The sequence below is a fragment of the Metapseudomonas boanensis genome (genome assembly GCF_018704125.1).
GTDB lineage: Bacteria > Pseudomonadota > Gammaproteobacteria > Pseudomonadales > Pseudomonadaceae > Metapseudomonas > Metapseudomonas boanensis.
The window spans coordinates 172212-229099 of record NZ_JAGTIS010000006.1; the positions used below are offsets into that span (position 1 = coordinate 172212).

Annotated in this window: 52 protein-coding genes (2 of these 52 cut by a window edge); 39 read left to right on the forward strand and 13 right to left on the reverse strand. The window is 61.5% G+C overall.

Annotated elements, in window-relative coordinates:
• The 4 genes from J7302_RS13400 to J7302_RS13415 all read left to right on the forward strand — a co-directional run.
• Positions 1-851: the 3' portion of a phosphotransferase family protein gene (locus J7302_RS13400; protein WP_003454625.1), read on the forward strand. Its footprint begins 526 nt before the window's first position; only the last 851 of its 1377 coding nucleotides appear in the window; its start codon lies off the left edge, out of view; its stop codon occupies positions 849-851.
• 31 nt (positions 852-882) lie between these two features.
• A complete protein-coding gene (locus J7302_RS13405) occupies positions 883-1725 on the forward strand; it encodes an SDR family NAD(P)-dependent oxidoreductase (protein WP_003454627.1) in 843 nt (280 codons plus the stop codon).
• 32 nt (positions 1726-1757) lie between these two features.
• Positions 1758-3008 carry an MFS transporter gene (locus tag J7302_RS13410; RefSeq protein WP_003454629.1) on the forward strand — a complete coding sequence of 417 codons (1251 nt, stop codon included), beginning with the start codon at positions 1758-1760 and terminating at the stop codon, positions 3006-3008.
• 78 nt (positions 3009-3086) lie between these two features.
• Positions 3087-4013 (forward strand): quinone oxidoreductase family protein, encoded by a 927-nt coding sequence (locus J7302_RS13415; RefSeq protein WP_215375212.1) that lies wholly within the window; start codon positions 3087-3089, stop codon positions 4011-4013.
• A gap of 40 nt (positions 4014-4053) precedes the next feature.
• Here the strand turns inward: J7302_RS13415 and J7302_RS13420 are convergent, their stop codons facing one another.
• On the reverse strand, positions 4054-4959 hold the full coding sequence (locus J7302_RS13420) for a helix-turn-helix domain-containing protein (protein ID WP_036993569.1): 906 nt from the start codon (positions 4957-4959) through the stop codon (positions 4054-4056).
• 173 nt (positions 4960-5132) lie between these two features.
• Here J7302_RS13420 and J7302_RS13425 point away from each other — a divergent pair, with 173 nt between their 5' ends.
• The gene (locus tag J7302_RS13425) at positions 5133-6044 is read left to right on the forward strand and encodes a LysR family transcriptional regulator (RefSeq protein WP_003454635.1); all 912 of its coding nucleotides are present in this window, start codon (positions 5133-5135) and stop codon (positions 6042-6044) included.
• Positions 6045-6144: 100 nt separating this feature from the next.
• Here J7302_RS13425 and J7302_RS13430 read toward each other — a convergent pair whose 3' ends face one another.
• A complete protein-coding gene (locus tag J7302_RS13430; RefSeq protein WP_003454651.1) occupies positions 6145-6693 on the reverse strand; it encodes a glutathione peroxidase in 549 nt (182 codons plus the stop codon).
• 44 nt (positions 6694-6737) lie between these two features.
• Positions 6738-7580 carry an SDR family oxidoreductase gene (locus tag J7302_RS13435; RefSeq protein WP_036993572.1) on the reverse strand — a complete coding sequence of 281 codons (843 nt, stop codon included), beginning with the start codon at positions 7578-7580 and terminating at the stop codon, positions 6738-6740.
• A gap of 398 nt (positions 7581-7978) precedes the next feature.
• Here J7302_RS13435 and J7302_RS13440 point away from each other — a divergent pair, with 398 nt between their 5' ends.
• The 7 genes from J7302_RS13440 to J7302_RS13470 all read left to right on the forward strand — a co-directional run bounded on the left by J7302_RS13440 (position 7979) and on the right by J7302_RS13470 (position 17560).
• Positions 7979-9649 carry a DUF1302 domain-containing protein gene (locus tag J7302_RS13440; RefSeq protein WP_051050766.1) on the forward strand — a complete coding sequence of 557 codons (1671 nt, stop codon included), beginning with the start codon at positions 7979-7981 and terminating at the stop codon, positions 9647-9649.
• A gap of 24 nt (positions 9650-9673) precedes the next feature.
• On the forward strand, positions 9674-11041 hold the full coding sequence (locus J7302_RS13445) for a DUF1329 domain-containing protein (RefSeq protein WP_003454660.1): 1368 nt from the start codon (positions 9674-9676) through the stop codon (positions 11039-11041).
• A gap of 119 nt (positions 11042-11160) precedes the next feature.
• Positions 11161-12306, forward strand: a complete 1146-nt coding sequence (locus tag J7302_RS13450) for a WD40/YVTN/BNR-like repeat-containing protein (protein WP_003454662.1) — start codon at positions 11161-11163, stop codon at positions 12304-12306.
• A 35-nt stretch (positions 12307-12341) separates the two neighbouring features.
• Complete coding sequence (locus tag J7302_RS13455) at positions 12342-14843, forward strand: efflux RND transporter permease subunit (RefSeq protein WP_003454666.1); 2502 nt, start codon at positions 12342-12344, stop codon at positions 14841-14843.
• Between the two features lie 80 nt (positions 14844-14923).
• The gene (locus tag J7302_RS13460; protein WP_003454667.1) at positions 14924-15895 is read left to right on the forward strand and encodes a VOC family protein; all 972 of its coding nucleotides are present in this window, start codon (positions 14924-14926) and stop codon (positions 15893-15895) included.
• Complete coding sequence (locus J7302_RS13465; protein ID WP_003454679.1) at positions 15892-16704, forward strand: enoyl-CoA hydratase/isomerase family protein; 813 nt, start codon at positions 15892-15894, stop codon at positions 16702-16704. Before J7302_RS13460 ends, J7302_RS13465 begins: the two co-directional genes overlap by 4 nt.
• Positions 16705-16741: 37 nt before the next feature.
• On the forward strand, positions 16742-17560 hold the full coding sequence (locus tag J7302_RS13470) for an SDR family NAD(P)-dependent oxidoreductase (RefSeq protein ID WP_036993574.1): 819 nt from the start codon (positions 16742-16744) through the stop codon (positions 17558-17560).
• 328 nt (positions 17561-17888) lie between these two features.
• Here J7302_RS13470 and J7302_RS13475 read toward each other — a convergent pair whose 3' ends face one another.
• A complete protein-coding gene (locus tag J7302_RS13475; protein ID WP_003454681.1) occupies positions 17889-19157 on the reverse strand; it encodes a multidrug effflux MFS transporter in 1269 nt (422 codons plus the stop codon).
• A gap of 347 nt (positions 19158-19504) precedes the next feature.
• Between J7302_RS13475 and J7302_RS13480 the strand changes: the two genes are divergently transcribed.
• Positions 19505-21097, forward strand: a complete 1593-nt coding sequence (locus J7302_RS13480) for a phytoene desaturase family protein (RefSeq protein WP_003454682.1) — start codon at positions 19505-19507, stop codon at positions 21095-21097.
• 79 nt (positions 21098-21176) lie between these two features.
• Here J7302_RS13480 and J7302_RS13485 read toward each other — a convergent pair whose 3' ends face one another.
• A complete protein-coding gene (locus J7302_RS13485; RefSeq protein ID WP_215375217.1) occupies positions 21177-21818 on the reverse strand; it encodes a TetR/AcrR family transcriptional regulator in 642 nt (213 codons plus the stop codon).
• Between the two features lie 265 nt (positions 21819-22083).
• On the opposite strand from J7302_RS13485, the gene J7302_RS13490 reads away from it, so the two are divergent.
• From J7302_RS13490 to J7302_RS13510, 5 genes are all read left to right on the forward strand, one after another.
• Positions 22084-23364 carry a cytochrome P450 gene (locus tag J7302_RS13490; RefSeq protein WP_003454684.1) on the forward strand — a complete coding sequence of 427 codons (1281 nt, stop codon included), beginning with the start codon at positions 22084-22086 and terminating at the stop codon, positions 23362-23364.
• Between the two features lie 57 nt (positions 23365-23421).
• A complete protein-coding gene (locus tag J7302_RS13495) occupies positions 23422-24453 on the forward strand; it encodes a hypothetical protein (RefSeq protein ID WP_003454685.1) in 1032 nt (343 codons plus the stop codon).
• 78 nt (positions 24454-24531) lie between these two features.
• Positions 24532-25320: an SDR family NAD(P)-dependent oxidoreductase gene (locus J7302_RS13500; RefSeq protein ID WP_003454686.1), complete on the forward strand. Its 789-nt coding sequence runs from the start codon at positions 24532-24534 to the stop codon at positions 25318-25320.
• 52 nt (positions 25321-25372) lie between these two features.
• Complete coding sequence (locus tag J7302_RS13505; RefSeq protein ID WP_003454690.1) at positions 25373-26647, forward strand: MFS transporter; 1275 nt, start codon at positions 25373-25375, stop codon at positions 26645-26647.
• Between the two features lie 57 nt (positions 26648-26704).
• Positions 26705-27055 carry a nuclear transport factor 2 family protein gene (locus tag J7302_RS13510; protein ID WP_003454692.1) on the forward strand — a complete coding sequence of 117 codons (351 nt, stop codon included), beginning with the start codon at positions 26705-26707 and terminating at the stop codon, positions 27053-27055.
• Between the two features lie 146 nt (positions 27056-27201).
• Here J7302_RS13510 and J7302_RS13515 read toward each other — a convergent pair whose 3' ends face one another.
• The 4 genes from J7302_RS13515 to J7302_RS13530 form a co-directional block, all read right to left on the reverse strand.
• On the reverse strand, positions 27202-28389 hold the full coding sequence (locus tag J7302_RS13515; RefSeq protein ID WP_003454695.1) for an MFS transporter: 1188 nt from the start codon (positions 28387-28389) through the stop codon (positions 27202-27204).
• 123 nt (positions 28390-28512) lie between these two features.
• The gene (locus tag J7302_RS13520) at positions 28513-29748 is read right to left on the reverse strand and encodes an NAD(P)/FAD-dependent oxidoreductase (protein ID WP_003454698.1); all 1236 of its coding nucleotides are present in this window, start codon (positions 29746-29748) and stop codon (positions 28513-28515) included.
• A gap of 13 nt (positions 29749-29761) precedes the next feature.
• Complete coding sequence (locus tag J7302_RS13525) at positions 29762-30082, reverse strand: 2Fe-2S iron-sulfur cluster-binding protein (protein WP_003454700.1); 321 nt, start codon at positions 30080-30082, stop codon at positions 29762-29764.
• Between the two features lie 22 nt (positions 30083-30104).
• Complete coding sequence (locus J7302_RS13530) at positions 30105-31373, reverse strand: MFS transporter (RefSeq protein ID WP_036993581.1); 1269 nt, start codon at positions 31371-31373, stop codon at positions 30105-30107.
• 161 nt (positions 31374-31534) lie between these two features.
• Between J7302_RS13530 and J7302_RS13535 the strand changes: the two genes are divergently transcribed.
• The 7 genes from J7302_RS13535 (at position 31535) to J7302_RS13565 (ending at position 38899) form a co-directional block, all read left to right on the forward strand.
• On the forward strand, positions 31535-33187 hold the full coding sequence (locus tag J7302_RS13535; protein WP_003454704.1) for a methyl-accepting chemotaxis protein: 1653 nt from the start codon (positions 31535-31537) through the stop codon (positions 33185-33187).
• A 273-nt stretch (positions 33188-33460) separates the two neighbouring features.
• Entirely contained in the window at positions 33461-33691 is a 231-nt protein-coding gene (locus tag J7302_RS13540; protein WP_003454705.1) for a ferredoxin, read from the forward strand.
• A gap of 53 nt (positions 33692-33744) precedes the next feature.
• The gene (locus J7302_RS13545; protein WP_036993583.1) at positions 33745-34506 is read left to right on the forward strand and encodes an SDR family NAD(P)-dependent oxidoreductase; all 762 of its coding nucleotides are present in this window, start codon (positions 33745-33747) and stop codon (positions 34504-34506) included.
• Positions 34507-34553: 47 nt separating this feature from the next.
• Entirely contained in the window at positions 34554-35498 is a 945-nt protein-coding gene (locus J7302_RS13550) for a 2,3-dihydroxybiphenyl 1,2-dioxygenase (protein WP_003454709.1), read from the forward strand.
• 2 nt (positions 35499-35500) lie between these two features.
• Positions 35501-36385 carry a fumarylacetoacetate hydrolase family protein gene (locus J7302_RS13555; RefSeq protein ID WP_003454712.1) on the forward strand — a complete coding sequence of 295 codons (885 nt, stop codon included), beginning with the start codon at positions 35501-35503 and terminating at the stop codon, positions 36383-36385.
• Complete coding sequence (locus J7302_RS13560; RefSeq protein WP_051050767.1) at positions 36382-38019, forward strand: MFS transporter; 1638 nt, start codon at positions 36382-36384, stop codon at positions 38017-38019. The genes J7302_RS13555 and J7302_RS13560 overlap by 4 nt, the downstream gene beginning before the upstream one ends.
• 85 nt (positions 38020-38104) lie before the next feature.
• Positions 38105-38899 (forward strand): IclR family transcriptional regulator, encoded by a 795-nt coding sequence (locus J7302_RS13565; protein WP_215375221.1) that lies wholly within the window; start codon positions 38105-38107, stop codon positions 38897-38899.
• Positions 38900-38916: 17 nt separating this feature from the next.
• On the opposite strand, the gene J7302_RS13570 is transcribed toward J7302_RS13565, so the two are convergent.
• On the reverse strand, positions 38917-40107 hold the full coding sequence (locus tag J7302_RS13570; RefSeq protein WP_003454719.1) for a thiolase family protein: 1191 nt from the start codon (positions 40105-40107) through the stop codon (positions 38917-38919).
• Positions 40107-40505: a Zn-ribbon domain-containing OB-fold protein gene (locus J7302_RS13575; protein ID WP_003454721.1), complete on the reverse strand. Its 399-nt coding sequence runs from the start codon at positions 40503-40505 to the stop codon at positions 40107-40109. The genes J7302_RS13570 and J7302_RS13575 overlap by 1 nt, the downstream gene beginning before the upstream one ends.
• A 140-nt stretch (positions 40506-40645) precedes the next feature.
• On the opposite strand from J7302_RS13575, the gene J7302_RS13580 reads away from it, so the two are divergent.
• The 4 genes from J7302_RS13580 (at position 40646) to J7302_RS13595 (ending at position 44582) form a co-directional block, all read left to right on the forward strand.
• The gene (locus J7302_RS13580) at positions 40646-41347 is read left to right on the forward strand and encodes an SDR family NAD(P)-dependent oxidoreductase (protein WP_003454723.1); all 702 of its coding nucleotides are present in this window, start codon (positions 40646-40648) and stop codon (positions 41345-41347) included.
• A 43-nt stretch (positions 41348-41390) separates the two neighbouring features.
• Complete coding sequence (locus J7302_RS13585) at positions 41391-42392, forward strand: fumarylacetoacetate hydrolase family protein (RefSeq protein WP_003454726.1); 1002 nt, start codon at positions 41391-41393, stop codon at positions 42390-42392.
• A gap of 174 nt (positions 42393-42566) precedes the next feature.
• The gene (locus tag J7302_RS13590) at positions 42567-43967 is read left to right on the forward strand and encodes a Rieske 2Fe-2S domain-containing protein (RefSeq protein ID WP_003454729.1); all 1401 of its coding nucleotides are present in this window, start codon (positions 42567-42569) and stop codon (positions 43965-43967) included.
• A gap of 39 nt (positions 43968-44006) precedes the next feature.
• Positions 44007-44582 carry an aromatic-ring-hydroxylating dioxygenase subunit beta gene (locus tag J7302_RS13595; RefSeq protein WP_003454732.1) on the forward strand — a complete coding sequence of 192 codons (576 nt, stop codon included), beginning with the start codon at positions 44007-44009 and terminating at the stop codon, positions 44580-44582.
• Between the two features lie 20 nt (positions 44583-44602).
• Here J7302_RS13595 and J7302_RS13600 read toward each other — a convergent pair whose 3' ends face one another.
• Positions 44603-45361 carry a DUF2889 domain-containing protein gene (locus J7302_RS13600; protein WP_003454735.1) on the reverse strand — a complete coding sequence of 253 codons (759 nt, stop codon included), beginning with the start codon at positions 45359-45361 and terminating at the stop codon, positions 44603-44605.
• Between the two features lie 105 nt (positions 45362-45466).
• Between J7302_RS13600 and J7302_RS13605 the strand changes: the two genes are divergently transcribed.
• Positions 45467-46267, forward strand: a complete 801-nt coding sequence (locus J7302_RS13605) for an SDR family NAD(P)-dependent oxidoreductase (protein WP_215375225.1) — start codon at positions 45467-45469, stop codon at positions 46265-46267.
• Positions 46268-46346: 79 nt separating this feature from the next.
• On the opposite strand, the gene J7302_RS13610 is transcribed toward J7302_RS13605, so the two are convergent.
• The gene (locus J7302_RS13610; RefSeq protein WP_003454740.1) at positions 46347-47978 is read right to left on the reverse strand and encodes an ATP-dependent acyl-CoA ligase; all 1632 of its coding nucleotides are present in this window, start codon (positions 47976-47978) and stop codon (positions 46347-46349) included.
• A 180-nt stretch (positions 47979-48158) separates the two neighbouring features.
• On the opposite strand from J7302_RS13610, the gene J7302_RS13615 reads away from it, so the two are divergent.
• The 9 genes from J7302_RS13615 to J7302_RS13655 form a co-directional block, all read left to right on the forward strand.
• Entirely contained in the window at positions 48159-48893 is a 735-nt protein-coding gene (locus J7302_RS13615) for a TetR/AcrR family transcriptional regulator (protein WP_197704967.1), read from the forward strand.
• A gap of 332 nt (positions 48894-49225) precedes the next feature.
• The gene (locus J7302_RS13620; protein WP_003454746.1) at positions 49226-50302 is read left to right on the forward strand and encodes an amidohydrolase family protein; all 1077 of its coding nucleotides are present in this window, start codon (positions 49226-49228) and stop codon (positions 50300-50302) included.
• Positions 50302-51156, forward strand: a complete 855-nt coding sequence (locus J7302_RS13625) for a fumarylacetoacetate hydrolase family protein (RefSeq protein ID WP_036993586.1) — start codon at positions 50302-50304, stop codon at positions 51154-51156. The genes J7302_RS13620 and J7302_RS13625 overlap by 1 nt, the downstream gene beginning before the upstream one ends.
• A gap of 14 nt (positions 51157-51170) precedes the next feature.
• Complete coding sequence (locus J7302_RS13630; RefSeq protein WP_003454751.1) at positions 51171-52076, forward strand: 3-hydroxyacyl-CoA dehydrogenase; 906 nt, start codon at positions 51171-51173, stop codon at positions 52074-52076.
• Positions 52073-53248, forward strand: coding sequence for a thiolase family protein (locus J7302_RS13635; protein WP_003454753.1), 1176 nt, complete (start codon positions 52073-52075; stop codon positions 53246-53248). The genes J7302_RS13630 and J7302_RS13635 overlap by 4 nt, the downstream gene beginning before the upstream one ends.
• Positions 53249-53250: 2 nt before the next feature.
• Positions 53251-53754, forward strand: a complete 504-nt coding sequence (locus J7302_RS13640) for a carboxymuconolactone decarboxylase family protein (protein ID WP_192817704.1) — start codon at positions 53251-53253, stop codon at positions 53752-53754.
• A gap of 162 nt (positions 53755-53916) precedes the next feature.
• Positions 53917-55191 (forward strand): cytochrome P450, encoded by a 1275-nt coding sequence (locus J7302_RS13645; protein ID WP_003454760.1) that lies wholly within the window; start codon positions 53917-53919, stop codon positions 55189-55191.
• 187 nt (positions 55192-55378) lie between these two features.
• Entirely contained in the window at positions 55379-56686 is a 1308-nt protein-coding gene (locus tag J7302_RS13650; protein ID WP_003454763.1) for an amidohydrolase family protein, read from the forward strand.
• Positions 56687-56766: 80 nt separating this feature from the next.
• Positions 56767-56888, forward strand: the 5' portion of a protein-coding gene (locus J7302_RS13655) for an acyl-CoA dehydrogenase family protein (RefSeq protein WP_003454764.1). 1027 nt of this gene lie beyond the right edge of the window; only the first 122 of its 1149 coding nucleotides appear in the window; it begins with the start codon at positions 56767-56769; the stop codon falls past the right edge of the window.

Consider the following 56888-nt stretch of genomic DNA (forward strand, 5'->3'; position numbering starts at 1 on the left):
GGCCGCAGCCGCTGGCCGAGTTCGCCCTCGGCTGGCTGCGCCGCAACGTACCCCGGCATCGCACCAGAGCAGGTTTCGTGCAGTACGACTCCGGCCAGTACCTGTTCGAGAACGGCCGGGTCAACGCGCTCTACGACTTCGAGTTCGCCATGATCGGCGACCCGCTGGCGGACCTCGCCTCGGCGCGCATGCGCGACAACTACGAACCGCTGGGAGAGACTTTCAGCGAGCTGTACCGCTATTACCAGGAGGTCACCGGCGAGCCGGCCGATCCTGATGTCGTGCGTTACCACACGGTGCTGTTCTCCACCGTCAGCGCCATGCAGTTTTCCGCCACCGTTGCCACTCCGCGGCCGGGCGATCCGCACGACACCTACATCGAGTTCGACCTCGCCCTGCGCCGCGTTGTCGCGCATGCGCTTGCCGAGGCGATGGGGGTTGCCATCGAGGCGCCGCCGCTGGTGCTCATCGAAGCGGGGCCGAACGCACGGTTGCTGACGATGCTCGAGGACGCGGTCGGGCAGATCGAGGTGAGCGACGACTTCCAGAAATCCAGGCGCGCCGCCGCGCTCAAGCTGGTCGAGTACCTCGGCCGTGCCGATGCCATGGAGGTTGAGCTGCGGCGCCTGGAGCGAGAGGACGCCGAGGGGCTGCTGGGGCGGCGCTTCGAGGATCACGGGCAGATTGACGCCGCTCTGGAGGTTTTCGTCCGGGATGCCGGGCCTGAGTACGACGAGCGTTTGCTGCGCCTGTTCATGGCGCAGATCGAACGCCGTGTCCAGGTATTTGGCAGTACTGCCATCGGCGTGTCGGCCAGCCATATTGACCTGCCGCCCATCGAGCCGCGCTGACGGCCCCCCTTCGACCAGACGAGGAAGACCCATGTCGGAACGACTGCAACAGGCCGGCGATGCGCTGGCGTTCAAACGGAAGTACGGCCCCTGGGCGCTGATCGCCGGGGCCTCGCACGGGGTGGGCGCGGCGTTCGCCCACCAGTTGGCGGCGCGCGGCCTGAATTGCGTGCTGGTGGCGCGGCGCCAGGACGCCCTGGACGCACTGCGCTTGGAGCTGGTCGCACGCCACGGCGTCGAGGTACTGGCGGTCAGCCAGGACCTGTCCCATGCCGATGCGGCGGACAGGCTGCTCGCCGCTGTGACAGATCGCGAGATCGGCCTGTTCGTCTACAACGCCGGTGGCGATTCTTTCCTTACCCGTTTCCTCGATACCCCGGTGGAGGATTGGAGCTCGCTGCTGCGTCTCAATGCATCGACGCCGATGGCGTGCTGTCACGCCTTCGGCGGGCGGATGCTTGGCCGTGGTCGTGGCGGGATGATCCTGGTGGGGTCACAGGCGGCCCTAGGTGGCATCCGCAAGTTGGCCATGTACAGCGCCTCCAAGGGCTTCGCGATGAATCTTGGCGAGTCGCTATGGGCCGAGTGGAAGGATCGCGGCATCGACGTGCTGAACCTGCTGATTGGCACCGTGGATACTCCGACGATGCGCGAAGCGATGGTCAGGCTGAACATCCCTGATGCCCTGGGCATGCCCTTGCCCCAGGCCGCGGACATCGTCGCCCTGGCCCTGCGGGAACTGCACAACGGACCGACCCTGATCCATCCGCAAGATATCGATGCCACCGGCTACGGGCAGTCGCCGGGACAGGTACGGCGCGAGCATGTGATCGCCAAGAGCGCCGAGGCGGCGGCTTTCATCGGCAACGATTGACACACTTCCCACCGGAGCGACGAGGCTTGAGCATGAAGAGTTTCAACAACGCGGAATTCAAGCGCGGCTGGCACGTACTGATCCTGGCCGTGGTCGGGGTGGCCACTAGCTCCAGCTCGCTGCTGCTGTACAGCTTCAGCTCCATGGTCATCCCGCTGGAGCGGGCCATGGGCTGGGCGCGCAGCGACCTGCAGGCGGCCATTACCGCCCTGTCGCTGGGCACTATCGTCGGTGCACAACTGGCCGGTTGGCTCAACCTGCGCTACGGCCTGCGCGCTGTCACGTTGGTGTCGCTGGTCGTACTGGCCCTGAGCGTCTTTATGCTGACTCGCATCGGCGGCTCGATATGGACGCTCTACCTGGGATTCTTCCTGGTGCCGTTGGCGGGCGTGGGCACCCTGCAGATCACCTGGTCGCACCTGGTCAACCTGTGGTTCGAGGAGAATCGTGGGCTGGCTCTGGCCATCATCCTCAGCGGCTCAGGCCTCGCGGCTATAGCCCTGCCGCTGATCACCACCTGGGCGGTCACACGCTGGGGCTGGCAGGCCGGCTTCCTCGCGCTCGGCCTGCTGCCGGTGCTCTTCGCCCTGCCGCTGGCGCTGCGCTGGCTGGAGCCTGTGGCGGCGACGCGCCGGGTTGCGGCACAGGTGAGCGAGACCGTGCGGAGGTTGCCGGGCATTATGCTGAGGGATGCGCTGCACGCCTGGCGCTTCTGGGTCTGCAACCTGTCCATGACCCTGGTAGTGGCCTGCGTGGTCGGCATGGTCACCAATATCGTGCCGCTGCTGCAGGACCGTGGCCTGAGCGCCACCCAGGCCGGCCATGTGTTCAGCAGCTTCGGCATTTCATTGATCCTTGGCCGCCTGGTAGTGGGCTATCTGATTGACCGGCTGTGGGCTCCGGGGGTCTCTGCCCTGGCGCTGCTGATGCCGGCGTTCGCCTGCCTGATCTTCGCCTACGCCGAACCCGGGCTGCTGTGGTTCACCGTCGCCACGCTACTGGTGGGCATCGGTGCCGGTGCCGAGTTCGATATTGCCGCGTTCCTCATCGCTCGCTATTTCGGCATGCGTGATTACGGTCGCCTGTTCGGCGTGCATCTGGGACTGGTCACCGCCGGTGCCGCCGCCGCGCCATTGCTGTTTGGCCAGTTGTTCGAGATCAGCGGCGGCTATGCCGGCATGCTCGGTTTCTGTTTCGTCTGCTTCCTGGTCGGCCCGCTGCTGCTGCTGACGCTGGGCGGCTACCCGCTGTTCAGGCAGGGGGCGGCAGTGGCGCACGGATAAAATACTGGACAAATTATAAAAATGTGTTCAATTAAATGGCTTCCGAATTCATGCATAGAACAACAAGATGGAGGCTGTATGCGCGCTGCTGTGATTTCCGAACGCAATGCCCCGCCGGTGGTGGGCGATTTCCGTGAACCCGAGCCGCAGGACGGCGCGGTACTGATCGACGTCGACACCGCAGGCCTCGGCGGCTGGGATGTGCTGGGCGCCTATCGTCTGGGCGTGGAATATCCCTGCGTGATCCGTGGCGAAGGCGTGGGCCGCGCGCCCGACGGCCGCCGCGTGTATTTTGGCGAGCGCTCGGTGGCGCCGTTCGGAGCCTGGGCCGAGCGTACTCTGGTGCCCGCCGCCGAGGTGTGGGAGGTGCCGGACGAGGTGGACGACAAGACCGCTATCAGCATGGGCATCGCCGCCACCGGGGCCATCGTGCCGCTGGAGAAGGCTGCAATCCAGAAGGGCGAGAAGGTGTTGATCCTCGGCGCCACCGGCACTCTCGGCCAGATCGCCCTGCAACTGGCGCGCAGCATGGGCGCCGGCAAGGTGGTGGGCGCGGCGCGCTCGGCTGAAGCACTGATGGGCCTGAAGTCGCGCGGCATTGCCGACGAGGTGGTGACCCTGGGCGGCACCGACGACGTAGCCGCACTGAAGGACGCCGCCGCCGGCGGCTTCGACGTGGTCCTTGATCTGGTCTGCGGCCAGCCGATGCTCACCGCGCTGAAGGCCACCAACTGGGGGGCGCGAATCATGACCATCGGCACCGGGGCGGGTCGGCAGGTCAACCTGGACATCGCCGACCTGCTGTTCCGCTCGTTGTCCTGCATCGGCACCGGCCAGCGTCCACCGGCAGAGCGCGAGCAGATCTGGCGGCGACTGCTGAAGATCGCCAAGGAGCAGGACATCCAGGTCGACTATCTGGATTACACCCTGGACCAGGCCGCTGAAGCCTGGGCCGCCCAGGTGTCCGGCCCACACGCGAAGATCACGGCAAGCATCAGACGCTGAGGCCGAAGCCGAACGATTACTTGACGTGTCAGGAGGGATTTCAACTGCTGCGCTGACGACGGAACTCCTCCGGCGTCAGCCCGACCTCCTTGCGAAAGGCCGCCGTGAAGGCTGCGGCATTCTGGAAGCCGGCGGCATAGGCGACCTGTTTGATCAGCAGATGCTGGTCGGCGAGCAGCGCAATGGCTTTCCTGATCCGGATTTCCGCCGCGTAGCGGCGCAGGGTCTTGCCGGTGGTGTTCCGAAAACGGGTCGACAGCTTTCTCGCCGACAGGGCGCAGGCATCGGCCAGCCGGTGCAGGGAAGTGTCCTCGTTCGGGCCAGCCTCCAATATCTCTCGCAGCAGATTGAGTTGGCTGGGGCCGAGTTTACTGGTGTCCTCATCGTCGTTCCGGTTGCTGAGGAATTCCCTGCGCAGCTCCAGAGCGACGCTGGTCAGCAGGCATTCGGTATGCAACTCGCTGGCGAATCCCGGTGCGGCGACTTCTTCCGCGAGGCGTTGCAGGGTGCTCTGCAGGTACAGGCTCTGCAGGTTCAGCATGTTCTCGTCGGTATGGCCATCCCAGTTCCAGTGATAGGCCGCCAGGGGGCCGAGGTCCGCCGGATCGAATAGGCAGATCAGCGCCTTTTGCTGGCAGGCGCCATGTTTGAGGTGGAATTCAGTGCCATGAGGAATGAACAGAAGTTGGCCAAGTGGCTTGAATCGATGTGTGGCGTGTCCGCGGAAGCTGCCGAGGTTATGCGATGTGTCGTTGCACTCGAGGCCGGACGGCGTGAGCAGCATGCGCACCAGACAGCTTTTCCGGGTTTCGATCAGTGCTGTCCCCGCACTGGGCCATTGGGCATGTTCCAGCCGGACGTCGAAACCTTTCTTGCTGAGCGAGGCTTCGGTCAGAAAGTCGCCCGAGTGTTCAGACTCGTACTCGCAATAATTGATCGCGGTCATTTTCAACCTTCAGCAATTCTTGTTCTTGGTGCTGAAATTCGAACGGTCGCGAAACCGCCGGGCATCCCGATTGCCGACTCGTGGTGGGCAGGGATCGCCACGAGTCCCCGAGTTTACCCAGCACGATTGCGAAAGCGATTCATAAAAATAAGAGGCAGGTATTAGAAAAGCAGATGGCGAAAGGCAAAGATATTTCCATGCGTCAGCTCCGTTACTTCGTGGCGGCGGCGGATGCTGGCCAGTTCTCCCAGGCCGCGCTCAAGGTGCATGTTTCGCAGTCGGCGATTACCGCGGCGGTCCTGCAACTGGAAGAGAGCTTGGGCGTCAGCCTGTTCGAGCGCCTGCCCTATGGCGTGGCGCTGACCGCCGAGGGGCACAAGTTCGCCCAGCACGCCCGGCACATCCTCGACACTCTGCAGGACGCCTTGAGTGAACCACTGTTCCTCAGCCATGTAATGCAGGGCGAGGTGCGTGTCGGCGCCTCGTATACAGTGCTCGGCTACTTCCTGCCTTCTCTGCTGGCGCGCTTCAAGCGCAGTTACCCGCAGGTGGAGATCGACCTGATCGATATGGATCGCGAGAGCATCGAGACGGCGGTGGCCGATGGCCGACTCGACCTGGGGCTGGCGATCATTTCCAACAGCCCGGACCTGTCCCGTTTCGAGCACCATGTGCTGATCCGCTCACGGCGCCAGCTCTGGCTGGCCAGCCAGCATCCGTTGATGACGGCGACCTCGGTCACCCTGGAGGATGTTGCCAGGCATGCCTACATCCTGGCGACGGTCGATGAGGGCGACGTATCCACCAGCCGATACTGGGATGCGCGCGGACTGGTGCCGGACGTGGCGTTCCGCACTTCCTCAATGGAGGCCCTGCGCGGCCTGGTGGCCCACGGTTTCGGCGTCACCATTCTCTCCGACATGCTCTACCGTGCCTGGTCTCTGGAAGGCAAGAAGATCGAGGCACGTCCACTGGCCGACGCCATACCGTCCATGGAACTCGGACTGATCTGGCGCCCCGGCGCAAGCCTGTCGGAGCCCGCCCAGGCGTTCCGGCAATTCCTGATCATGGCCTGTGCTTCCTAGGGGGCGTCGGCGTTTCAATCTCGCCGAGAGGTCGGCAGGGCCTATCAATAGGTGAGGCTTTAGCCGCAAAGGAGCGCGTTGCGCGCTCCCCGGGATGCCCCTAGTGCTTCTCCAGCTCGGCTTCGACGGCCTGGAGCAGGCGGGGATCGTCCGCCGCCACGTCTGGAGCGAAGCGACCGATCACCTGCCCGTCACGGCTGACCAGGAACTTCTCGAAGTTCCACAGCACCGCCGGTGCTGGCGTGGGATCTATGCCGTAGCCTTTGAGGCGCTCGCGCATCGGGCCTTCGCCGATGGTGTGCGGTTGCGCCTTGGTCAGCAGCCGGTACAGCGGGTGGCGATCTTCGCCGGTCACCGTGATCTTGGAGAACAGGGGAAACTGGACGGCGTAGTTCAGGCTGCAGAACGCCTTGATCTCCTCGTCGCTACCCGGCTCCTGCTCCCTGAAGTCGTTGGCCGGGAACCCCAGTACCTCAAGCCCGGCTTCACGCTTGTCCTCGTAGAGCTTCTCCAGGCCCTCGTACTGCGGGGTGAGCCCGCACTTGGAGGCGACGTTCACCACCAGCAGCACCTTGCCCTTGAAGCGGTCGAGCGTCAGGGAAGTGCCTTCGATGGTCTTGAGCGGGATGTCGTAGATCGTCTGGGTCATGCCGTTCTGCTCCTTGCGGTTGGGGAAAAGGGGGAGGGTCACTCTCAAGCGTTTTCGTTGCGCTTGCGAGCGGCTTCCGCGAAATCGCGCTTTAGGGTCGGGAAATAGGCGATCTGCCCGCCCATTCCGCCGCTGATGTCAATGGAAGCGGCGCTGATGAAGCTGGCGTACTCACTGGCCAGGAACAGGGCCATGCCGGCGATGTCCTCGGGCTTGCCGAAGCGGCCGAGCGGCACCACCTTGAGTACCATCTCGTTGAACTCCTCGCGGCTCACGCCTGGGGGCATCTCCTTGTAGTGGCGGTCCCACTGTCCGGTGTCGATCCAGCCCATGTTCAGGCTGTTAACCAGGATATTGTCCCTGGCCAGGGACATGCCCAGCGAGCGTGAGAGGGCGATGCAGGAAGCGCGGTTGATCACCGAGGGAATTCCGTCCGGGGTGGGGATGCTGCCGGCGAGAGCGTTGATTTCGATGATCCTGCCCCAGCGCTGTGCGCGCATGTGTGGGACCACCGCCTGAACGAAGCGGAAGTGGCCCATCTGCAGGATATTGGCGTGGGCAAGAATGTCCTCGGGCGTCAACGTATCAAGGTTGCCACCCTTGCCTTGGCCTGCATTGTTCACGAGCACATCGACGCCACCCCAGGCTTCTACCACTTCGTCGACGAAGCTTTTCACCCCGGTGGTGTCCGTTACGTCAACGGCGCGCGCGATGACGTCCATTGCGGAGCCTTCAAGGGACTTCCCCTCCGCTGATATTGCGTCTTCGCTCCGGGCGCAAATGGCCACTCTCGCACCTTCTGCAGCAAAAGCCTGAGCGATTGCTCGGCCGATGCCTCGTGAAGCGCCAGTTACGATTACTCGCTTCCCTCTGAGGTCAATGTTCATACGTTCTCCTTGCTAGTAGACGGGGTCGCCACCTCAACGGCAGCGCTGATGCGGGTTTGGCACGGGCACTAAGCTGGCCGCCCCCGGTCGCCATGGGAAAGCTTGTGTTGAACATAAAACAGCAATGTGTTTAATTTGTCGAGCCGCGCATCAGCTTGGATGCATGCGTACCCAAGCAGAAGTGCACAAGGACGGGGAGGGCAGTAACGATTCTGTATATGGAATTGCAATCTGTATCTGGAATTGGTGGGTTTTATCGGCTAGTCTAGGCTTCACGCAAAACGGAACGGTTTCTCAGTTCCTGTGCAGATGGTCGATCCATTCCTTGGGCGTGCCTGGTCTGGAATGGAGTGGTTTTCCCTTTTAAGCATCTGAAAATAAAAATAAAAGGATCTCAAATGAACGTGATGAAACAGCTAGGCGATTGGCCGTTTGTACGCAGCAGTTTGGCTCTTGTAGTCATGGGCTGCAGTGGCGGGATCGCAGCGATGGAATTCGATGTCGGAAATCCGGATCTGCGCCTGCGGTGGGACAATACGGTGCGCTACAACCTGGGCTTCCGAATGGAGGATCAGGACAAGAAGATCATGAACAACCCGAACTTCGATGAGTCCGACGGGAAGTTCGATAAGGGCGACATTGTTACCAATCGCCTCGATCTGTTGACCGAGCTCGACTTGTCCTATCGGCAGGATTTCGGTGGACGTGTCAGTGCCGCCGGCTGGTATGACGACGCCTATCACAGCCACTCCGTGGAAAGTAACGTTCCCGGCTTCTCAACCAGCTACAACAGGGATCGCTACAGCTCCGAGGTGGCACGCTACACCAACGGCCCTTCTGGCGAGATCCTTGATGCGTTTCTCTGGACCAACTTCAGTCTCGGTGCGACTCCCGTCAACCTGAAGGCGGGTCGCCACGCAGTGTTCTGGGGTGAAGGCCTACTGTTTGGGGCTCACGCAGTTTCCTATTCGCAGGCTCCGACGGATGGGGTTAAGGCAGTTACCAGTCCTGGTATCGAGACCAAGGAAGTCTTCTTGCCGATCGGTCAGGTTTCCGCCAAAGCCCAGGTGACCGACTCGTTGTCTGTCGCTGCTCAGTATTTCTATGAATGGGATAACACTCGTTTCCCTTACGGGGGGACCTTTTTCGGTGCTGCCGACCCGTTCTTCGAGGGGCCTGACCGACTGCCGGCCGCTCCAGGTTTCAACCTCAATCATGTCTCGTCGAAGCGCGGCCGGGACGGTGAGAACTGGGGCCTTATGGCCAAGCTGAATGTGGAGTCCATTGAGACAACGTTCGGTGCTTACTATCGCCAGTTCGACGATTATCAACCTTGGCTTTCCCCTCAGATCAACTTGGCTGCGGGTGAGTACCGGCTGGTTTATCCCCGTGACGTGAAGCTGTATGGTCTGAGCTTCTCCAGGGCCATTGCCACTGTCGCAGTTGGGGCAGAGCTTTCGTATCGAAAGGACGGTGCGCTCAACGCCACCGGTGTGAGCCTTCTGGATGACGAAGGCCCGCGTGGTGACACCATTCATTTCGTGGCGAACGCTGTATATGGCGTACCGCGCAACTTCATTGCGGACAACGCCACTCTGGTGGCTGAGTTCGCGTACAGTCATTTGGACAAAGTGACCTCTCACGAAGAACTGTACAAAGGCGAAGGCTTCGCCGGCTGTACGGATCTCCGGACCCCCAGAATTCCTGGATCCGGCAACAAGTCCGATGGATGCTCGACTCGTGATTACTACGCCATTGCGGTGAACTACACGCCGCAGTACGTGGAAATTCTGCCGTCATGGACTCTGGATGTGCCCTTCACCGTGAACTACGGCCTGCATGGCAACGCGGCGAGCGCTGGTGGAGGTGCCGAGGGTGCTCTCTCCTGGTCTGTCGGAGCCAAGATGACCTATCGGCAGGAGCATGAGTTCAGCGTGCGCTACGCCGATACTTCTGCACAGGAAAAAAATGTGCTCAATGCCAACGGGGACAGGATGGTCAACGGCAATGGCAACGTCGGAGGGACAGACCGTGGCTGGCTGACCTTCACTTACAAAACCTCCTTTTAATAATTCCAAGAGCGGAGACTGGCTATGAAACTCCAACTCGCTTTGAGCCTTGCCTTAAGTGGACTGTCTGTATGTGCTTTTGCTGCTGTCAGTTCGGAAGAAGCTGCCGAACTGGGTAAATCGCTGACGCCTTGGGGAGCTATCCAGGCCGGCAATGCAGACGGGACAATTCCTGCCTACGAAGGCGGCCTCCGCCAGGCTCCGCCCGGTTTCAAGCCGGACAGCGGATTTTGGGTTGATCCGTTCAAGGACGAGAAGCCCCTGTTCCGGATCGATGCGAAGAATGCAGATCAGTACGCTGACAAGCTGAGTGAAGGTCAGAAGGAGCTGCTGAAGAAGAATCCTGATACCTGGTACATGGATGTTTATCCGAGCCACCGCACCACTGCCTATCCACAGGAAGTGGTGGAGGCTACTCTGCGCAACGCTACCGGTTGCCAGATTCAGAAGGACGGCTTGGCAGTTGATCCAGCCTGTCGTGGTGGCTTGCCGTTCCCGATCCCCAAGAATGGTAACGAGGTGATCTGGAATCAGCAGCTGCGATACAAGATCGGTCCCGGTTACTCCACCACCAAGTCGTCCAACAGTTGGGTGATCGACAGCAATGGTCAGGTAACCAAGACTGCGGAGCAGGCGACCTTCGAGGAAACCCCGTACTACCAGGTCAGTCTGTCTGATCGTGATCCGCAGATGTATGCCCGTGTGTTCTCCCTGAACAATTTTCCCGCGCGGCGCTCTGGAGAAGTCATCGTTTTGAATGACTACCTCGATCCGACGTCCAAGCCACGGCGCTCTTTCAGCTACACCCCGGGTCAACGCAGGGTCAAGCTGGCTCCTGAGTTCGCCTTCGATACCCCGGTTGCCAGCCAGGGTGGCGTGACTCTGTTCGATGAGCTCCAGATGTTCTCCGGTAGCCAATCCCGCTTCGACTACAAGCTGATTGGCCGTAAGGAAATGTATATCCCCTACAACGCCTACAAGTTCTACTTCGATTGCAAGCAGGACGAGCAATTCCAAAAGAGCCACGCCAATCCAGCTTGCGAGCGCTGGGAGCTGCACCGTGTCTGGGTGGTCGAGGCCACACTCAAACCGGGTCAACGTCACGTCTACAGCAAACGCACCTACTACCTGGACGAAGACACTTTCGGCATCGGCCTGTATGACGCCTGGGACAAGAGCGGTGCGCTGTATCGTTCGATCTTCCTGAGTGGTGTGCAGCTGTACGACAAGAATATTCCCTACAACGTGAAGAACGTTGTGTATGACTTCAACAAGGGGATGTGGGCGTTGCTTAACGATGCTTTGAAGGGTGGCTACTGGTTCTCCAGCAAGGCATACAGCGAGCGTGAGATGAACCCGGAAGCGATTGTCTCGCGGGTAACCCAGCGCTGATATCTGCTGCTTGCCCGCGCGGACTGGGAGGTCCGTGTGGGCAGGTAAGCTGAAATGGGCCGCAAGGGCGCATCGTTGAGTGCCCGCTGCGTCCCACCCTGCGGTTGAGGATAAAAACAATGATTAGCCCGGGCCTTGACGTAATTCATTCGCTGCTCCGTCGTGCGATCGTGGGATTGCCCCGTCGATCGTTCAGCACAGCGTTGTTGTTCTCACTGCTGCTGCCTGTTTCTGCCTTTGCTGAGCAAGTCTCGGGCACCGATTCGTTACGGGAGCCTGCGCAGATCCTTGATTCGCGCATGCCTGCGCCGGTGATAGGTATTGCTCGAGCTGGCAAAGCCTTGGTCAGCGTTGGGCCACGCGGTCTTATCCAACGTTCTGAAGATGGTGGCAAGTCCTGGCGGCAGGTGCCCAGTCCGGTATCCAGCGATTTGGTCCAGGTGCGTTTCAGTGATGCGTTGAATGGATGGGTCGTTGGTCACGATTCAGTATTGCTACATACCGCCGACGGCGGCGCCAGCTGGAAAGTACAACTTGATGGGCGCAGTGTGCTTGCGCTGCTGCAGGATCAGTACGGTCGTCGCGCCAATGCAGGCGATCAAGTAGCTGACGACATGCTTCGCGAAATCAATCTTGCGATGAGCACTTCCGCAACACCCGATGTGTTGGCCGCTCCTTTCCTCGATGTGCTGTTCGATGATAACGGCAACGGCTTCGTAGTCGGTGCATTCGGCATGATCTTGCACAGTCGGGACGCTGGTACGACCTGGGAACCCTGGGTCGACCGTACCTCCAACGAACGACGCATGCATCTGTACGGACTGGCTGAGCGAGAAGGCGTCTTCTATGTCAGCGGGGAACAGGGTTTGTTGATGCGTCTTGATTCCCAGACACAGCGCTTCGTGACCCTGGAAACCCCGTACACAGGAACCTATTTCGGCGTCAGGTCCTTCGACGGCTTGCTGTTGGTGTATGGCCTGCGCGGCAATTTATTTGTCAGTCGAGATAACGCCCTGCACTGGCAAAAGATCGAGACCGGGCTGAAATCCAGCATCGTCGATGTTGTGGAGCAGGGCGGTGAGTTGCTTGTCGTCAGCCAGGGTGGACAGATGGTGTCGCTCAATCAGCACAACCTCGGTATCACCTCGCTGCAGCCCGCAGAGATCGGCGAAATTTACGCGGCAAGCTATTCCGGCGAGGCCGGCATGCTGGTTGTGACTCAGTTCTCCGGCGCCAAGCTTGTCGACATCACCAGCGCAGAGTGAGCCAGCCGTCGCAGACCTCCAAAGAGAATGAAGAAATGGTAGAGCAGAAATACAACAGCGGAATGCCGGTGGTTCCGGACCTCAAGGACTTTGACATGTCGTCCGGCGGGTTCTTTGAACGGGTGATCTTTAACAACCGCATTCTGGTGATCGTTGCCTGTTTGCTCGCTACTGTGGTGCTCGGTTTCTTCGCGACTCGACTGCAGGTCAATGCCAGCTTCGAGAAGATGATTCCGAGCTCCAGCCCTTACATCAAGAACTATCTGGCCTACAAGAGCGAGCTGCCGGGACTGGGCAATAGCATTCGCGTGGTGGTCGAGAACAAGCAAGGTGATATCTACAACCCGGACTACCTGCTCGCCTTACAGAAAGTCAACGACACGCTCTACCTAATTCCCGGCGTCGACCGGTCGTGGATGAAGTCGCTGTGGATGCCCATCGTTCGCTGGAAAGAGGTGACGGAGGAGGGCGTCGAGGGTGGTGCCGTGATGCCTGCCGACTACGACGGGAGCGAAGCCTCGATTAGTGCCCTGCGTCGTAATATTGCTCGCGCCGGCATCATCGGAGGCCTAGTGGCCAATGACGGCCGCTCCAGCATGATCGTCGCGCCCCTGCTAGATACCAACCCTCAGACTGGGGAGCCGCTCAACTATGGCGAATTCTCCAGGCAGCTTGAAGAACAGTTGCGCTCAATGGAGAGCGACAAGATTGGTATCCACATCGTCGGTTTCAGCAAGCTGGTTGGTGATCTGATCGACGGGCTCTACGCCGTCATGTTGTTCTTCGGCGCTTCTGTGATCATCGCCGCAGTGTTCGTTTATCTCTATACCCGCTGCCTGAGAAGTACTCTGCTGCTAGTCGGCATTGCCGTAGCAGGCGTGGTCTGGTTGCTCGGTCTGATGCAGTTGCTCGGCTATGAACTGGACCCTTACTCGATTTTGGTGCCGTTCCTGATCTTCGCCATAGGTGTTTCCCATGGCACCCAGAAGATGAATGGGATCCTGCAGGACATCGGTCGCGGCACACACAAGTATGTCGCCGCGCGCTATACCTTCCGCCGCCTGTTCCTCACAGGGCTAACGGCCCTGCTGTGCAACATCGTTGGGTTCGCGGTTCTGGTAATCATCGATATTCCGGTGATTCGTGATCTCGCGCTGACAACCAGCATTGGTGTGGCCGTGTTGATCTTCACCAAGCTGCTGTTGATTCCTGTGGCGCTCTCCTATATCGGCGTAAGCAAAAAGGCGGCGCGTATCGCTATCGAGAAGGATCGCGCTGGCGAGGAGAATCGCGGTTTCCTGGGGCACGTCTGGCATGGTCTCGATCGGTTTACTGAGCGCCGTTGGGCGACAGCAGTGATCGCACTATCTCTGGGTGTTACTGCGATTGGCAGCGTGGTCATGCTGGATCTCAAGGTTGGTGACCTTGATCCGGGGGCTCCGGAGCTACGCCCAGAATCACGCTATAACCGTGATAACGCTTACATTACCGCGCACTACGGGCTTTCCAGCGACCAGTTCGTAGTGATTATGAAAACCAGCGAAGACAGCTGCCGTCTTTACCAGTCGTTGCAAACAATGGACAAACTGGCTTGGCAGTTGCGTCAGACCGAGGGTGTACAGACCACTAACTCACTTGCCGAAACGGTGCGCTTCATCACTGCGGGGATGGCTGAGGGTAGTGGTAAGTGGCTGACCATCAGTCGTGATCAGGCGATCACCAACTCGTCGGTGGATGCCGCAATGATTTCGGCACCAGGTATCACTAACCAGAAGTGCTCAGTGACCCCGCTTATTGCCTATCTGGCGGACCATAAGGCCGATACGCTCAACCGGGTACTCAAGGTCACCGAAGATTTCGCCGCGCAACACAATACCGCCGCGGAATCTGAGCAGCCGTTGGAGTTCCTCCTGGCTGCCGGTAACGCCGGCATCGAGGCTGCGACCAACATTGAGGTTGAGAAGGGCATCGTCACCATGTATCTCGCGGTATACGGTGCCACGGCGCTGCTCTGCCTGCTGACCTTCCGCAGTTGGCGGGCCACTGTTGTCGCACTGATTCCGCTCCTTATGACCACAATCATCTGCAAGGCGCTGATGGTCTGGCTAGGTATTGGCTTGAAGGTGGCCACATTGCCAGTAATTGCAGTAGGCGTTGGCGTCGGCGTCGACTACGCGCTCTATTTGCTCAGCGTGCAGTTGGCTGTCCAGGAGCGTGGCGGCAGCTTGGCCGTGGCCTACCGGCGCTCGCTCGATTTTACGGGCAGGGTTGTGGCGCTCATAGGCTTGACGATGGCCGCAGGCGTCGTCACTTGGGCCTGGTCGCCCATCAAGTTCCAGGCCGACATGGGAATACTGCTGACCTTCATGTTCCTCTGGAACATGCTCGGGGCGCTGGTACTGATTCCCGCATTGTCACACTTCCTGCTCAACCCCAAGACCACTGCAACATCGCCTGAAGCTGCGCGAGGCGAGAAGGTCGCAGGCTCTGTGGAGCAGGGCAAGCGAGTGAATACCCAAGCGGTCACCGCACATTAGTAAACCAACGTACAGACGAAGGCATCAGCCGATCCCAGCGGTCGGGCTTGTGCCGTGGCTAGCAATTGGAGGGAAGTCAGATGTTCGAATTGTTGATGAGTGCCGACATGATGGTTCGGGATCCTGATGGGATGACGGAGAAGCTGGTAGACAAGCTCGGTGTCTACAAGCATGAGCGCTGGCGCCAGGCGTTCGATAACCATCCCTACATCGCGCACTTCCTGCGTGTGCATAAGTCATTAGCTGTGGCGCCGACACGCATTGAGCCTCAATGGCACCTCGATAAACCGAATCCCGGTGATCCGTTGTTCCACGACTTCCTGGAAAGCCTCAAGGACTACCAGGGGCATCACCGGCCGATGATCACTCACTCCATCGTCCTTGCCCTGCATCGTGAGAAGTTTGCCGTACTGGTGGACAAGTTGATGCGCCGCCGCCTGCCGTTCCGCATGGCGCAGCGTACTCCGGAGATGCCGTTCGACCGCCTGTGGCTCGGTGCTACGCCGGAGAAGCCCTACTATCAGCCCTCGGTCGATGGTGGCCTGTGCATCGAGATAATGGAGACTGAGCCACTGCAGATGCCTCCGGAGACCTACGCCCTGCCACCGGCCCAGCCGCGCGACCTGGCGCCAGGTGGAATGGTTCGGGTGACCGCCCGCGGCTTCCTGGTACGCGATCTGGATGAAACTCTGCGCAAGGTTTCCGCCAACCTCGACTGGGAGCCCAACGGCCCGGTGGAGCATCTGCGCGAAGAAGGCTATCGCCGTGCGCGCATGGGCTTCACGGTGGCCAACAGCGCGACCCTCGACGTGATCGAAGCGACCTACTGGAACACTGACGCTGGCCACTACCTGAACAATTGGGGGCCGGGCCCGTACTACATTCGCATCGGCGTCAACGATCTGGCCGCCAAGGCTGAGGACCTGCGCGCGCGTGGCACTGCCTTTGAGTGGATCGAGTCGTCCGAGGCGGTTGGGGGGAGGCCGCTGATCAAGATCGATCCGAAAGAATTGGATGGTCAGGTCTTTGAGTTTGAGGAGTGCACCGCATGAGTGCTATCGATTCTCTTCCTCAGATCATCAACGAAGCGGTGCGCATTGAACGTGACGCTGCCGTTGGATGGATCGTGCTAACCCGACCCGGGCAGATAAATGCGATCAACGATAGCATCCGGCAGGGCGTACCTCAGGCGCTGGCACAACTCGACAAAGATCCTCAGGTGCGGGTCATTGTTATCCGTGGGGAAGGGGAGCGTGGGTTCTGCGCAGGCGCCGATATCAAAGAGCGTCGCGGTGTTGAATCTTCTCTGCAGGTTCGTCAGCGGATGGAAGGCTCACGCTGGATCGAGTCGCTGGATTCGATGGCCAAACCCGTCATCGCGGCGATCCACGGGTACTGCATGGGGGGCGGTCTGGAGCTGGCATTGGCCTGCGATATTCGCTTCGCCGCGCCGAACGCAATCTTTGCACTGCCAGAAACCGGGCTTGGCCTGATTCCTGGTGGTGGTGGTACTCAGCGCCTATCGCGAGTTGTTGCGCCTGGACGGGCACTGGACATGCTCCTGACTGGTGACCGGATGGACGCCGCGGAGGCGCGGCAGATTGGCTTGGTGAGTCGCTTGGCCGGCTCCGTGGAATCCCTTCTCTCCGAAGTGGCTGCCTTCGCCTTGCGAATTGCCAATAAGCCACCGGCGGCCTCTGCATTCGTCAAGCAGGCGGCTCGCGCATCCTTAGAGCTGGATCTGAAAAGTGGTCTGAACCTGGAGCTCGATCTGTTCGCGTTGCTGGCCCCGACCAAGGACGTGAAGGAAGCTGCTCTAGCATTCAGCGAGCGCCGTGAGCCGCGTTTCACCGGCGAATAGCACTTACTCCCGTTAAGTCACGAAAGAGAGCAGTTTCATGAGTACAGGAAAGCTTGCGGGGCGGGTTGCAATCATCACAGGTTCCGGGGGCGGTCTGGGCGCCGAATGCGCTCGGGTACTAGCCTCACACGGGGCTAGTATCGCGGTGGTCGATATCAACGGCGATGCTGCGGAGTCAGTGGCGGAATCTTTGCGCTCGGCAGGCAGTCAGGCACTGGGTATCCGAACCGATGTTTCATCGGAAGAGGACGTGCATGCGATGGTCGCGCGGGTCAAGGAGCGATTCGGTCGCATCGATGTGTTGCACAACAACGCTGCGGTGCTGGATGCCGAGCAGCGTCAGCGCGACCGTGATCTCTGCAACCTCGACATGGCGGCATGGGATAGGGCAATTGCGGTTAACTTGCGCGGCGCAGTGCTTTGCACCAAGCATGTAGTTCCGGTGATGCTTGAGCAGAGCAAAGGCTCAGTGATCTTTGCCACGTCCGGTCTAGGAATGCAGGGTGATATGTCGTTGTCGGGGTATGCCACTTCCAAGGCCGCGCTGATGATGCTGCCAAAGCTGGTGGCAGCCCAATACGGCAAGCGTGGTATTCGTGGTAACGCCGTGCAGATTGGATTGGCGCCGCAGCACCCGTTGCCGGACGCCTTGCTGGACATCATGCGCGACAATCACTGTACACCGGAGCTCGGTACCCCACGGCAGATTGCTGACGTGGTGGCCTTTCTGGCGTCCGACGAGTCTTCGTTCGTCACCGGGACAACGCTTGTGGCCGACGGCGGCTTCAGCAGCCATACGCCTTCGCTTGTGGAAATGCGGAAACTGTTTGAGCAAATGGGCCGTACTGGGATGTAGTCGGCGAGGCCAGTGACAATCCTCAGCAAGGACGAATCTGGTCATTCGGAGGGACTGTGCCCTGTCTGCGCGCGAGCGGGAGTCAGGGATGTGGGGCACAGCAGTCGCTGTGCTCTACGCCTCCAAAAGCGGCAAGCGCATTACCAGTTGCACCTTTGCTGCTCCTGTCAGTAAGCATCCAATTGATACATCGTCTGCCCTACATGCCCAACTAGTAACCAATTCGGTTCGAATTGCGGGCCGTATCTTTTATGGTTGGCAACTATCTCAGGACGCCACGATCGCTGTCCTAATGCCCCTGGACGCAGTGACTGCGCGCTAGAATCAATCAGGTAATTCTTCCGTCGATACCAATCGGTGTAGCGAGTGAACCTCTGCCCTTGAGGCTCTCATCGAACTCTGTATTTCGCTTGACCGACAGTGTCCACGCAAGCGCGAAGCCCCCCAGCGACAGTACCAAGGCGAGTGCCGCACCCGTGGCAAGCATCAGTGGTGTGTGCCAGAAGAGGGGGGCGATGAGCGCCGACAAAACTGCGTTGAAAGCGGTCTGGGTGAACAATTGCAATGAAGAGCCCAGGCCACGCCGATCTGGTACGCAATCTAGTCCTAGCAGCGTGATGGTGGGTTGGATCAGCGTCATGCCGAGTGTGTAGATGAATAGATAGGGTAGATACCATCCGAATGCTGCAGGTGCGAGATAGCTGACAGTAAGGTTCCAGAGGCTGCCCAATCCCATAATGGCGAACCCTGTGACAATGCAGAAGCCAGTCGGAAACCGCGTCGCGTACCGGCCGGCCAGAAATGAGCCCAGCATCATTCCTGCAGTGGCGGGGCCGAAGAGCCAGATGAAGTCGGTTTCTGCTAACCCTAAATGTCGCATCAGGAATACGGGTGCAGACAGCACGTAAATGAAAAAGCCTGCGAACATCAAGGCAAAGGTCATCGCCCAAAGGACAAAGGGTTTGTTAGCCAACACCTGCCGATAGCCAATCAGCAAAGCGTGGCCTGAAAATAAATGTCGTTTCGACGGCGGGAGTGTTTCTGGAAGGAAAGCAATCACCAGGACCAGCAATGTAGTGCTGAACATTGCCAAGAATCCGAAGCTTGCGCGCCAACCGGCGTGGACCTGAAGCCAGCCACCTACGATCGGCCCTATAGCTGGTGCCAGCGCGAACAACATGATCACCAGTGCATATAGACGCTGGGCTGCTGCGCCTTCGTACAGGTCCCGAATCACCGCTCGGCCGATCACAATGCCGGCTCCAGCGGAGACGCCTTGCAATACGCGGCAGACATAGATCTGCTCGATGCGAGTTGCGGCAGCGGCGCCTGCGGATGCCAGCGCGAACACCACCAAGCCGACTATCACTACCGGTCGCCGTCCCAGGCTGTCGGAGATTGCGCCATGCCAGAGCGACATGAAGGCGAAGGCGGCGAAATACAGGGACAGGGTGATCTGCAGCTCGATGTCCGTCACGTCAAACACCGCCTTCATCTGCGCGAAGGAGGGCATGTAGATGTTGATGGTGAACGGACCCAGCATTGCCAGGCCGGCAAGCAGGATGGGCAGGAGTCTTGCCGTGGCAGGGGAAATCAAGGGAAGCCTTCCGTCGTCGCGTCGTCGACCGTGGCACGTTGCCAGGGGGAGGTTTTGTGTGATTTTAGACAAAAAATTAAAAAGTGTCTTGATTGTTTCTGCGCATGCTTCGCTATACGGCGCAAGGCCGGCGTGTGGCGATTTCTTTTACCGGCGGTAAAACGGATACCCAACTGTTCGCCGGCGGTTATTGCTAGCGTGGCATTCCCGGCGGGCTTCCAGAGCGGCTGGCATGGCCTGGGGCCGAAGCGCTGCCTGCTTTCAAGCAAGGCGTAGCTGCTCGGCAGCAGGTATGCCGGGCCGTCAGGGACTCACCATAAACAGCGACGAACAAGAACAATCAAGTCATGAACAACTACAACACGGATTACGATGTGATAATCGTCGGCGGCGGGACCAATGGTCTGTCGGCCGGCTGCTATCTGGGGATGGATGGCAAGAAGGTGCTGGTGCTCGAGGCGCTGGACAAGATAGGTGGCATGGCTTCATCGGGCTACCTAATTCCCGAGGCGCCCCAGCATCTAGTGCACCCCTGCGCGATGGATATGATGTCCATGCGCGTGCATGCCCATGTGCCCCGTGAGTTGGAGCTCGAGCGGCATGGTTTCAAGTCGATCGAGCTGTCGCCGGGCTACGTCTACCTGCATCCCGACGGTACCTCGCTAGTGTTTTGGCGCGATCGGCAACGGACGGCTGCGGAAATCCGTCGCTACAGCGCGAAAGACGCCGACGTGTTCCTCGAGTTCATGAAGGTCATCGATCTGTTCCTCGACATTGCCTTGCCGATGATGCGGGTCGATCCGGCGCGGACCAACCTCATGACCAAGCTGAAGGTGGTGGGCACCGCGCTCAAGCACCGCAAGCTGAAGCCCGAGCTGATGGCCCTTATGACTGGCTCCGCCCATCAGGCCGCGCGGGAGCGCTTCGAGCACCCGGTGACCATTTCCGCCATGTGCGCGCTGACCGGATTGGCCGGTGACATTAGCGCCGACGGTGGCGGCATTTATTACGCCCTGCTTGGTTTCCTCCACCGCTTCGGTGTCGGCCGGGTGATCGGTGGCATGCAGCAGCTCAGCAATGCCATGCGTGCTCGCTTGGAGGAGTTGGGTGGCCACGTTATGACCTCGGCCCGCGTCGGTGAAATCCTCGCCAGTCAAGGTAAGGTCCGAGGTGTCAGGCTGGTCGACGGGCGTGAGTTCACGGCGCGCGCGGTCATCGCCGGCTGTCACCCCAAGGTCGCGCTGGAGATGGTCAGTGCCGGGGAAATGCCGAGGAACCTGCTGACCCGCATTGCCATGGCACCGGCCAATGCCAGGGGCTCGGGGCCGTTGAAGGTCGACCTAGCGCTTGACGGGCAGATTTCCGTGCCCCGTTTCGAGGCGGCTAGGGGCGACGGCGTCGATCTGCGCAAGGCCTGCCTGATGATCGGTACGGAAGAGGCGGTACTGGAGAACTTCGCTGCCAGTTCCCGTGGCGAAGTGCCGCGCCTACCGTACATCACCATGGTCGCGCCCAACTCGGTTGACCCCTCGCAATCGCCGCCGGGTCAGGACGTGCTCTACATCTACCCACCGGTGATGCCGGTCGCCCCGCGCGAGGGCTGGGACGCACTCAGGGAGCGAGTGGCCGACCAGGTGGTCGAGCAGTTGTCCGAATACGTCGAGGGCATCCAGGGGCACGTCATCGGCCGCTGGATCGAGGCGGCACCGGACTTTACCGCCCGCCTGAACACGGTGAACGGCTGCGTGGTGCACATCGACACCACCTCCATGCGCTCCAGTGCCATGCGTCCGGCCTATGGGCTCGGTGGCGACACGCTGCCGGTCGAAGGGTTGTATCTGGGCAGCGCCGGCATTCACCCAGGAGGCGGGGTCAATGGCATGGCTGGACGTTTGGCTGCCAATAGGGTGAAGCGCTTCCTCGCCAAGGCCCGGCAGTAACGGGCACGAGGCAAGGTCTGCCGACAGAGCTCCCGCACGGCGGGAGTTCGACTGCCAAGATGTATTTTCAGTCGGCGAGCTATTCGTGTCGCAGTGTGATGCCGGCCAGGATGAAATCGGCCGAGTACGACCGCCAGGTATTCATGCCTTCCTCTGAGGTGGTATCCAGGCCGGCGAGAGTGGACATCGAATAGCGATTGGTAAACCAGCCGGTTGTCACCAAGGCAGCTGTGGCGAGAAACAGGCGAGAGTTGACGTCGGGCTTGAAGTCGCCGCTCTTGGCGCCGCGGCGCAGAATATTGTCGAACTTGTCGATCAACGCTGGCGCCATCTCCAGGAAGCGGTTGCGCGGCGTCTGGTGGCTGTTGTGATAGTGGATACCCTCGTGGGCCAGGGAACCTAGCAGGGGGTCCTCGCGGTACTGGTCGAAGAAGTGGTTGAGCATGGTGCGCATGGCTTCCGAGGGGGCAAGATCATCCACTTCCAGCCCCACCAGTTCGGACATGATCCGCTCCGAGCACTCATCCAGCACGGCTACGAACAGGCCCTCCTTGGAGCCGTAGTAGTGGTAAATCAACTGCTTGGTAACCCCCGCCGCGCTGGCTACCTCTTCCATGCGTACACCGGAGAGGCCTTTCTCCGAGAATTCCTGGCGGGCCGCCTCGATCAGGCGGCGGATCGTATTGCGTTTTCCGGGTTCATTCTGCACGGCAGTTTTCACCCATGCCTCCTTATGACAACGACGGGTCGATGTACTTCGTTTGACCCTGGGTAAAACGAATCGGGTCGCAGAAACAGGGCAGCCCGTTAGTATCCCGAGTCGGTGGATCCGAAAGGATACCGTTCCTTGCAGTGAGGTGAGCGAAATGGCGTGTTTCCAAATGAAAAACGCAGCCGCACGCTCGCTACCGCGATCCTGATGACCTGTCTTCGCGCCGGCGTCACTCGATTTCCAACAACAACAATTCCACAGAGTGTTGAATCTCATGAGCACCAATAGCACTTCCGCCCTGGACCTCAAGAATAACTACTCCGCTGTCTCCGAAACCTATCGTGGTACCAATCTGGACATCCATGCCGTATGCCGTGAGCAGCGCCTGAAGTCACCGATTTACGAAGGGGACTTTATCGCTCAGTTTGGTGTTCCCACCAATGCTGGCGTCCAGCAGGGTACCCGACCTACTTTCGCTCTGTTCAAGTACCAAGACGTGATGGCTGTGCTGCGCGACGGCAACACTTTCACTAGTGGTTTCATCGCCGAGGGCCTGGGCGCCTTCTTCGACGGCTTGGTGATCCTGGCCATGGACGGTGAGCCCCACCGCAAGGTGCGCGCACTGCTGCAACCGGCCTTCATGCCTGAGAGCGTGAACAAGTGGCGTGGGCAGATCGACGAGCTGATCCGTGAGGAGTTCCTCAAGCCGCTGGTACCGCAGAAGAAGGCCGACCTGATGGAGTTCGGTCTGGAACTGCCGATCCGCATCATGTACGCCCTGATGGGATTCCCCTCCGACGACCCCTCGAAATACAAGCAGTACGCTGCCTGGGCGCTGGCTATGGTCGGTGGCAACCAGATCGATCCAGCGAAGATGGAGGACGCGCGTAAGCGGGCCGGCATCGCGGTGAAGGGGCTGTATGACGCTATCCAGGAAGTCGTGGTGCGCCGCCGCGCCGAGGGTAGTCAAGGCGACGACGTGATTGGTCGTCTGCTACGTGCCGAATTCGAAGGTCGCACCCTGGACGATCACGAGGTGATCACATTCACCCGTTCGTTACTACCCGCTGCTGGTGAAACCACCACGCGGATGTTCGGCTCGGTGATGGCTCTGCTACTCACCACACCGGGACTGTTGGAGCGAGTCAAGGCTGATCGCTCTCTGATACCCAAGCTGATGGACGAAACCACCCGCTACGAGCCGGTGGCTACCTTCAAGGTGCGTGAGACGGCAAGGGACGTAGAGTTCCACGGCGTGAAGATTCCGAAGGGCTCCTTCGTGCAGTGCATGGTGGTGTCCGCTAATCGGGACGAGGATGCCTTCGAGAATCCCGAGGTGTTCGACATCGACCGCAAGCTCAAGCCTTCCTTCGGCTTCGGTTTCGGCCCGCACATGTGCATCGGCCAGTTTATCGCCAAGGTCGAGATTAACTGCTCTATCAACGCCATCCTCGACTTGTTCCCCAATATCCGCCTCGACCCGACACAACCTGCTCCTGTAATCGAGGGCGCGCAGTTGCGTGGCACCTCGTCGCTCCCGGTGATCTGGGACTGAGCATCAATATCCCTTGCCTTGCGTGCATTTCGACAATAACGACAAGAGACGATTTTCATGAAAGCTTTCAAAACGATTCCAGAACGCGGCGACTTCGGCTTCCAGCAACTGGTCGGCCCGCACCAGGTCACCGGCGCTGCGATGGGCGGCAGTCGCGGCTTCTTTGGGCTGCAACTGAGCAAGTCCGCGCCGTTCGGCTCGGTGCGTGACGAGGAGGGCAACATCTATTCGTTCGTGCGTTCTCTGTTGGCCCCGGGCGGCACGCCGAATCCAACCAAGTTCTTCTACCTGAACAACCATGTCGACGGCGTCAACCTGCGCATGGACCACGAGAAGATGGCTCTCCAGGCGCTGACGCCGATGCCGGTGCAGACCCTAGACGGCGACACTGTGCGCTGGACCAACCAGCCCGGCGAGGCCGGCAACAGCTGGGAGATCACAGCCAACAGCGAGCGCTTGACCTGGCGGGAAGATGGATTGTTCCAGCTGGAGGGCCGCCTGCTCGGCCCTGGCCTGCAGTGGTATCTGCCGGGGGTGGAATGGGGCACCTTCTATGTGTCGCAGCTCTGGGAGCTGGCCGGCGTCTGCGAAGGCCGGCCGGTGAAGGGGGCGATGGCGCTCGACCAGTTCTACATGGCCGAGGGCGGTGCGATCCACTTCAAGAAGGACCTGGTGGTCAACAACAACAAGCATGTCCTGTGGTGGTCGTTCGTCACCGTGTACAAGGACGGAAGTTGGGACGCCGGCTCCTTCATGGTTGGCCATGACCACCTAGGCTACGCGATCTTCAGCAACGACAAGGGCGAGGTGCGCGTCACCACCGACATCGAAGGGCAGACTCGGCACAAGGACGGCAGCTATTTCCTGGAGTCGGCGCGGATCGTTCTCGACGGCAAGGAAGAGTGGGAATTCCTCCCAGACCCCAAGGGCGAAATGATTGACTTCGTCGGCGGCTTCCCGATCACCGCGCAGCAGGAGGGGCGCTGGCGCCGGGTGGGTGATACCCGCGAGCCCTCGCACTGGCTGGGCTGGGGCGAGTCGGACCGGCGCAACGGTTCGGCGCGTAACGTGCCGGGCCGGGATCTCTGACCCAACCTGACGAGCTTCCCGCGGCTTGATTGCCGCGGGAGTTCTTCCGAACAAGAACAACACCAGAGGAAGCAGGCAATGAGGTTCAAAGACAAGGTGGTGCTGGTCACCGGCGCCGGACGTGGCATGGGACGCGCCATCGCCCTGGCCTATGCGCAGGAGGGGGCCAGAGTGGTAGTGTCCGCACGCACGCCACGTCATGGCGAGGAAACCGTCGCGCAGATCACGTCGCTGGGAGGCGAGGCCCATCTAGTCGGCGGCGACATCGCCGACCGCGCGGCTGTCAAGGCCATGGTCGAGGGTGGCATGGAACGCTTCGGCGCACTGGACATCCTGGTGCATTGCGCCGCCGATACGGCGCGTGGGTTGATTAGCGAGATGGCGGACGACACTTTCGATCATCTGGTGCGCAGTAATATCCAGTCGCTGTTCTGGCTCGCTAAGGATTGCGCCCCCTACCTTTCTAGGGCGAGTGACAAGGGACGGGTCATTTTCATCTCCTCCGGTGAGGCCAATCGCAAGTACACGCCAACGCTGATTCCCTACAGTTCCAGCAAGGCGTTCATGAACGCCTTTGCCCGCGGGCTGGCCGTAGAGTTCGGCGCGTTGAACATCCTGGTCAATGTGATCGAGCCGGGGCTGATCGGCACCGACCATATGTTCGAGTCTCTGGGCGAGGAAGTGCCACACCGTCTGGCCGAGCACTTCCCCGTGCCACGTCTGGGGCAGTCGACCGATATCGCCGACGCCGCGCTGTTCCTGACCTCCAACGAGGCCTCCTACATTACCGGCACCTCGTTGCTGGTTGACGGGGGCGCCACCATGGTGGCCATGCCGAAGGTCGAAGAAATTCTCAAGGGGCATTGAGCCCGGGTTGTACGGCCCGACTGGCACGGTGGGCCGAGATAGGAGTCCTCGCATGTCCGATACATCCACTTCGCGCCCGCGGGCCGCCATCGACCTCGCCGAGTTCAAGCGCGGCTGGCGCATTCTGCTACTGGGCCTCGTCGGCATCTGCACCAGCATCAGCGTGGGCCTGCTCTACGGCTTCGGCACCCTGGTGATTCCCCTCGAACAGGCCTTTGGCTGGAGCCGTGGTGCACTGCAGGCGTCGATCACCTTCCTGTTCGCTGGCGTGGCGATCTCCACCCAACTTGTCGGTCCGCTGTACCGCCGTTTCGGCCCGCGGCGGGTGGCAATCGTGTCGATCATGCTGCAGGTGATCGGCTATGCGGCGATCACCCGGATCGAGCATTCCATCGGCTGGTTGTACCTGGCGTTCTTCGCCATGCCGCTGGTTTGCGCGGGCACCATTGCCATTACCTGGACGCAACTGGTCAACCTGTGGTTCGAGCGCAACCGTGGCCTGGCCCTGGCGGCCATTCTCTGCGGCACCGGGCTGATGGCGGTGGTGTTGCCGCCACTGCTGGCCAGGCTGATCGCCCTGTTCGGCTGGCAGGCGGGCTTTTTCACCCTGGCGGCGCTGCCGTTGCTGTTCACCTTGCCGATGGCATTGCTGTGGATGCGCCTGCCGAGCGAGGTCGGGCCGGAATCACCAGCGGGGAGCGAGACGGTATCGCAGATGGATGGTTTCAGCTTCCGCCAGGCGCTGCGCTCGCCAGTCTACTGGAGCTTCAACGTTGCCCTAATCCTCTCGGTGTGTCTGACCGTCGGCATGGTTACCAATATCGTGCCGATGCTGCAGGGAAAGGGGCTTTCCGCCCAGGCGGCAAGTCAGATTTTCAGCAGCTTCGGCGTTTCCATTATCGCCGGGCGCTTGCTGGTGGGTTATCTGCTGGACCGCTACCCACCGATCCTTGTTGCAGTGATCAGTCTGGCGCTGCCAGCCATCGGTTGTGCGATCTTTCTGTACGGTGACGTGCAGAGCACGGCGCTGCTGGTGCTAGCCACCCTATGCATCGGCGCCAGCGCTGGCGCGGAGTTCGACCTGGCGGCGTTTCTCATGGCGCGTTATTTCGGGCTGCGCGAGTACGCGCGGATCTTCGGCCTGCACCTGGCGCTGATCACCATCGTCTCGGGGCTGATGCCGGTGTTCTTCGGCTATCTCTACGAGGCCTACGGCAATTATTCGGCGGTGCTGCTGTGCTGCCTGGCCTGTTCCATCATCGGCCCGTCGATGCTGCTCTGGTTGCAGCCGACAGCGGCGGTTGTGGCCCAACAACAGCCCACCTAAGCGGGTGTGCACAAATCCGGCGGGACTGACTCGCCCATGGAAACAGAGGAGAAATCAATGAGTGCGCAAGAAGCCATCGAGCATTTCCTGCATGGCCAGATCGAATGCTGGAACAACGGTGACAAGGAGGGGTTCTTCGAGCATTACCGCCAGATGTCGCCCGCCGGCCTGAGCATTGAGTACGTCGGTCGTGCCTTGCCGACCGACCCGTGGCAGATCCTGGAAGGCATGTGGGAAAACCAGCAGCCGCGTTTCCGCGTGGAGGTCAAGGAAACCATCATCAACGGTGAGGAGGCCGCCTGCCACCATCGCAATGCACTCCGCGACGGCAGCGGTGGTATAGAGACCATCGAGCTGTACCGTTTCCAGAACGGCAGGCTGTGGGTGCGTTACTTCATCAAGGCGTGAGTGGGAACGTGGGGCGCGACGACGGTCGCGCTCTGTTTGTACGGCGGTTAGCTACCGTTCGCCCAGGCACCAGATAGTTTTTTGACGTCGAGCAACCGAGTGGCCTGTCTGGGAAACAATTGGACAGTACATTGGCAATTGTTCCGTTATTCCCCCAGTCTCCGGCGTGGCTGCCGCTGGAGATTCAGCACCAGTAGCAGGCCGACGGCCGACAGCAGGGCGGAGCAAAGGAATACTTGCGCCAGGCCGAAGCCTGAAACCGCCAACCCCATCAACGGGCCAGCCAGCCCCACCGCTAGGTCGAAGAACAACGAAAGCGTGCTTAGGGCCGAGTTGCGATTGGCCTGCGGCGTGCGCGCCAGGGTTTCCACCGCCAGCCCCGGATAGACCCAGGAAACGCCCAGACCGGTCAGCGCCGAGCCAAGGATCGCCACCAGGGGCGAGGGTGCCAGCCAGACGAGTAGCAGGCCGAGGGTCTGCACCGCCATGCAGGCCGCGACCACTGGGTAGCCGCCAAAGCGGGATAGTGCACTGGGCGAGGCCAGTCTGGCGAAGATGAAGGCGACGCCGAAGGCGCTCAGGCAGTAGGCCGCGTTGGCCCAGCCCAGATTGTCGAAGTACAGGGCGATGAAGGCAGTCAGACTGCCGAAGCCCACCGAACTGCAGGCTACGGCCAGGCCGTTGGGCAGCACGGCGAGGAACACGCTGCGGAACGGCAGCCGCACGCCCGAGAGCAAGGGTGCGGGGCGACGAGTCTGGGCGAACAGCAGGGACAGGAAGCCGAGCAGGGTGATGCTGATTCCGATGCCGGCGAGCCCCAGGTGATCCCGTATCAGTACCCCGAGTGGTGCGCCAATGGCGGTGCCGCCATAGGCGGCGATGCCGTTCCAGGACATGACCTGCGCAGTGCGTGCCGTGCCGTGCAGGCCGATTGCCCAAGTGCAGCAGGGGGTGGAGATCAGGGCCGAAGAGAGGCCCTGGAGGATCCGCCCGGCTATCAGTAGCGCCAGGCTGACCCAGGGGGAAGTCGGAAGGACGATCGCCAGCGCCGTCAGCAGGCCGCTGCTCGTCAGCACGGCCAGCCCCGCCATCACCGTGCGATTGGCGCCAAAGCGGTCGGCAAGCTGGCCAGCCAGTGGACGCGACAGCAGGGTCGTCAGGTATTGCGTGCCGATCACCAGTCCGGCCACCGCGCTGCCGAAACCCAAGGTGTTCAGCACATGGCCGGGCAGCACGGCCAGCGGCAGTCCGTTGCTGATGAAGGAGACGAAATTGAAGCAGACGATCGAGATGATCGACAGGCTGGTGGGGAGCGATTGGCTGCGGGCGTTCATGGCATGTCGCCTTGTGCGGACGCGGAGTTGGCGCCGGAGTTGGCGAGGCGGGTAACGACAGGGGGCAGGGCGCCCGGCGCCCGGGCGGTGGCCGCGTCCGAGAGCGGGCGCGGCCTCGGGTGGTCAGTCGCGGTTGGCGGCTTCCCAAGCCTTGAGCTCGAAGCCCTCGGCGGCGGCCTCGGCAGCGGTCAGCTTGGGTGGGCGAGAGAGGATCTTGCGCGCAGCCATGTGATCCCCTGGGCGGTTGCAGGACTCCACCGCGATCAACTGGTCGTTGCGGAAGCACAGAACGGAGAGCTGGTGGGTCTCCGGTGAGCCGAGGGTGACGGTGCTGTCGTAGCTGGTGGAAAGTCCGGCGATCTGCAGCTTGAGGTTGCCTTGGTCGGTCCAGAACCAGGGCAGCGCACTGTACGGGGCCGGTTTGCCGAGCAAGCGGGCGGCCACGTTACGTGCCTGGTCGGCGGCGTTCTGCACGGATTCGAGGCGGGTCGGACGCTCGCCATTCTGCAGGCAGGGGAAGCAGGCGACGTCGCCGATAGCGGAGATGTGCGGGTCGGAACTCAGCAGGTTGGCGTCCACACGAATGCCGTTCTCGATGGCTAGGCCCGCTTCGTTAGCTAGTTGGGTGTTGGGGATCACGCCGATGCCAAAGACCACCAGGTCGGCCGGTAGTTTGCGGCCGTCCGAGGTTTCCACCGCGCTTACCTTGCCATTGTCACCTTCGATGCGGGTCAGACCCTGGCGGAAGTCAAACTTCACCCCCCAGGCCTCGTGCGCCTGGCGGAACAGTTGGGACATCTCCGTCGACACAGCACGCGCCATCGGCCGATCGCCGAGCTCCAGCACGTGCACACTGGCGCCCAATTCGGCGGCGACCGCGGCGAATTCCAGGCCGATGAAGCCGGCGCCGACCACCACCACGTTGCGTACCTCCTTCACCAGGGGGGCGAGGGCATCGGCATCCTGCTTGGTCTTGACGCCAAATACGCCCTGCAACTCGGCACCGGGTACTGGCAGCGGACGGTTGTGTGCGCCGGTGGCTAATACCAAGTGATCGTAGACGGCCGCCTCGCCGGAGGCGAGCAGGACTCGGCGGTTCTGCCGGTCGATGGCCGTCGCCTGGTCGTGGATCAGCTCGATGCGTTGGGTGGTGAAGAACTCGGTTGGACGGAACAGCAGGGCGTTCTCGTTGATCTTACCGAGCAGGTAGGCCTTGGACAGCGGTGGGCGCTGGTAGGGCAGGCCGGGCTCGTCGCCGATCAGGGTGATGCTTCCGTCGTATCCCTCCTGGCGCAGTGAGGCTGCAACCTGGAAGCCGGCTTGGCCAGCACCGACGATGACTACTGAGGCGAGTGACATGGGAACCTCTTCTTCAGAATTGCGACGCGGGCAGGTGCAGCACCAGGCCGTCGAGCTCTTCGGTCATGAACACCTGGCAGGTCAGGCGGCTGGTATCGCGGCGCTCGAAGGCACAGTCGAGCATGTCGTTTTCGGTGCTGTCGGGAGCCGGGAGGCGCGCCAGCCACCCCTCGTCGACGTAGGCGTGGCAGGTGGCGCACGCACAGGCTCCGCCGCAGTCGGCAGGGATGCCGGGAACGGAGGCGAAGGTGGCGGCCTGCATCACCGATTGGCCAATGTCTGCAGACACCTTGTGCTCGGTACCGTTGTGCTCAATGAAGGTCAGTGTGGGCATGGTCTTCTCCTAGGGAGTCAGGTCAGGAATGGGCAGCGAACGGTGTGGAGGCGAAGCGTGGGACGCGACCCAGGGTAAGCAACAACAGGGGGCCGACAAGACTGCAGGCGAGGCAGTACACCAGCATTGCCGAGTAGGTGCCGGTACGGCTGAGCAGGAGGGCGAACAGCAGCGGTGCGATGGCTGAAGCCACGGTGTTCAGACCCTGGTGCACACCGAACAGGCGGCCATACTCACGCAGGCCGAAATAACGGGCGACCAGGAAGGCCGCGATGTCGAACTCGGCACCGGCGCCGAAGCCGACCAGAACAGCGGCCAGCAACAATGGGCCGAATTCGATGGTGCTGCCGAGATAGATAAGGCAGCCGATGGCCGGCAGGGCCAAGCTGAAGGCCGCCACTGCTGGTGGCCAGAGACGGTCGAGTAGGTAACCGATGAGCATACGACCGAAGATCAGCGCGATGCCAAATCCGCTGAAAATCTGATTGGCCTCGGCGGCCGAAAGCCCCCTGGCCTGCAACATGGGCACGGTGCTGGTGACCATGCCGACGATCGAAGAAATCACCAGCGCCAGGGCCAGGTTGCATGTCCAGAATTTGGTTGAGCTCATCCCCTCGCGAAAGCTCAGACCGGGTAGTTCCAGCAGTGCGCTGGCGTCGTCCTGGCCATGCTTGTCGGCGCTGCCGGCGAGCTTGAACCACAGCAGGGTCAGCGGTAGCAGTACCAGCAGGTTGAGCAGGGCGAGGATGATGAAGGCGGCGCGCCAGTCCCACTGCTCGATGCCCCAGGACATCAGTCTCGGGATGATCGCGGCGGTCAGACCGGTACCGGACAGGCCGATGGCAAGGGCTAGTCCGCGATTACGGTCGTACCAGAGGCTGAGTAACTGGGTCCAGGTCACCGCCAACGCGCCCATACCGATCAATGGCAGGATGGCAAAGGCCAGGTAGAGCGACCAGACCGAGCCACTAAGCTGGGTGGTGCCCAGGTAGCCCAGCGAGAGCAGGACCAGCGAAATGACTGTCATGCGCTTCATGCCAAAACGCAGGTTGAACCATCCGACCAGCTGCAGAGAAACCACCGCGCCGCCGAACAGGAATGTGATCGCTGCCTGCAATTCGCTCTTGTTCCAGCCGAACGCCTGTTCCAGTGGCACAACCAGGGTACCAAAGCCGTAGAGCAGGGCCGCGTTGATACTAATGGCAACGCCGACTACGGAGAGCAAGAGGATTCGCCATCCGCGGCGGAACTCACTGAAGTCGATTGCCGCTTCATTTTGGGAGGAAGGCATGGTCTGGCGTCCTTTATTGGTTTTGTGGGGCCAAGCTGTGGAGAGATGCGCGGATATTGCCGATTGATGATCTGAACATAAATCTGAATAATGTATAAATAGTATGGCGAGACGGGTGTCCTGTCTAGTCATGTCCCATAACAACAAGAACGGTGAGCATCATGCTATTCCTGAAAAGACTCTCCATTGGCGCCAAGCTACTCGTGCTGCCAGGGCTGTTCGTGCTCGCGCTGCTGATCGTCTCGGGTATGGCCTACCGGGGATTGGCCAGGCAGCAGGCGGTGATCGAAGAGATCGACCAGTTGCGTTTCCAGCAGTACCGTCAGGTACTTGAAACCTCCGCCGCCTCGCAGGCTGCTATGGTCGGCGCCTATGCCACGGTTGCGCGAATTCTCGAATCGAATGGCTCGACCTCCGCCGAGGAGCTGGAGTCTTATCTCGAAGATATGCAAGCCAGTGTCGACGACATGCGTGCCGGGCTGGACAGGCTTGCGCGCGAGACAGGGCTGGGAGAGGAGGAGAAGGCTCTTTACCGTGCGGTGGAGGAGCAGGCTGGCGTCGTTGGCGAGGGGCTCTCCGATTTCAAGCGCACTGCGTTGGGCGACCAGCTGCAAGCGGCATCGCTGCTCGGTCGTGTACGCGCCGAATACAACGGTTTGCAAGGCCAGTTCAACCGTCTGTTGGGCCTGCAGGCAGAGCTTACCTCCGGCGCTTTCGCTGAGGCTGGCACCATGCAGCGGCAAGTGTCGAAGATGCTGATTGGCGTGCTGCTGACGGCCAGCACCTTGGCGCTGCTTGTCAGTCTGTTGCTACGCGGTCAGATCGTTCGCTCCATCCGGGAGATCGAGCAGGCGTCGATCAGGTTGCGCGACGGCGACTTAACCCGGCGTGTGCGAGTTATCGGTCGCGACGAAATCGCTCACACGGCGCAGGCCTTCAACGAACTGATCGACAGCTTTCAGCAGGCCATGCGCCAGGTCGCAAGTGTGGCGGCTTCCGTCGGCGCCTCGGCTGAGGAGTTGGTGGGGGCCTCGGCACGGGTGGCCGAGAGTTCCACGGCGCAGGCCGGAGCTGTGGGAGCGGTTTCGATGACCATTGAGCAGATGAGCGACGGCATCGCTGCGATTTCCAGTCATGCCGAGAACCTGCGCAGCTCGGCTGAGGCCAGCTTGCATGGAGCGGAGGGCGGGCATCTGGCCCTGTCGCACTTGCTCGAAAAGATCGACAGTGTGCGTCACGCGTTCTCCGCCATTCGGGGCTCGGTGGGCGATTTCGTCGAAAGTACCACGGCTATTACAGCAAGCATTACTCAGGTCAAGGACCTCTCTGCGCAGACTAACCTGCTGGCGCTCAATGCCGCGATCGAGGCAGCTAGGGCTGGCGAGAGCGGGCGGGGGTTCAGCGTGGTTGCCGACGAAGTGCGCAACCTTGCTCAGCGCTCTGCGCTGGCCGCCAACTCCATCAACGAGTTGACCGCAAAGTTGGAGGGGCAGTCTGAGGTGGTGGATGAAGCCTTGCGCGCTGGATCTGTGGCACTGGAAGACAGTGGCAGGTTGCTGGTTGAGCTGGAGAGCACTCTGCAGCAGGCGGCAGAGTTAGTGGGAGACTCGACCCGTGGAGTGGACCAGATTGCTGATGCGGTGCGGGTGCAGAGCGAAGGTGGGCGAGATATCGCCTCGAACGTCGAGCGCATCGCGCGAATGGCGGGAGAGGGGGATGCGATTGCTCACCGGGTCTCTAGCGCAGTGATTTCTCTGCGTGAGTTGTCCGAGGAATTGAATCTGGCGGTGAGCCGCTTTCGTTTCCAGGGTTGATCTGCACCCTCAGCGTAGGTCCAGTCGGTGTCATTGCTCACATCTCGAAATACTTATACAAAAAATAAATTAATGATCATATAAATTTGATTATCTGGCTGGTTCTGTCCTTCTGTGCGAGCTGTAGCATTGCGGTGAAGGGGGTTCTTGCAGTTTTAAATATATGATTAATAAGCAATTTTTTGATTTTTATTGAGCTGTGCTCAGTGGATTATTTACAAACACTCGAAAAGTGTTCATTATTTTTCTGCCTGCCTAGATGAGGAGAATAAGATGAATTCTGACAAGGCTCGATTCGAGGTTGTGGTCGATCGCAGTCGCTGCTGCGGCTACGGGCTTTGTGCCGCGATCTGCCCAAGCGTCTACAAGCTGGATGCCGATGGTTTGGTTTATGTGGATAGCAAGGTCGTTCCCCCGGAGCTCGAAGAGGAAGCGCGCGAGGGGGCTGAGGCTTGTCCGGCCGAGGCGATCTGGCTCGAGGAGATCAAGCCAGAGGGTGAATAGCAGGGGCGTTGTCGTGAGGCCTGGATGAATAAGAACAAGAAGTGGAGGGTGCAATGACGGGGCGTCTTGAAGGTAAGGTTGCTCTGATTACCGGGACCGGCGGTGGTCAGGGCAGGGCAGCAGCATTGCGCTTCGCCCGTGAAGGAGCGATTGTGGTGGGCTGCGACGTGAATGCCGTCGCGCATGGGGAAACCGCTGCCCTGTTGCACGCAGAAGGACTGCGTTTGTACGGTCAGGCGCCGGTCGATCTCGGCGACCACGAGCAGGCCAGGGCCTGGGTTGAGGCGGCAGTGACCGAACATGGCGCTATCGACATCCTCTACAACAATGCTTCGGCTGCGCGTTTTGGCAAAGTCAGCGAGTTTTCCATCGAGGACTGGCACTACACCATTCGTAACGAAGTCGATTTGCTCTTCTACACGACCAAATACGCCTGGGATCATCTGGCCGAGCGACGCGGAGTGATCATCAACGTCTCGTCCACGGCGGCCTGGGGCGGTTCCAAGGTGGCCGGCATCTCTGCGCATGCCGCTGCCAAAGGGGCGGTGGTTTCTTTCACCCGCCAACTGGCGGTGGAAGGGGCTCCACTCGGTATCCGTGCCGTCAGTCTCAGCCCTGGTTTCATCGCCACTCCTGGCACCGCGGAGTTCCTGGAAAACCCGGTGGCACGGGCCGCTCTGCTCGACGGCGTACTGATGGATCGCCCGGGGGAGCCCGAGGAAGTGGTCGCTCTGGCGCTGTTCCTGGCGTCCAGCGAGGCTTCTTTTGTTACCGGCTCCGATTTCGTCATCGATGGTGGTCTCCTGGCCATCTAGCCTCCGCAGCCACCACTCCTACGGTATTCGAACAATAAGGTGAAATCATGGATATCATCGGCATCGGTTATATGGGATTCGAGACCGCGAACCTCGACGCCTGGCGTGAGTATGGCCCGCAGGTCATGGGCTTCGGCATCGGCAAGTCGCCGGAGAGTGATCCGCAATCGCTGTATTTTCGCATCGACGACCGCCGCCATCGTTTCGCCTTCCACCCCGGCAAGGTCGACCGCCTGGCCTACATCGGCTGGGAGGCGCTCGGACGCATGGCGTTCGAGGATGGCCTGAGGCGGCTCGAGGCCGCAGGCGTCGAGTTCACTCGTGGCGATGCTGCCTTCTGCGAGTTGCGTGGGGTACGTGAGGTGGTGCGCTTCCGCGACCCAGTGGGCTACCAGTACGAGCTGTTCTACGCGCAGAAATGGACGCCGCGTTCGTTCATTCCTGGTCGTCCGCATACTGGCTTTCTGGCCGACGAGCGCGGGGCCGGGCATGTGGTGGTGATCACTCCGGAGTACACTCCAGAACTGGAACATTTCCTCCTCAATGTGATGGGGTTCCATTGGTATGGCGCGGGAGCGGGCAAGGGGCGCACCGGCTTCTTTCGGGCCAAGCTGAACAACCATACCAGTCACGACATTGCCTATGGGCATGGGCCGGGGCGCATGGGGGTTCAGCATGTCGGCCTGTTTGTGCGCAGCGTGCGCGACGTCGGCGAGACCTATGACATCGTACGCAAGCGTGAGCTGCCGATGATGATGACCCTCGGCCAGCACAGTCAGGATCCGCATCTTTCCTTCTATCACTTCAACCCCTCCGGCTTCGCCTTCGAAACCATCGCCGAGATCGAGCCATGGCAGGGCGACCCCTATGAGCTCAACCCTGAGACTCTGAGCCTGTGGGGCCACGAGATAGTCGGGCCGATCCTCGGGCCGAGCGTGCGCACGCCCGAGGAAGTGCTGGACGCCGAGTATCTAGCAGGCAAGAAGCGCTGAGCATGCGTCTGGCGAGGGTCGAGTCGGGTGGCGAGGCGTTCTGGGCGCTGCTCGATTCCGACTTCTGTCGTTTGCATCGTATTCGCGCACCGTTCGAGGCCTGGGCACCGGTTGTGGGGCTGGGACTGGCTGCCGACCTTGGTCTCGACAAGGCGCCCCTTGCGCTGTCGGACTGCCGTCTGCTGCCGCCCCTGCAGCCGGGGGCGCGGGCCTTCGGTGTGGGGCTGAACTATCGCAGCCACCTGGAGCGCCTGGGCAGTTCACCGCCAGCCCATCCGCTCGCTTACCTGAAGCCGGATTCTGCCTTGGTCGGTGCGCACGACGAGATCGCCTATCCGCCCCTTACCGGGCAGCTCGACTACGAAGTCGAGCTGGTCGCCGTGGTCGCCCGACCGCTATGTGACGAGCCCCGGGCCAGCGCCTGCTTGCTCGGCTACACGGTCGGCAACGACATCAGTGCGCGGGACGCGGGACGGCGCATCGGCCGCCTCGACCTGTTGACCCAGAAGGCCATGGACCGTACCACGCCGGTCGGGCCTTGGATCGTCACGCTCGACGAGCTTGGCGGCTCCGGGCAGCCGGAGCTGGAGGTGAGCTTGAGCGTCAACGGTGAGCTGCGTCAGCAGGACAACACTCGGCAGATGATCTTCCCGATCGACGAACTTCTCAATTTTCTCGATGCACGCATCAGTCTGCGTCCAGGGGATCTGGTGTTCACCGGCTCGACTCATGGCGTGGGGCTGGAGGACGGACGCTTCCTGGTACCGGGGGACCTAGTCGAGGCGCGCATCGAGGGGCTCGGCACGCTGCACAACCGGATCGGTCCCCAGCGCGTCCTGAATGCTGCGCGCAGCGTCGGGCGGCTGGGACGGCCCGACGGCGAATGAGCATGGACAGACAGACCTCCTCCGCCCCCTCTGGGGAGCCGCTGGCTGATACGGAGCTCTCTGCGTTCTGGGCGCCGCTACGTCATGGATTGTTCGTCGGACTGTGGCTCGCCTGCGCCGTCGCCAACCTGGCAATCTGGATGCAGACGGTCGGGGCAGCCTGGATCATGACACTGCTGTCGGCGTCGCCGCTGATGGTCTCCCTGGTACAGACGGCGATCACTCTGCCCGTCTTCCTGTTCGGTCTACCGGGCGGTGTGCTCGCCGACCGAATGGACCCTCGCCGCCTGCTGCTGTTTACTCAGTCGATCATCCTGGGAGCGGCCGTGGTGCTGTGCCTGCTGGACTGGGGGGGAGGACTGGAAGCCTGGTCACTGCTGCTGTGCACCTTCGTCCTGGGCACCGGTAGCGCCTTGGGGATGGCGGCCTGGATGGTGACGGTGGTTGGTGTCCTGCCGCGTGAGCAAGTGCCGGCGGCGATTTCCCTCAGTGGCATTTCGATCAACGCCACTCGTGCCTTGGGACCGGCCCTGGCCGGGGCGTTGATCGTATGGTGGAGCAGCGCCGCCGTGTTCCTGGTAATCGCCCTGTGCATGGTTGCTGTACTGGTCTTCATCTTCCGCCTGCCGGCCCGTGCCCACGCCGACGCTCTTCCACCGGAAACCCTGGCTGGCGGTATGCGCAGCGGCTTGCGCTACATCCGCCATTCTGCAGTGCTGTCCAGCGCGCTCAAGCAGGTATTCGTCTTCACCAGCTGCGCCAGTGCGCTGTGGGCGCTGTTGCCGCTGGTGGCCAAGGAAGAACTGGGCATGGACGCTGGTGGCTACGGCTTGCTGATGGCCTTTTTGGGGGCCGGTGCGGTGCTGGCCGCGCTCGGGCTAACCAGCGTCTATAGCCGTTTCCCTCTGCGCCGGCTGATTGTCGTCGGCGCCTTTGCCTTCGCTGCGGCAACCCTGGCGGCGGCGCTGTCGCACAGCCAGGCGGTGGTCTGCGCCATGCTGGTGCTGGCCGGCATGGGTTGGATGGCGGTGAACGCAACCATCTCCACTGTGGTGCAGACCTACGCCGCGAACTGGGTGCGCGCTCGCGTCGCCTCGGTGTACCTGTTGGTGCTGATGGGCTCGATGGCCCTGGGTGGCGCCCTGTGGGGCGTTTTGGCGCAGTACCTGGGACTGGACAACAGCCTGCTGCTGTCGGCGTCGAGCATCCTGCTCGGGTTGTTCCTGACGCGCCGCGGAGAGATCGCCATGGGCCGGGAGGCGGATTTCGCCGACGCGCAGCAGACCGACAAGCTGGTGCTGGCCGGGGAGGTCGCCCACGACGACGGGCCCGTCTGCATCGAAGTCAGTTACCGGGTGGAGGTCGCCGAGCGTGAGGCTTTTCTTCGTACCGTATATGCCGTAGGTCTGGCGCGGCGGCGTAACGGTGCGCAGAACTGGCGGTTGTATCGCGATCTGGCCGAGACCGACCACTATGTTGAGCGCTTCATCGTCGAGTCGTGGCTGGATTACCTGCGCCAGTGCGGGCGACTGACCCAGAATGACGAAGTTCAGGAGGTGGCCCTGATGCGATTCCGCGACGTGCGGCGGGAGATCAAGCGCTACATCTACCAGGCACCGATGGAGCAGATCTGAGGTCAATTAATCTCTATATTAAATTTGCAGGGGCTTTGTGTTCTCGGTATAGAATTGCAGAGTCAAGCCAACCGAGAATAAGCGCATGGATACTTCAGAGACCGTGGAAGCCGACGGTGATCGCAAGGCAATGGGGGCGGTCACTGTAAAACCGGTCGTCAACGCGATCCGCATCCTTCGTCACTTGAGCCAGGCCGGGGCGCCGGAACGTTCGGTGGACATCGCCCGGTTGCTGTCGATCAACCCCAGCACCTGTTTCAACATTCTGCGCACCTTGGTGATGGAGGATGTCGTCGATTTCAATCCGATGTCGAAGCGCTATTCGGCGGGGCTGGGACTAGCCCGCCTGGTGGGGCAGTTGGTCACCCAAGGGCAGCGTGTGCAACTGGTCAAACCGCTGCTGCAGGAGTTCGCGGCGCGCATGAGGGTGACCATCACCTTGTGGCGGCGCATGGGGGCGGACCGCATCGTCATTGTCAGTTCGGCGGCCAGTCCTACTGATGTCCGCATCGACATGGCCGAGGGGCAGCGCTTTCCCATGCTGATGGGGGCCAGCGGGCGCTTGTTCTCAACGCAGCTGGACCTGGATGCCTCGGAGTTCGAGGCCATCTACGAGAAGATTCGCTGGGCGCGCCCACTCCCCATAGAGACCTACCGCGAGGAAGTGCGACTGACCGCTGAGCGGGGTTGGGCGATTGACGATGGTTATTTCTCGGTCGGCATCCTGGCCGTTGCTGCACCTGTCTATTCCCCCGAGGGGGCAATCGACTACACCGTTTCAGCCGTGATGTTTCGTGGCCAGCGCGATGACGAAGGCATCAAGGAGCTGGCGGGCGCACTCACCGAGTTCTGCTCCGAGTTGGCCGACGTCCTGTTTTGACGCAGGCCGAGTATGGGTCACTCCCGAACCAGCAGTAGGCTGCCGCCCAGCGGTCCACCGCCAGCGGCAACCACGGATACACGATTCTCTTTGGTCTGACGCCCTTGGGCACGTCCCCATAGCTGCAAGCACGCCTCGTGGACGTAGCCCAGGCCGTGGGTGCGGCCACCGGACAACTGGCCGCCGTTGGTGTTGATCGGCAGTTTGCCGTTCAAGGCGATGCGCTGGCCGCCTTCGACAAAGGCGCCGCTCTCGCCCACCGGGCAAAGGCCCAGCGCCTCCAGCCAGATCATGGTCAGGATCGAGAAGCCGTCGTAGAGTTGTGCCGAGTCGACGTCGTCCGGGGTGTAGTCGGTCCGCTGCCACATCATCCGGCCAACGTCGAAGGCCGCCATCCCGGTAAGGGATATCTGATCCCAGGACCACGGTTGGTTCAACGCGGCTCCTATCGCCTCTATGCGGATCGGTGCGTGGCGGCCATCGCACGCGGCATCGCGGCGCGACAGGACGATAGCGGTGGAGGCGTCGCAATGCACGTCGCAGTCGAACATGCGCAGCGGCGTGGAAATCATCCGCGACTGCATGTAGTCGTCCAGCGACATGGGGGTGCGGTAGATGGCCTTGGGGTTGCGCATGGCGTTCTGCCGACAGGTCAGTGCGATCTGCGCGAGCTGTTCGGGCCGGGTGCCGTATTCGTGGAAATGACGCTGTGCGTACAGCGCCATCAGGTTGATGCCGGAGAGCACATTGAAGGGCGTGAACCACTGCCAGGCATAGCTGCTGTCGCGCCCTTGGGTCTTGTTGCTCAGGGCACCAGCCTGTTTGTTGTGCAGGCGCGCCGAGGCTTCGGTAATGGTGCGGAAAACCAGGACGTGCCGGCACAGGCCGGCGGCGATGGCCATGGCACCATTGATCATGCCGGCCAGTGGACCGGGACCCTCGTAGCCGGCGCCGAACCAGTTGAGGTTCAGGCCCAGGGCGCTTTTCAGGGCGCTGGGGCCGACCGGGGAGAAGGGGTCGCCGTTGTTGTTGTCCCCCGGCCAGCAGGCCACGCCATCGATGTCGTGGCGCTCCAGGCCGGCGTCGGCGATGGCTTCCAAGCAGGCATCGAGGGTCAGGCGCATGGCTGATTTGCTGGATGGCCGGGCTACCTCGGACTGGCCGATGCCGGTGATGGCGACATCTTTCTCGTAGCGCTGCTCAATCATCATTGATCCTTCTCGAACAAGGGTAGCCAGACGTCCTCGACGTTCAGGAAGCTGACCCGTACCGGCATGTCGATATACACCCGCTGTGGATCCATACCGACGACGTTGCTGACGAAGCGCAGGCCCTCCTGCTCGGCCAGCTCGATGATTGCGACCACGTAGGGCACTTCCAGGTCGCTGCTCCATTGCTGGTAGTTGAGGGTATAGCTCAGCACTTTGCCCTTTCCGGAGACCGCGCACGGCGCCACATCGAGGCTCGCGCAGCGCGGACAGATCGGGCCGGGCGGGTGGAAGAAGCGCGTGCAGCCGTTGCACTTGTGGATCAGCAGTTGGCCGTGCTCGCCGCCCTGCCAGAAGGCACGGTTGTCGGCGTTGAGGGCGGGCAGTTTTCTGGGCATTCGCGGAACCTGCGGGTGCGCTGGCTTGGGATGCCGATGACTTTAACAATTGTACATATTTTTGAAAAGTGTCATATATTGGCGGCGATACGAGCACGCACAATCAGGCTCGCGGTAAACAACAAGAGGATCCTTTTGCCATGTCCCTGCCTTTGCAAGACAAGACAATCATAGTCACTGGCGGTTCCGGCGCTCTGGGTAGTGCCTTGGGTCGCCTGCTGCTGGAGCGCGGTGCGCAGATCGCCCTGCTCGACCGCGCCGAAGCGTCTGCCAGCCTAGGTGAGGCCCCTGGGTTGCTTCCGTTGGGAGGCGTCGACCTGACTTCCACCGAGTCGGCGCAGGCGGCCGTGGCCAAGGTGGTCGGGCATTTCGGGCGGATCGACGGGCTGGTCAACGTGGCCGGCGGCTTCGCCTGGGAGACCCTGGAGGGCGGCAGCCTGGAAACCTGGGACCGCCTGTACCAGATCAACCTGCGTACCGCGCTGGTTAGCAGCCAAGCGGCTCTGAGCCATTTGCTCGAAGCGCCGGCGGGGCGAATCGTGAACGTCGGCGCGCTGGCCTCGCTGAAGGCAGGGCTGGGCATGGGCGCTTATGCCGCCTCGAAGTCCGGCGTGGCTCGCCTGACCGAAGCCTTGGCCGAGGAGCTGAAGGACCGTGGCGTCACCGTCAACGCCGTGCTGCCGAGCATTATCGATACCCCGGCAAACCGAGCCGATATGCCGGATGCCGATGCTGGCCGTTGGGTCACGCCGGAGGCCCTGGCCCGGGTCATCGCCTTCCTGCTTTCGGACGACGCCGCACCCATCACCGGCGCCTGCCTGCCCGTGAGTGGCCGGGTATGACGCCCACTTTAAACTGCTGGCACTCGACTGGAGTACAAGAACCATGAGACTGGTGACCTTTACCGATGGCAGCGGCTTCGAGCGTGCTGGGGTGCTTCTGGAGAACGATCAGGTCGTTCTCGACCTGCAGGCGGCCTATCGGGTGGTGCAGGGGCGTGAATGTCCGGAACTGAGCAGCGTGCTGGCGCTGGTCGAGGCGGGCGAGGACGGTCTGGCGCTGGCCCGCTCGCTGGTGGAGCGGGCGCCCGCCCTGGCGGTGCGCGAGCGCGCCCTGGTGAAGCTGCGCGCACCGATCCAGCCGCCGCCGCAGATGCGCGACTGCTCCTGCTTCGAGCTGCACCTGCGGCAGAGCTTCGCCGCCGCACGTCGCGCCCGGGCACTGCGCACGCCGGACCCGGAGGCGACCCTCAAGGCGATGAATACGCGCGCCGACGAGCGGGTCATCGAGACCTTCAATCGGCAGCCCATCTACTACAAGTGCAACCGCTTCGCGGTCATCGGAATCGACGACGAGTTTCAGTGGCCTGGCTTCAGCAAAGCGCTGGACTTCGAACTGGAGTTCGGCTGCTACATCGGCAGACGCGGCAAGGACATCAGCCGTGATGCGGCCCGTTCGCATATCGTCGGCTACACCATCTTTAACGACATGAGCGCGCGCGATGCGCAGGCGGCGGAGATGCCCGGCATGCTTGGCCCGGCCAAGAGCAAGGACTTCGACACGGCGAACATCATGGGGCCATGCCTGGTGACGGCCGACGAGTTGGGCGATCCCTATGACCTGAACATGGTCGCGCGGGTCAACGGCGAGGAGTGGGGGCGGGGCAACACCCGCGACATGCGTTGGTCCTTCGAGGATGTGATCGCCCACATCTCGCGTTCAGAAACCCTCTATCCCGGCGAATTCCTCGGCTCCGGCACGGTGGGCAATGGTTGCGGTCTGGAGCAACTGCGCTATCTGCGGCCGGGTGACCTGGTCGAGTTGGAGGTGGATGGCATCGGAGTGCTGAGCACTCGCGTCGGCAGCGCCGGGCAAGTTGTTACCTGATATGCCCGAATCACCCGGCCCGGGCATGAGAGGTCGATGGTAGCGGGTATGCCAGGGGTGGGTGGAAGGATTCACTCACTTTCCGAGTGGCGATTTCTATGTACATTTTTATAAAAAGTGTCTTATATTTGCTCCGGCTTAAATTCGCCGTAGCGCCCTGAACAGGAGGCAATCATGCTAACAAGAACAAGCCCTGTATTGTCCGACGGAACCAAGGTTTCCGATCTCATCTACCCCGATACCCGTGAAGTGCAGATGCGCGTGTTGTCGGACCGTGAGATCTATGAGCTGGAGATGGAAAAAATCTTTGGCAAGATCTGGGTCTTCCTCGGGCACGAGTCCGAGATCCCCAATTCCGGAGACTTTGTGGTCCGTGACATGGGCTCCGATTCGGTGATCGTTGCCCGGGGCAAGGACGGCGAAGTCTATGTGAACCTCAACGTCTGCCCGCACCGTGGTATGCGTATCAGCACGGCCGACTGTGGTAACACACAGATCCACAAATGCATCTACCACGGCTGGGCCTTCCGTCCCAATGGCGACTTCATCGGCTCGCCGGTCGAGCGAGAATGCATGCACGGCAAGATGCTGTCGAAAGAGGAGTTGGGCCTGAAAAAAGCCCGGGTAACCCTCTACGGTGGCCTGGTCTTCGCTACCTGGAATGTCGACGGTCCGTCGTTCGAGGAGTTCCTCGGCGATGCCAAGTGGTACTACGACATGCTGTTCTGCCGCTCTGACAAGGGTATGGAGGTGCTCGGTCCGCCACAGCGCTTCATCGTCAACGCCAACTGGAAGACTGCCGGCGAGCAGTCGGCCGCCGATGGTTTCCACACCCTGACACTGCACCGTTGGCTGGGCGAAGTGGGCAACTACGCGAAGAAAGGCCAGGGGGAAGGTGAGGGGGCAGATCTCAGCCCCGAGATGATCGGCGTGGAGATTAGCTCGCCGCATGGTCACGCCCTGCGCTGCATCGACCTCGCACGCAAGATCAAGCGTCTGACTGGCCTCGATCCGGCGGAGCTGTCCGTGCAGGAGAAGCTGAACGCGCTGCCGCCGGCTGGAATGACCCGCGACATGGTCGAGCAGCTGTCTCGCAACCTGAGCGAGGACCAGCTCAAGGTGCTGACCAGCATGCCGCCGCAAGTGGGTGGAATGTTCCCGAACATTCTTTTCGGTTTTGTCTATATTCCACAGCCCGATGGTTCGGTGGTCGGCTCCATGACCATGCACGCCTACGTGCCCCAGGGGCCGGACAAGCTCGAGTTCGTCAACTGGATCTTCGCCGAGAAGGATGCGCCGGCCGAGTTGCGCGAGAAGATGCTGAAGCAGACCATCCAACTGTTCGGCACCTCCGGCATGGTCGAGCAGGACGACTCCGATACCTGGCCGCATATGACGCTGGCCGCCAAGGGAGCGATGGGCCGCCAGATGACCTTGAAATACCAGGCATGTTACGAGACCGGCGCTCCCGAGGGTTGGCCGGGGCCGGGTATCGTCAACGAGGGTTTCACCAAGGACGACACCCAGTGGCATTGGTGGCAGTACTGGCACGAGCTGATGACGGCGGAAGACTGATCGTCGCTCCAGGCACAACAACAATTTCAGGAGTTACTCATGGCCCAAGTACAAGAACGTGGCGCCGACCAGATTCAGCCTGGATCGCCGGTTGGCATCAAGCGTGTCCCGGTCGGTACCGAGATCTATAACCAGGTAGTGACCTTCCTTTACGAGGAGGCGACGTTGCTGGACCAGATTCGCCTGCAGGAATGGGCCGCGCGCCTGGCCACCGACCTGGTCTACACCGTGCCTCTGCGGCATACCCGTCTGCAGTCCGAGCTGTCCACCACTATCGTGCGCAGCGTACAGCACTACCACGACGACTACCGCTCGATCATGGGACGGATCCTGCGCCTGTCCGGCAAGAGCGCCTGGGCGGAAGACCCACCCTCCCGTACCCGTCGCCTGGTAACCAACGTGTTCGTTGAAGAGACGGAGAAGGGCGACGAGTTCGTGGTGACCAGCTATCTGCTGCTGACCCGTAACCGCTTCAAGGACCACCATGTCGACATCATCAGTGGTGAGCGCCGGGATGTGCTACGCCTGACCGAAGAAGGCTTCAAGCTGGCGCGCCGTGAGGTCATCCTCGATCAGGCTGTGCTGGGGACGCCTAACCTCGCCGTGTTCCTCTGATGGCCTTGGCCTGCCCCTCGTCAGGAGGGGCGGGCCTCCTCTTTCCCGGCTAGCCAGTTCTGGTCGTCCATGCACAGCGCTGACGCCGCTTCGCTGAAGTCCCAGGTGGAACCCTTGATCCGCAGCGCTTGTGTGGCCCGTGCCGGTTGCTGGCTGTAGCAGCGGCCAGTGCTGGAGGCATGCACCTGAGCATCCAGGTTGTTCATGCGACCCAGCGAGATCTGTGTGCAGCGGCGTAGCAGCAGTGCAGCTTCCGCTTCCTCCTCGGACAGATTGTTGAACGCCCAGCGAGCCATTCCTTCACGGAGATTGACCCCGCAGTAGGGCGGTGGTCCCTCAATGGTCGAGCCATGCACGTCCCAGCTAAGCAGGGGGGCGCCGTCGCGTAGCAGGACCGGGTTGGTGCGCTCGTCGATGCGGTCTGGAACCTGAATGTCGTACCGACGCCGGGACGCCCCTCGAGCGGCGTTGGCGATGGCCAGGCCAGCCAGGTCGAGCAGATGCGTGCATTGGTGCTGGGCATCTGTCTGCCGGGTCACTGAGTGGGCTATCTGGCTGAGCGGCATGCCGATCAGCCGCTCCAGTTGTTCGGCGGCCTGCGGGCAGGCGGAGTAGGGATAGCGCACGGCCTCGCCGCCGATCTCGCTCACGATACCGTCGCGGTGGCGCAGCCAGACGCGGAAGTGGTGGAAGTCGTCCTCCAGGCTCGCGCGTACCTCTCTAGTGGCATCCTGTATCGTCGAAACTATTTCCACCCGGCGCCGGAACATGCTGGTCATCGTGGTTTCCTTTTGCTGTTTTCGCAGGTGCTTGTCGCTAAGGATTGCAGTATATTTGAACACTATATGTAAAAATGTTCACCAAAAAACAAGAAGGAATTCGCTATGAAGCTGTTGCAAGAGCAAGTGGCGCTGATCACCGGTGCTGGCGGTGGAATCGGGCGAGGGGTGGCGCTGAGTTTTGCTAAGGCCGGTGCCGCAGTGCTGGTCGCCGAGCTCGACGAGATCAGCGGCAGGGCCGTGGAGCAGGAGTTGCAGGCACTGGGAGCCCGGGCCCTGTTCGTCAAGACCGACGTTACCCGCAAGGTGGATGTCGAGGCGGCCATCCAGGTGGCCGTCGAGCGGTTCGGCGGCCTGGACATCCTGGTCAACAATGCCTTCGCTCCCACACCCAACGTGCTGTTGGAGGATAAGACCGACGAGATGCTGGCCCGCACCCTGGACTCCACTCTGTGGGCCGCCTGGTGGTCGATGAAGGCCGCCCTGCCGCATATGCGCGTGCGTGGAGGTGGCAAAATCATCAACTTCTATTCCATCGACACCGAGGTCGGGGCCTGGTTGCATGGCGACTACAACGCGGCCAAGTCGGGCGTCGTCGGCCTGACCCGCAGTGCTGCCTCGGAGTGGGGGCGTTTCAACATTCGCGTGAACGCGATCGCGCCAACTGCCATGGGCGCGACCTTCCACAAGTTGGCTGCAGAGAACCCGGGCTTCGCCGAGCGCTCCGCGGCCATGCGACCGCTGGGGCGCTGCGGCGAGCCGGAGGAGGACATCGGGCCGGTGGTGGTGTTCCTGGCGTCGGAAATGTCGCGCTTCGTCACTGGCGAAACAATCCACGTCGATGGTGGGCTGCACCTGCCCGGCTATAACTCCCGTCCGGCGGACATTCCGGTTCGCGAATATTGACAAGGCGACCGGTGCGGGTGGCGCCGCGCCTTTGTTCCGTGGGGGGGGCCAGGCTGGGGATGCCAGCCTGGCGTGCGGGTCATTTTTTTGCGACCTTGATGTCTGTGTCTTCCAGATCCCAGGTATCGGCCGTCTTGCCCTCGTCGCGCAACTGGTACTTCAGCACGCGGCCCTGGGGATTCTTCGGCAGGCTGCGGCGGAACTCGATATATCGCGGCAGGGCGTAGTAGGGCACCGAATCGGTCGCCCAGTGGAACAGCTCTTCCGGTGTCAATCGGGCCTCCTGGTGCAGCACGGCAGTCACCTTGACGTCATCCTCACCCTTGTCGGATGGAACGGCATGCACCGCAACCTCGGCGAGGTCCGGGTGTACGGCGAAGGCTGCTTCCATTTCGAAGCTGGAGATGTTCTCGCCACGGCGCCGCAGGTAGTCCTTTTTGCGGTCGACGAAATAGAAGAAACCGTCGTCGTCGAACTTGCCGATGTCACCGGTGTGGAACCACATGTTGCGCATCAGCTTCAGGGTGTCCGCCGGGCGGTTCCAGTAGCCCTGGAACATGATGTCCGGGCGCAGCGGACGAACCACGATCTCGCCGGGGGTGTTGGCCGGCAGTTCCTGATCGTTGTCGTCGACGATGCGCACGTCGAAGTCCGGGATTCGCTTGCCGGATGAGCCGGGCGCCGCGTATTCGCCGGCCGCCAGGGAGGTGACCACGCAAGCTTCGGTGAGGCCATAGCCATTGCCTCCGACCAACTTGGTACCGAAGCGCTCTCGCCAGATCTTCTTGGTTTCCTCGGTGTAGGGGTTGCCACGCGCCGTGTGGATCTGGCCGTAACAGCGCCTCATCGCATCATTGTCCGGCGCCTGGGCGAGCAGGCCACCCATGCCACCTAGGATGGAGGCGATGGTCGCTCCGGAGCGTTCGACTTCCTGCCAGAAATTGGAGACCGAGAAGCGCGGCAGGATGGCAGCCCGCGCGCCGACCAGGATACTGGCGATGATGCTGACGCACAGGGCGTTCATATGGAACAGCGGCAGCGGCGTGATGGTCACGTCGTTCTCGTCGGCCGGGCCGGCACGTAACTGCAGGCGGGCCAGATTGCACATGAAGTTGTAGCTGATCATGCATCCTTTCGAAGGGCCGGTGGTGCCGGAGGTGTAGATCAGGCAGGCAAGGTCGGAAGGCTCGGGCTTGCTGGTGAAAGGCGTGTCGTCCTCGCCGCGGAACTCGTCCAGGGCGGCAATCGGAATCCTGCATTCGGTGGGCTCGGCCAGTTCACCACGGTAGAGGATTTGGCTGACCTCGCTGAGCTGCTCGGCGAGTGGGAGGATGCGCGGCAGGTAGTCGGCTTCGCAGATGACCAGGTGGGTCCTCGTGTCGGCGATCTGGTGGCGCAGGAATTCGCCCTTGAGCGCGGTGTTGATCGGCACGCTCACCGCGCGGAGCTTGTTGATGGCCAGCCAGCAGACGACCGCGTCGATGTTGTTGTCCAGCATGGTCAGCACAGTCTCGCCCGGTTGCACGCCAAGGGTGGCCAGGGCGTGAGCCATGCGGGTAGACAGAGAGTCAACTTCTGCATATGTGTATAGATTTCCGCTGAAATCCAGCAGCACCCTGTCTGGATGCCGTGCAACCGCTCGATCGAGCGCTGCGATGGCGGTGTCTCTCTCGCCTACGGACCATGTGTCCGGATGACCAATGCCACTCATAGCTCATCTCCTTTGGAGGCCTTTCCCGCTGTGGGATGGCAGATTTTATTTTGGTGGGAGAATGCCATTCTAAATTCAAATTTGTCGCTTGTCTCCAGCTAAGATTTGAACAAATCCATGTAGTACTGCCTATATCCTGTGCTAATGTGACGAAAATTTACCAACTGAGAATCCCTATCAATGTCAAGGAACGCTACGAAGTCCAGCAAAATAGAGCCTGTCGCTCCTGCCAGGAGGAAAACCGCCCCTGCAGAGAAGCCTTCCACTGCGGTTAAACAGGCTGTTCAGAAAAATGGTCGCGCGTCATCGGTGGCCGGAGTCAACGTAAAGCCCAACCGGCGCTCCGAGGAGACCATTGGCAATATCCTCGCCGCCACCGAAGAGGTGGTGCTGCGCTCCGGGGCGGACAGGATCTCGATCCTGGATGTCTGCCAGGTGGCGGGGGTGTCGCGGGGCACCTTCTATCGCTACTTCTCATCCCAGGAAGACCTTCTGGACACCTTCTCCCGGCACAAGCGGGACAGCTTCCATAGCTCCCTGTCCCAGGCCCTGGAGGATATAGCCGATCCTGACGCACGCCTGAATGCGCTGATCGCCTACCTCGATACCTATCTCGAACAGAGTCGCGCACGGCGTCTGCTGGTGGTGGCGCCTGAGTATGCGTTGGGTTTCTTCCGGCGCATTTTCCATGATTCCATCGTGCGTTTTCAGGATCTGCTGGGCATAGTCTTCGATGAGTGGGATGCCCGTCTCGGGGTCAAGCTCGATCGTGAGCTGGTTTGCGAAATGGTCATCCGCTACGTGTTGAGCGAGATTCTCGTGCCGGAGGGCAGTGGCCGCCGTCTTCTCCCAGTCCGTGTGAGAAAGCTCGTTGCTGCTCTGACCATCGGCTCCACCTCCCGCTCCCGCCGCTGATCCCTCGGTGTTCTCGGCCGCCCTCTGGATGAGGGTGGCCGCTCTTCTTTCTTCCCCGCGTCTCGCTCGCCCCCATCTCTTCGCCTGAATTCCTGTTCGGCTGGTTGCCCCTTCGGGTCCTCGCACGTCTGCGGTGAGGCTCTGGCACGGGCTTTTTCGCCCAAATCAAAAAATAATATGAACAGATTTTTGATTTATGATCATTTTAAACTTATTCTCTGCCTTGAAGGCGGGCCGATGTGCGCTTCTTTCGTGCATGTTGGGCCGAACGGTCGCGCTGCGAGCGCCACGTTACACAACCACAAAAAATGTCACTTCAGAGGTACCGGACTATGCTTATCGATCTCCACGCTCATGCGCCTCATCCTGACTACTACGACCAGCATCCCTATTGGGGGCCTGCTTTCGAGTCCCAGCCCGATGGCGATATCAAGTTGCGTGTGGGCGATTGGATCCTGACCCTGGGGGCACCGGAGCGTAAGAAGGCGCTGCGCGAGGCGCATGCCCGCGGCGAAACACTGAACGTTGCGGAGTACATGGCCAAGTGGCGCGACCCGAACCACCGCCTCGCCGCAATGGACGCGGCCGGCCAAACCGCCCAGGTTCTGTCGGTGCCGAGCCATTGCTACATGTACTGGGCCGAGGCCGAGTTCGCGGTGCCTTTCGCCCGCAAGGTCAACGACGTGCTGGCCGGTTACTGCTCGGCTGCACCCAATCGCCTGATGTTCTGGGCCCATGCGCCGTTGAACGTACCGCATGAGGCGGCCAAGGAAATCCGCCGCGCCTGTACCGAGCTGGGTGCCAAGGGGCTGGTGGCCGGCGGCTCCAACTTCGGTGGTATGGAATTCGATTCGCCTGAGCTGTATCCGGTCTGGGAGGCGTTGTGCGATCTCGATCTGCCGATATTCGTGCATGGCTACAACCAGTCCGTGACCTGGGGCAGCCGAGCCAACACCGACCGTTTCGAAACCACTGCCATCGTCGGAATGAACTACGACGAAACCAAGTGCCTCTGGTACCTGATCAATGGTGGCGTGTTGGATCGCTTCCCGAACCTGAAGGTCTACATCACCCACGGTGGGGGCTTCGCTCCCTACCAGTTGGGGCGTTTGGCGCAGACCAATCCGAATCTCGACGTCTATCACAACAAGAAGCCCTTCCTGGACTATCTGTCCAACTTCTACTTCGACGTGGAGCTGCATGAGGTACCCATGCGCCAGGCCCTGGTCGACATCATCGGTGCAGACCGGATTCTCTACGGTTCCAATTTCGGTGGCAGCGATGCCGTGCGCCATGACCTGACCGAAGGGCTGCGCCTGTCGGACGAGGATCTGCAGAAGATTCGTTGGAAGAATGCCTGCGAGCTGCTGCATATCGATCCGGCAAAATTGGGCAAGGTAGGCGTCTGATGAAACTGGCGCGTTGCTCCTATTTTGAGACCGGCCCTTTCTGGGCGGTGGTCGATCCTGAACGGGACGAAGTACACGCCATCACCGGCGAGTTTTCCTCTTGGGCACCCGCTGTGGCCAAAGGGGCTGGAATCAGTGCGCTGCGTCTTTCCGGGTCGGCACTACCGTTATCCAAGGTGCGCTTGCTGCCGCCGATCGAGCCGGTGAACCGGGTAGTGGTGGCGGGGGCCAACTACGCCAAGCACCTGGCCGAGGACTTCGGCCTTTCCAGCCCGACCCAGCCGGTAGCCTTCCTGAAGGCCTACGGCGCTCTGATCGGCGCCCATGATGCGATTCGCTATCCCCCTTTGACCGAGGAGCTCGATCATGAGGTCGAGCTGGTGGCGGTGATCGGCAGTGCTGACATCGACCTGGCGGACCCCTTGGCCTGCGTGCTGGGCTACACGGTCGGTAACGACGTCAGCGCGCGCGACCTGCAGCGTAGTGGGCCGGCCGGTATCGGTATGGACCTGTTTGCAGCCAAGAGTCAGGACCGCACCACCGGCCTGGGGCCCTGGATCGTCACCAAGGACGAGTTCCCAGCCGGCTCGCCCAAGCTGCGCCTGGTCCTCAAGGTGAATGGCGAGATCCGCCAGGATGGCTCGACCGCCGAAATGACCTGGGATGTCGGCCAGTTGATCCGTTTCGTCCAGCAACGCTCCAGCTTTGCCTGTGGCGACGTGTTGTTCACCGGTTCGCCGGCCGGCGTCGGAATGGGTACGGGATTGTTCCTCAATCCGGGAGATGTGGTCGAGGCGACCATCGAAGGCATAGGCACATTGCGCAACGTGGTGAGCGAGAAGTCCCGCGTCTAAATCGAGAGCGAAACATGAGCATTGATAAAGAAGAAAAAATCGTAGTGGTAGGTGCCGGCCTGATGGGGACCGGCATTGCGCATGGCTTCGCCAGTTCCGGCTATCCCACCGTGCTGGTGGACACCAATCCGGAGTCGCTGGCCCGTGCCAGGGACAATATCGGCAAGATCCTCAGCGACGGTGTGGGGCTCGGCAAGGTTACCGCCGAATCGGCGCAGGCCTCCCTGGCACGCCTGGCAACCAGTGGCGACCTGAGCGAGGCGGCACGGGGCGCCGACTGGCTGGTGGAAACGGTCTCCGAGAAGCTGGAAGTGAAGAAGGCGGTAGTCGCCCAGGCCGAGCCCCTGCTGGCGCCCGGCGCGATCATCGCCACCAACACTTCGGCGCTGAGCGTGACCGAGATCGCCGCTTCGCTGGCCGCTCCCGAGCGGGTCATCGGCATGCACTTCTTCAATCCGGTGCACAAGATGAAGCTGGTGGAGCTGGTGCGCGGCCTGGCGACCAGCGACGAGGCCCTGGTGCGCACACGCGCTCTGTGCGACGCCATGGGCAAGACTTCGATCGTGGTCAACGAATCCCCCGGCTTGACCACCAGCCGCATGTCCGCGCTGCTCGGCAACGAGGCCATGTACATGCTGCAAGAGGGCACGGCCAGTGCCGAGGACATCGACACAGCTCTGCGTCTGGGTTTCAACCACCCCATGGGCCCACTGGAGCTGGGTGACCTGACCGGCTGGGATACCCGCTTGTCGGTGCTGCGCTACCTGCACCAGACCCTGGGTGAGAAATTCCGTCCATGTCCGCTGATCATCAAGATGGTTGCCGCCGGCCGCCTGGGGCGCAAGACCGGACATGGGGTCTATCGCTATGACGAGGGCAAGCGGGTGCCGGGTTCCGGGCTCAAGGCGAGTGCACTATGAAAGACATCGTGATCGTTGATGCGGTGCGTACGCCGATCGGCCGCTTCCGTGGCAGCCTGGCCGGTGTGCGTGCCGACCATCTGGGTGCGCTGGTGATCGGCAAGTTGCTGGAGCGCGTCGATCTGTCGCCCGCGCAAGTCGATGACGTGATCTTCGGCTGTGTCACCCAGATCGGCGAGCAGTCGGCCAACATCGCCCGCACCGCACTGCTCAGCGCCGGCTGGCCGGTGACCATTCCCGGCCTGACCATCGACCGCAAATGCGGCTCTGGCGAGGTGGCAGTGCATCTTGCCGCCGGCGCCATCGCCACCGGCTCCGCCGACATCGTGGTCGCCGGCGGGGCGGAGAACATGAGCCGAGTGCCCATGGGTAGCAACCGTGAGATCCATGGCGAGGCCTTCGGCTGGATGGCGGCCGAGCGCCACGAGCTGACCAGCCAGGGCGAGGCCGCCGAACGCATAGCCGACAAGTGGTCGCTCAGTCGTGATGAGCTGGATGACTATGCCTTCGCCAGTCACAGCCGTGCGGCGGCCGCGGCGGATGCCGGGCGTTTCGCTAACGAGATCGTCGAGGTGCCGGTCGAAGCCCTGCGCGAGCACAGCCTGAGTGAACCCGCAGCGCCGTTGCGTGCCGACGAGACCATTCGCCGCGACACCTCGCGGGAGAAACTGTCGACCCTGAAAACCAGTTTCCGCCCGGAGGGTGGGCGCATCACTGCCGGAAACTCCTCGCAGATTTCCGACGGCGCGGCGGCGTTGCTGCTGATGTCGGCGGAAACGGCGCAACGTCTGGGGCTCAGGCCGCGTGCACGGATTCGCGCCTTTACCACCGTGGGCGCCGACCCTACGCTGATGCTCACCGGACCGATCGCCGCCACCTATAAGGTGCTGGAGAAGACCGGCCTGCGCATCGACGACATCGATCTGTTCGAAGTCAACGAGGCCTTCGCCTCGGTGCCGCTGGTCTGGATGCGCGAAACCGGTGTGTCGCACGAGCGGCTCAACGTCAATGGCGGTGCCATCGCCCTGGGCCATCCGCTCGGTGCCAGTGGTGCGCGGCTGATGACCACGCTGCTCAACGAACTGGAGCGGCGTGGCGCCCGCTATGGCTTGCAAGCAATCTGTTGCGCCGGCGGCATGGGCACCGCGACCGTCATCGAGCGCCTCGATTGAGCATGCCTCGGATCCCCATGGTACCGCTGGACGAGATGCCGGCCGCATTGCGCGATGCCATCGCCCAGGGGCGGGCAAGCCGCATGCTCAGCTCCAGCAGGCCGGTTCAGGTCTGGGCACACCGCCCGGCCCTGGCGCAGGCCTGGCTGGAGTTGATGAGCGGCTTCTACCGGGACAGCCTGCTGGACGAGCGGCTGCGCGAACTGCTGCGACTGAAGATCGCCAGCATCACCACCTGCCAGGCCTGCCAGCTGGCGCGCAAATCCGACGCGGTCAGCGAAGAGGACATCGCCTGCCTGGCGACGGACAGTGAGCGCTTCACGCCCGCCGAGCGGGCGGCCCTGCGTTTTGCCGAACTGTTCGCCGGCGACTACATGGCCATCGACGATGGGCACTATGCGCGGATGGAGGAGTTCTTCAGCTCGGCGCAGGTGACGGAGATCAACATGTTCTGCGCCCTGATGCTGGCTGGTGGCCGTATGACTTATGTCCAGCAGGCCTATTGACCTGGTTGCTTGTCGCTACTTGGTCTCGTGGGGTTTCTTGGATAATTAGTCATAATGTAAAAAATCGTTCAATTGTTGGCGGGGAGTGCCTAAGATGCCCGGTAAGGCACAGCCCCGTCAGGCCATGCATTCCGACAGTGCACAATAAGAAAGGAGATGTCCATGTCCGCCCCGTCCCAAAGCAATCTGGAACAGGTCTTCGCCAATGTCGCGAGCAATTACCGTGGCGCCGACATCGATCTGCACGCGGTGTATCGCGAAATGCGCGAGAAATCTCCCGTTCTCCCGGAGAACTTCATGGCGCGCCTGGGCGTACCGTCGATTGCCGGGCTGGATCCTGACCGCCCCGCTTTCACCCTGTTCAAGTACAACGACGTCATGGCGGTGATGCGTGATGCGACCAACTTCACCAGTGGTTTCATCGCCGAGGGGCTGGGTTCGTTCTTCGATGGCCTGATCCTCACGGCGATGGACGGTGAGGCGCACAAGAACATCCGCAGTCTGCTGCAGCCGGTGTTCATGCCCGAGACGGTCAATCGCTGGAAGGAAACCAAGATTGACCGGGTAATCCGTGAGGAATACCTGCAGCCCATGGTGGCCAGCAAGGGGGCGGACATCATGGAGTTCGCCCTGTACTTCCCCATCCGCGTGATCTACTCGCTAATCGGCTTCCCCGAGGACCGCCCCGAGGAAATCGAACAGTACGCCGCCTGGGCCCTGGCCATTCTGGCTGGACCGCAGGTCGACCCCGAGAAAGCCGCGGCCGCGCGCGGTGCGGCGATGGAGGCCGCGCAGGCACTCTACGACGTGGTCAAGGTGGTGGTGGCGCAGCGCCGCTCCGAGGGCGCCACAGGCGACGACCTGATCAGCCGGCTGATCCGCGCCGAGTACGAAGGCCGTTCGCTGGACGATCACGAGATCACCACCTTCGTCCGCTCGCTGCTGCCCGCGGCCAGCGAAACGACCACGCGTACATTTGGCACGCTGATGACATTGCTGCTGGAAAGGCCGGAGCTGTTGGCGCGCATTCGCGAGGACCGCAGCCTGGTACCCAAGGCCATCGACGAAGCCGTGCGCTACGAGCCGGTGGCCACCTTCAAGGTGCGCCAGGCGGCCAAGGACGTGGAGATCCGTGGTGTGGCCATTCCCCAGGGAGCCATGGTCTCGTGCATCGTCACCTCGGCCAACCGCGACGAGGACGCGTTCGAGAATGCCGATACGTTCGACATCGACCGCCGCGCTAAACCGTCATTCGGCTTCGGCTTCGGCCCGCATATGTGTATCGGCCAGTTCGTCGCCAAGACGGAGATCAACTGTGCGCTCAACGCCATCCTCGACCTGATGCCGAACATCCGCCTCGATCCGGACAAGCCGGCTCCGGAGATCATCGGGGCACAGTTGCGCGGTCCTCATCACGTGCACGTGATCTGGGACTGAGTGGCATTGCCGGGCGGAGTGGGGGCGGCAATGCCTGGCCACGCGCGCGGGGGCTTGGTGGCGCAAGCGAGAGATTGTAGGTAGATCGATTAGTTGAACATATTTAAAAAAAGTGTTTAGTTTTTCTCTGGCGTGCTCTATGATCAAAGGCACTTCAAGAACCCATTAAGCGAAGGGGAAAACAACAATGAAGGTTGAAGATCTGATTCTCGTCAGCGTCGATGATCACGCAATCGAGCCGCCAAATGCCTTTGCTCGCCACATGCCTGCCCGCTTCAAGGGACGCGAGCCGCATGTCGTCAAGCGCGGAGAGCGTGATGTATGGGTTTTCGAGGAGCAGGCTACCGGCTACATGGGCCTCAACTCGGTGGTTGGCCGTCCCAAGGAGGAGTACGGCATGGAGCCGCTGGGCTACGACCAGATGCGCCGTGGCACCTGGAACATCAGCGACCGTGTCGATGACATGAACGCCAATGGCGTGCTCGGTTCGCTGTGCTTTCCGACTTTCCCCGGCTTTGCTGGCCAGCGTTTCCAGGTGCATGCCGACCGTGCGGTATCCCTGGCGGCGATCCAGGCCTACAACGACTGGCACCTGCATGACTGGTGCAATGCCGCGCCGGGCCGTTTCATCCCGCTGATGTTGGTGCCCTGGTGGGACATGCAGGCCGCTGCCGCCGAAGTCGAGCGCCTGGCCAAGCAGGGTGTGCATGCCGTGTCGCTGTCCGACAACCCGGCGATGCACGGCTTCCCGTCGATCCACAGCGACTACTGGGATCCGCTGTGGAAGGCCTGTGCCGACAACAACGTGGTGATCTGCTGCCACATCGGCACCGGGGTCAAGGCCAACCACGCCTCCGACCTGTCGCCGATTGACGCCTGGATCACCTCCATGCCGATCTCCATTGCCAACTCGGCGGCCGACTGGATCTGGGCGCCGATGTGGAAGAAGTTCCCCAACCTGCGCATGGCCCTGTCCGAAGGAAGCATTGGCTGGATTCCCTACCTGCTGGAGCGTGCCGACTTCACCCATCGCCACCACAACGCCTGGACCAACTCGAACTTCGACGGCAAGCTGCCCAGCGACATTTTCCACAAGCACTTCATCACCTGCTTCATCGAAGACAACTTCGGTCTGCAGAACCTGAAGTTCATGAACGAAGACATGGTCACCTGGGAAAGCGACTACCCGCACTCCGACTGCACCTGGCCGTACTCGCCAGAAAGCGCCTGGGTCGGCCTGCAGCACTTGCCTAAGGAAACCATCGACAAGGTCACCCACCTCAACGCCATGCGCGAGTTCTCCTACGATCCGTTCGCTATCCTCGGCCGGGAGAACTGCACCGTTGGCGCCCTGCGTGCCAAGGCCGCCCATGTGAAGACCGAGCCGGCTCTCGGCCTCGGCGGCGCCGATCATGGGCGTGCGGACGGCAAGCCGGTCACCTCTGGCGACATCAATGCGATGTTCGCCAAGGCGGATGCCGGTACCGCTCTCTGAGGGGTTCCTGACGTGCTCTCTCCCGCCGTGACGGGAGAGGGCGTACAGGTTCGATCGCCTGCCAGTTTTCGAGAGTACGCATGTCTATTGCTCAATTTACCTACAGCAGGATTCCTCCCGAGGCGGAATCGCTTCGCCGCGAGGTGCGGGAATTTCTCAAGGACAACCTCGCCGAGTACCAGGCGACCTCCAGGGCGCAGTC

Coding starts and splice junctions, on each gene's coding strand:
- J7302_RS13405 (WP_003454627.1), top strand. CDS start 883: ATGTCGGAACGACTGCAACAGGCCGGCGATGCGCTGGCGTTCAAACGG.
- J7302_RS13410 (WP_003454629.1), top strand. CDS start 1,758: ATGAAGAGTTTCAACAACGCGGAATTCAAGCGCGGCTGGCACGTACTG.
- J7302_RS13415 (WP_215375212.1), top strand. CDS start 3,087: ATGCGCGCTGCTGTGATTTCCGAACGCAATGCCCCGCCGGTGGTGGGC.
- J7302_RS13420 (WP_036993569.1), bottom strand. CDS start 4,959: ATGACCGCGATCAATTATTGCGAGTACGAGTCTGAACACTCGGGCGAC.
- J7302_RS13425 (WP_003454635.1), top strand. CDS start 5,133: ATGGCGAAAGGCAAAGATATTTCCATGCGTCAGCTCCGTTACTTCGTG.
- J7302_RS13430 (WP_003454651.1), bottom strand. CDS start 6,693: ATGACCCAGACGATCTACGACATCCCGCTCAAGACCATCGAAGGCACT.
- J7302_RS13435 (WP_036993572.1), bottom strand. CDS start 7,580: ATGAACATTGACCTCAGAGGGAAGCGAGTAATCGTAACTGGCGCTTCA.
- J7302_RS13440 (WP_051050766.1), top strand. CDS start 7,979: ATGAACGTGATGAAACAGCTAGGCGATTGGCCGTTTGTACGCAGCAGT.
- J7302_RS13445 (WP_003454660.1), top strand. CDS start 9,674: ATGAAACTCCAACTCGCTTTGAGCCTTGCCTTAAGTGGACTGTCTGTA.
- J7302_RS13450 (WP_003454662.1), top strand. CDS start 11,161: ATGATTAGCCCGGGCCTTGACGTAATTCATTCGCTGCTCCGTCGTGCG.
- J7302_RS13455 (WP_003454666.1), top strand. CDS start 12,342: ATGGTAGAGCAGAAATACAACAGCGGAATGCCGGTGGTTCCGGACCTC.
- J7302_RS13460 (WP_003454667.1), top strand. CDS start 14,924: ATGTTCGAATTGTTGATGAGTGCCGACATGATGGTTCGGGATCCTGAT.
- J7302_RS13465 (WP_003454679.1), top strand. CDS start 15,892: ATGAGTGCTATCGATTCTCTTCCTCAGATCATCAACGAAGCGGTGCGC.
- J7302_RS13470 (WP_036993574.1), top strand. CDS start 16,742: ATGAGTACAGGAAAGCTTGCGGGGCGGGTTGCAATCATCACAGGTTCC.
- J7302_RS13480 (WP_003454682.1), top strand. CDS start 19,505: ATGAACAACTACAACACGGATTACGATGTGATAATCGTCGGCGGCGGG.
- J7302_RS13490 (WP_003454684.1), top strand. CDS start 22,084: ATGAGCACCAATAGCACTTCCGCCCTGGACCTCAAGAATAACTACTCC.
- J7302_RS13495 (WP_003454685.1), top strand. CDS start 23,422: ATGAAAGCTTTCAAAACGATTCCAGAACGCGGCGACTTCGGCTTCCAG.
- J7302_RS13500 (WP_003454686.1), top strand. CDS start 24,532: ATGAGGTTCAAAGACAAGGTGGTGCTGGTCACCGGCGCCGGACGTGGC.
- J7302_RS13505 (WP_003454690.1), top strand. CDS start 25,373: ATGTCCGATACATCCACTTCGCGCCCGCGGGCCGCCATCGACCTCGCC.
- J7302_RS13510 (WP_003454692.1), top strand. CDS start 26,705: ATGAGTGCGCAAGAAGCCATCGAGCATTTCCTGCATGGCCAGATCGAA.
- J7302_RS13515 (WP_003454695.1), bottom strand. CDS start 28,389: ATGAACGCCCGCAGCCAATCGCTCCCCACCAGCCTGTCGATCATCTCG.
- J7302_RS13520 (WP_003454698.1), bottom strand. CDS start 29,748: ATGTCACTCGCCTCAGTAGTCATCGTCGGTGCTGGCCAAGCCGGCTTC.
- J7302_RS13525 (WP_003454700.1), bottom strand. CDS start 30,082: ATGCCCACACTGACCTTCATTGAGCACAACGGTACCGAGCACAAGGTG.
- J7302_RS13530 (WP_036993581.1), bottom strand. CDS start 31,373: ATGCCTTCCTCCCAAAATGAAGCGGCAATCGACTTCAGTGAGTTCCGC.
- J7302_RS13535 (WP_003454704.1), top strand. CDS start 31,535: ATGCTATTCCTGAAAAGACTCTCCATTGGCGCCAAGCTACTCGTGCTG.
- J7302_RS13540 (WP_003454705.1), top strand. CDS start 33,461: ATGAATTCTGACAAGGCTCGATTCGAGGTTGTGGTCGATCGCAGTCGC.
- J7302_RS13545 (WP_036993583.1), top strand. CDS start 33,745: ATGACGGGGCGTCTTGAAGGTAAGGTTGCTCTGATTACCGGGACCGGC.
- J7302_RS13550 (WP_003454709.1), top strand. CDS start 34,554: ATGGATATCATCGGCATCGGTTATATGGGATTCGAGACCGCGAACCTC.
- J7302_RS13555 (WP_003454712.1), top strand. CDS start 35,501: ATGCGTCTGGCGAGGGTCGAGTCGGGTGGCGAGGCGTTCTGGGCGCTG.
- J7302_RS13560 (WP_051050767.1), top strand. CDS start 36,382: ATGAGCATGGACAGACAGACCTCCTCCGCCCCCTCTGGGGAGCCGCTG.
- J7302_RS13565 (WP_215375221.1), top strand. CDS start 38,105: ATGGATACTTCAGAGACCGTGGAAGCCGACGGTGATCGCAAGGCAATG.
- J7302_RS13570 (WP_003454719.1), bottom strand. CDS start 40,107: ATGATTGAGCAGCGCTACGAGAAAGATGTCGCCATCACCGGCATCGGC.
- J7302_RS13575 (WP_003454721.1), bottom strand. CDS start 40,505: ATGCCCAGAAAACTGCCCGCCCTCAACGCCGACAACCGTGCCTTCTGG.
- J7302_RS13580 (WP_003454723.1), top strand. CDS start 40,646: ATGTCCCTGCCTTTGCAAGACAAGACAATCATAGTCACTGGCGGTTCC.
- J7302_RS13585 (WP_003454726.1), top strand. CDS start 41,391: ATGAGACTGGTGACCTTTACCGATGGCAGCGGCTTCGAGCGTGCTGGG.
- J7302_RS13590 (WP_003454729.1), top strand. CDS start 42,567: ATGCTAACAAGAACAAGCCCTGTATTGTCCGACGGAACCAAGGTTTCC.
- J7302_RS13595 (WP_003454732.1), top strand. CDS start 44,007: ATGGCCCAAGTACAAGAACGTGGCGCCGACCAGATTCAGCCTGGATCG.
- J7302_RS13600 (WP_003454735.1), bottom strand. CDS start 45,361: ATGACCAGCATGTTCCGGCGCCGGGTGGAAATAGTTTCGACGATACAG.
- J7302_RS13605 (WP_215375225.1), top strand. CDS start 45,467: ATGAAGCTGTTGCAAGAGCAAGTGGCGCTGATCACCGGTGCTGGCGGT.
- J7302_RS13610 (WP_003454740.1), bottom strand. CDS start 47,978: ATGAGTGGCATTGGTCATCCGGACACATGGTCCGTAGGCGAGAGAGAC.
- J7302_RS13615 (WP_197704967.1), top strand. CDS start 48,159: ATGTCAAGGAACGCTACGAAGTCCAGCAAAATAGAGCCTGTCGCTCCT.
- J7302_RS13620 (WP_003454746.1), top strand. CDS start 49,226: ATGCTTATCGATCTCCACGCTCATGCGCCTCATCCTGACTACTACGAC.
- J7302_RS13625 (WP_036993586.1), top strand. CDS start 50,302: ATGAAACTGGCGCGTTGCTCCTATTTTGAGACCGGCCCTTTCTGGGCG.
- J7302_RS13630 (WP_003454751.1), top strand. CDS start 51,171: ATGAGCATTGATAAAGAAGAAAAAATCGTAGTGGTAGGTGCCGGCCTG.
- J7302_RS13635 (WP_003454753.1), top strand. CDS start 52,073: ATGAAAGACATCGTGATCGTTGATGCGGTGCGTACGCCGATCGGCCGC.
- J7302_RS13640 (WP_192817704.1), top strand. CDS start 53,251: ATGCCTCGGATCCCCATGGTACCGCTGGACGAGATGCCGGCCGCATTG.
- J7302_RS13645 (WP_003454760.1), top strand. CDS start 53,917: ATGTCCGCCCCGTCCCAAAGCAATCTGGAACAGGTCTTCGCCAATGTC.
- J7302_RS13650 (WP_003454763.1), top strand. CDS start 55,379: ATGAAGGTTGAAGATCTGATTCTCGTCAGCGTCGATGATCACGCAATC.